General features: G+C 43.4%; 61 protein-coding genes, 19 pseudogenes and 1 riboswitch (1 of these 81 only partly in view). Of the genes and pseudogenes, 16 read left to right on the top strand and 64 right to left on the bottom strand.

Annotated features, from left to right (window positions below; all coding sequences use genetic code 11):
- Positions 1-59: 59 nt before the first annotated feature.
- From JCM19037_RS07075 to JCM19037_RS28335, 35 genes and pseudogenes are all read right to left on the bottom strand, one after another.
- On the bottom strand, positions 60-461 hold the full coding sequence (locus JCM19037_RS07075; protein WP_052363643.1) for a hypothetical protein: 402 nt from the start codon (positions 459-461) through the stop codon (positions 60-62).
- 13 nt (positions 462-474) lie between these two features.
- Positions 475-819, bottom strand: a complete 345-nt coding sequence (locus tag JCM19037_RS07080; protein WP_042399366.1) for a hypothetical protein — start codon at positions 817-819, stop codon at positions 475-477.
- Position 820: 1 nt separating this feature from the next.
- Entirely contained in the window at positions 821-1,291 is a 471-nt protein-coding gene (locus tag JCM19037_RS07085; protein ID WP_042399368.1) for a hypothetical protein, read from the bottom strand.
- A gap of 2 nt (positions 1,292-1,293) precedes the next feature.
- Positions 1,294-1,455, bottom strand: coding sequence for a hypothetical protein (locus JCM19037_RS25635; protein WP_193744690.1), 162 nt, complete (start codon positions 1,453-1,455; stop codon positions 1,294-1,296).
- Between the two features lie 54 nt (positions 1,456-1,509).
- The gene (locus tag JCM19037_RS07090; protein WP_042399371.1) at positions 1,510-1,848 is read right to left on the bottom strand and encodes a hypothetical protein; all 339 of its coding nucleotides are present in this window, start codon (positions 1,846-1,848) and stop codon (positions 1,510-1,512) included.
- Between the two features lie 273 nt (positions 1,849-2,121).
- Complete coding sequence (locus JCM19037_RS07095) at positions 2,122-2,475, bottom strand: helix-turn-helix domain-containing protein (protein ID WP_152548980.1); 354 nt, start codon at positions 2,473-2,475, stop codon at positions 2,122-2,124.
- Between the two features lie 189 nt (positions 2,476-2,664).
- The gene (locus JCM19037_RS07100; protein WP_042399376.1) at positions 2,665-2,991 is read right to left on the bottom strand and encodes a YccF domain-containing protein; all 327 of its coding nucleotides are present in this window, start codon (positions 2,989-2,991) and stop codon (positions 2,665-2,667) included.
- A 12-nt stretch (positions 2,992-3,003) separates the two neighbouring features.
- The gene (locus JCM19037_RS07105; RefSeq protein WP_042399379.1) at positions 3,004-3,420 is read right to left on the bottom strand and encodes a DUF4352 domain-containing protein; all 417 of its coding nucleotides are present in this window, start codon (positions 3,418-3,420) and stop codon (positions 3,004-3,006) included.
- A 14-nt stretch (positions 3,421-3,434) separates the two neighbouring features.
- On the bottom strand, positions 3,435-3,701 hold the full coding sequence (locus JCM19037_RS07110; protein ID WP_042399381.1) for a hypothetical protein: 267 nt from the start codon (positions 3,699-3,701) through the stop codon (positions 3,435-3,437).
- A 260-nt stretch (positions 3,702-3,961) separates the two neighbouring features.
- Complete coding sequence (gene spo0A / locus JCM19037_RS07115; protein ID WP_042399384.1) at positions 3,962-4,753, bottom strand: sporulation transcription factor Spo0A; 792 nt, start codon at positions 4,751-4,753, stop codon at positions 3,962-3,964.
- Between the two features lie 210 nt (positions 4,754-4,963).
- Positions 4,964-6,192 (bottom strand): annotated as a pseudogene (gene spoIVB / locus JCM19037_RS07120) (SpoIVB peptidase).
- A 148-nt stretch (positions 6,193-6,340) separates the two neighbouring features.
- Positions 6,341-8,047 (bottom strand): DNA repair protein RecN, encoded by a 1,707-nt coding sequence (recN, locus tag JCM19037_RS07125; RefSeq protein WP_042399387.1) that lies wholly within the window; start codon positions 8,045-8,047, stop codon positions 6,341-6,343.
- A gap of 18 nt (positions 8,048-8,065) precedes the next feature.
- Entirely contained in the window at positions 8,066-8,515 is a 450-nt protein-coding gene (gene ahrC, locus JCM19037_RS07130) for a transcriptional regulator AhrC/ArgR (RefSeq protein ID WP_042399390.1), read from the bottom strand.
- Between the two features lie 106 nt (positions 8,516-8,621).
- Complete coding sequence (locus JCM19037_RS07135) at positions 8,622-9,431, bottom strand: TlyA family RNA methyltransferase (protein WP_042399392.1); 810 nt, start codon at positions 9,429-9,431, stop codon at positions 8,622-8,624.
- A 5-nt stretch (positions 9,432-9,436) separates the two neighbouring features.
- Positions 9,437-9,961 carry a transketolase C-terminal domain-containing protein gene (locus JCM19037_RS26900; RefSeq protein WP_307189751.1) on the bottom strand — a complete coding sequence of 175 codons (525 nt, stop codon included), beginning with the start codon at positions 9,959-9,961 and terminating at the stop codon, positions 9,437-9,439.
- Positions 9,959-10,537: pseudogene (locus tag JCM19037_RS26905) on the bottom strand (1-deoxy-D-xylulose-5-phosphate synthase); the annotation flags it as partial. The pseudogene JCM19037_RS26905 and the gene JCM19037_RS26900, both read right to left, overlap by 3 nt.
- Positions 10,537-11,322 (bottom strand): 1-deoxy-D-xylulose-5-phosphate synthase N-terminal domain-containing protein, encoded by a 786-nt coding sequence (locus JCM19037_RS26910; RefSeq protein WP_238544591.1) that lies wholly within the window; start codon positions 11,320-11,322, stop codon positions 10,537-10,539. The pseudogene JCM19037_RS26905 and the gene JCM19037_RS26910, both read right to left, overlap by 1 nt.
- A gap of 117 nt (positions 11,323-11,439) precedes the next feature.
- Complete coding sequence (locus JCM19037_RS07145) at positions 11,440-12,336, bottom strand: polyprenyl synthetase family protein (RefSeq protein ID WP_307189741.1); 897 nt, start codon at positions 12,334-12,336, stop codon at positions 11,440-11,442.
- Between the two features lie 2 nt (positions 12,337-12,338).
- The gene (gene xseB, locus JCM19037_RS07150) at positions 12,339-12,599 is read right to left on the bottom strand and encodes an exodeoxyribonuclease VII small subunit (protein ID WP_042399395.1); all 261 of its coding nucleotides are present in this window, start codon (positions 12,597-12,599) and stop codon (positions 12,339-12,341) included.
- Positions 12,589-13,344 (bottom strand): exodeoxyribonuclease VII large subunit, encoded by a 756-nt coding sequence (locus tag JCM19037_RS29205; RefSeq protein ID WP_307189752.1) that lies wholly within the window; start codon positions 13,342-13,344, stop codon positions 12,589-12,591. The genes xseB and JCM19037_RS29205 overlap by 11 nt, the downstream gene beginning before the upstream one ends.
- Positions 13,227-13,736 carry an exodeoxyribonuclease VII large subunit gene (locus JCM19037_RS29210; RefSeq protein WP_307189742.1) on the bottom strand — a complete coding sequence of 170 codons (510 nt, stop codon included), beginning with the start codon at positions 13,734-13,736 and terminating at the stop codon, positions 13,227-13,229. The genes JCM19037_RS29205 and JCM19037_RS29210 overlap by 118 nt, the downstream gene beginning before the upstream one ends.
- Positions 13,719-13,888 (bottom strand): annotated as a pseudogene (locus tag JCM19037_RS29215) (exodeoxyribonuclease VII large subunit); the annotation flags it as partial. The pseudogene JCM19037_RS29215 and the gene JCM19037_RS29210, both read right to left, overlap by 18 nt.
- A gap of 67 nt (positions 13,889-13,955) precedes the next feature.
- Positions 13,956-14,816, bottom strand: coding sequence for a bifunctional methylenetetrahydrofolate dehydrogenase/methenyltetrahydrofolate cyclohydrolase FolD (folD, locus tag JCM19037_RS07160; protein WP_042399551.1), 861 nt, complete (start codon positions 14,814-14,816; stop codon positions 13,956-13,958).
- 39 nt (positions 14,817-14,855) lie between these two features.
- Positions 14,856-15,224: pseudogene (gene nusB / locus JCM19037_RS26915) on the bottom strand (transcription antitermination factor NusB); the annotation flags it as partial.
- A gap of 39 nt (positions 15,225-15,263) precedes the next feature.
- Positions 15,264-15,686, bottom strand: a complete 423-nt coding sequence (locus JCM19037_RS07165) for an Asp23/Gls24 family envelope stress response protein (RefSeq protein ID WP_042399398.1) — start codon at positions 15,684-15,686, stop codon at positions 15,264-15,266.
- A gap of 18 nt (positions 15,687-15,704) precedes the next feature.
- Positions 15,705-16,082, bottom strand: a complete 378-nt coding sequence (locus JCM19037_RS07170; RefSeq protein ID WP_042399401.1) for a hypothetical protein — start codon at positions 16,080-16,082, stop codon at positions 15,705-15,707.
- A 1,691-nt stretch (positions 16,083-17,773) separates the two neighbouring features.
- Positions 17,774-18,424, bottom strand: coding sequence for a SpoIIIAH-like family protein (locus JCM19037_RS07180; protein ID WP_193744691.1), 651 nt, complete (start codon positions 18,422-18,424; stop codon positions 17,774-17,776).
- Positions 18,425-18,431: 7 nt separating this feature from the next.
- The gene (spoIIIAG, locus tag JCM19037_RS07185) at positions 18,432-19,085 is read right to left on the bottom strand and encodes a stage III sporulation protein AG (RefSeq protein WP_042399406.1); all 654 of its coding nucleotides are present in this window, start codon (positions 19,083-19,085) and stop codon (positions 18,432-18,434) included.
- The gene (spoIIIAF, locus tag JCM19037_RS07190) at positions 19,078-19,677 is read right to left on the bottom strand and encodes a stage III sporulation protein AF (RefSeq protein ID WP_042399411.1); all 600 of its coding nucleotides are present in this window, start codon (positions 19,675-19,677) and stop codon (positions 19,078-19,080) included. Before spoIIIAF ends, spoIIIAG begins: the two co-directional genes overlap by 8 nt.
- Positions 19,678-19,695: 18 nt before the next feature.
- Positions 19,696-20,931, bottom strand: a complete 1,236-nt coding sequence (gene spoIIIAE / locus JCM19037_RS07195) for a stage III sporulation protein AE (protein WP_042399412.1) — start codon at positions 20,929-20,931, stop codon at positions 19,696-19,698.
- A gap of 13 nt (positions 20,932-20,944) precedes the next feature.
- Positions 20,945-21,340, bottom strand: coding sequence for a stage III sporulation protein AD (gene spoIIIAD / locus JCM19037_RS07200; protein ID WP_042399415.1), 396 nt, complete (start codon positions 21,338-21,340; stop codon positions 20,945-20,947).
- A gap of 4 nt (positions 21,341-21,344) precedes the next feature.
- Positions 21,345-21,550, bottom strand: a pseudogene (gene spoIIIAC / locus JCM19037_RS07205) (stage III sporulation protein AC).
- 20 nt (positions 21,551-21,570) lie between these two features.
- Positions 21,571-22,083: a stage III sporulation protein SpoIIIAB gene (spoIIIAB, locus tag JCM19037_RS07210; RefSeq protein WP_238544592.1), complete on the bottom strand. Its 513-nt coding sequence runs from the start codon at positions 22,081-22,083 to the stop codon at positions 21,571-21,573.
- Positions 22,028-22,552 (bottom strand): hypothetical protein, encoded by a 525-nt coding sequence (locus JCM19037_RS28330; protein WP_052363646.1) that lies wholly within the window; start codon positions 22,550-22,552, stop codon positions 22,028-22,030. Before JCM19037_RS28330 ends, spoIIIAB begins: the two co-directional genes overlap by 56 nt.
- 19 nt (positions 22,553-22,571) lie before the next feature.
- Positions 22,572-22,985 carry a hypothetical protein gene (locus JCM19037_RS28335; protein ID WP_052363647.1) on the bottom strand — a complete coding sequence of 138 codons (414 nt, stop codon included), beginning with the start codon at positions 22,983-22,985 and terminating at the stop codon, positions 22,572-22,574.
- Between the two features lie 236 nt (positions 22,986-23,221).
- Here JCM19037_RS28335 and JCM19037_RS07220 point away from each other — a divergent pair, with 236 nt between their 5' ends.
- Both JCM19037_RS07220 and JCM19037_RS07225 read left to right on the top strand, forming a co-directional pair.
- On the top strand, positions 23,222-23,677 hold the full coding sequence (locus tag JCM19037_RS07220; RefSeq protein ID WP_042399422.1) for a universal stress protein: 456 nt from the start codon (positions 23,222-23,224) through the stop codon (positions 23,675-23,677).
- Between the two features lie 123 nt (positions 23,678-23,800).
- A complete protein-coding gene (locus JCM19037_RS07225) occupies positions 23,801-24,100 on the top strand; it encodes a hypothetical protein (RefSeq protein WP_042399425.1) in 300 nt (99 codons plus the stop codon).
- A gap of 64 nt (positions 24,101-24,164) precedes the next feature.
- On the opposite strand, the gene efp is transcribed toward JCM19037_RS07225, so the two are convergent.
- From efp to JCM19037_RS24990, 4 genes and pseudogenes are all read right to left on the bottom strand, one after another.
- A complete protein-coding gene (efp, locus tag JCM19037_RS07230; protein ID WP_042399427.1) occupies positions 24,165-24,722 on the bottom strand; it encodes an elongation factor P in 558 nt (185 codons plus the stop codon).
- Positions 24,723-24,746: 24 nt separating this feature from the next.
- Positions 24,747-25,810 (bottom strand): annotated as a pseudogene (locus tag JCM19037_RS07235) (M24 family metallopeptidase).
- A 65-nt stretch (positions 25,811-25,875) separates the two neighbouring features.
- Positions 25,876-26,052, bottom strand: a complete 177-nt coding sequence (locus tag JCM19037_RS26925; RefSeq protein WP_373900529.1) for a YqhR family membrane protein — start codon at positions 26,050-26,052, stop codon at positions 25,876-25,878.
- The gene (locus tag JCM19037_RS24990; RefSeq protein WP_052363648.1) at positions 26,024-26,365 is read right to left on the bottom strand and encodes a YqhR family membrane protein; all 342 of its coding nucleotides are present in this window, start codon (positions 26,363-26,365) and stop codon (positions 26,024-26,026) included. Before JCM19037_RS24990 ends, JCM19037_RS26925 begins: the two co-directional genes overlap by 29 nt.
- A 147-nt stretch (positions 26,366-26,512) precedes the next feature.
- Here JCM19037_RS24990 and JCM19037_RS07245 point away from each other — a divergent pair.
- Positions 26,513-27,480: pseudogene (locus JCM19037_RS07245) on the top strand (DUF1385 domain-containing protein).
- An 18-nt stretch (positions 27,481-27,498) separates the two neighbouring features.
- Positions 27,499-27,828 (top strand): SA1362 family protein, encoded by a 330-nt coding sequence (locus JCM19037_RS07250; RefSeq protein WP_152548981.1) that lies wholly within the window; start codon positions 27,499-27,501, stop codon positions 27,826-27,828.
- Positions 27,829-27,843: 15 nt separating this feature from the next.
- Here the strand turns inward: JCM19037_RS07250 and JCM19037_RS07255 are convergent.
- Positions 27,844-28,726 (bottom strand): annotated as a pseudogene (locus JCM19037_RS07255) (patatin-like phospholipase family protein).
- Positions 28,727-28,875: 149 nt separating this feature from the next.
- Between JCM19037_RS07255 and JCM19037_RS07260 the strand changes: the two are divergent.
- The 3 genes and pseudogenes from JCM19037_RS07260 (at position 28,876) to ytvI (ending at position 31,440) form a co-directional block, all read left to right on the top strand.
- Positions 28,876-29,115, top strand: a complete 240-nt coding sequence (locus JCM19037_RS07260; RefSeq protein WP_042399434.1) for a transcriptional regulator SplA domain-containing protein — start codon at positions 28,876-28,878, stop codon at positions 29,113-29,115.
- A 12-nt stretch (positions 29,116-29,127) separates the two neighbouring features.
- Positions 29,128-30,152: pseudogene (gene splB / locus JCM19037_RS07265) on the top strand (spore photoproduct lyase).
- Positions 30,153-30,390: 238 nt separating this feature from the next.
- Positions 30,391-31,440, top strand: a complete 1,050-nt coding sequence (ytvI, locus tag JCM19037_RS07270) for a sporulation integral membrane protein YtvI (RefSeq protein ID WP_238544593.1) — start codon at positions 30,391-30,393, stop codon at positions 31,438-31,440.
- A gap of 345 nt (positions 31,441-31,785) precedes the next feature.
- On the opposite strand, the gene mntR is transcribed toward ytvI, so the two are convergent.
- Entirely contained in the window at positions 31,786-32,202 is a 417-nt protein-coding gene (gene mntR, locus JCM19037_RS07275; RefSeq protein ID WP_042399436.1) for a transcriptional regulator MntR, read from the bottom strand.
- A gap of 274 nt (positions 32,203-32,476) precedes the next feature.
- On the opposite strand from mntR, the gene dat reads away from it, so the two are divergent.
- Positions 32,477-33,334, top strand: a complete 858-nt coding sequence (dat, locus tag JCM19037_RS07280) for a D-amino-acid transaminase (protein WP_042399438.1) — start codon at positions 32,477-32,479, stop codon at positions 33,332-33,334.
- Between the two features lie 37 nt (positions 33,335-33,371).
- Here the strand turns inward: dat and JCM19037_RS07285 are convergent.
- Positions 33,372-34,207, bottom strand: a pseudogene (locus tag JCM19037_RS07285) (biotin/lipoate A/B protein ligase family protein).
- A gap of 173 nt (positions 34,208-34,380) precedes the next feature.
- On the opposite strand from JCM19037_RS07285, the gene JCM19037_RS07290 reads away from it, so the two are divergent.
- Both JCM19037_RS07290 and JCM19037_RS07295 read left to right on the top strand, forming a co-directional pair.
- Positions 34,381-34,767: a rhodanese-like domain-containing protein gene (locus JCM19037_RS07290; protein ID WP_042399556.1), complete on the top strand. Its 387-nt coding sequence runs from the start codon at positions 34,381-34,383 to the stop codon at positions 34,765-34,767.
- A 97-nt stretch (positions 34,768-34,864) separates the two neighbouring features.
- Positions 34,865-35,091 (top strand): annotated as a pseudogene (locus JCM19037_RS07295) (DUF896 domain-containing protein).
- A 133-nt stretch (positions 35,092-35,224) separates the two neighbouring features.
- Here the strand turns inward: JCM19037_RS07295 and gcvPB are convergent.
- From gcvPB to gcvT, 3 genes and pseudogenes are all read right to left on the bottom strand, one after another.
- On the bottom strand, positions 35,225-36,688 hold the full coding sequence (gcvPB, locus tag JCM19037_RS07300; protein ID WP_042399440.1) for an aminomethyl-transferring glycine dehydrogenase subunit GcvPB: 1,464 nt from the start codon (positions 36,686-36,688) through the stop codon (positions 35,225-35,227).
- Positions 36,685-38,036: pseudogene (gene gcvPA / locus JCM19037_RS07305) on the bottom strand (aminomethyl-transferring glycine dehydrogenase subunit GcvPA). The gene gcvPB and the pseudogene gcvPA overlap by 4 nt, the downstream one beginning before the upstream one ends.
- A gap of 17 nt (positions 38,037-38,053) precedes the next feature.
- A pseudogene (gene gcvT / locus JCM19037_RS07310) lies at positions 38,054-39,141 on the bottom strand (glycine cleavage system aminomethyltransferase GcvT).
- Positions 39,142-39,311: 170 nt separating this feature from the next.
- Positions 39,312-39,416, bottom strand: a riboswitch (glycine riboswitch).
- Positions 39,417-39,553: 137 nt separating this feature from the next.
- On the opposite strand from gcvT, the pseudogene JCM19037_RS07315 reads away from it, so the two are divergent.
- The 3 genes and pseudogenes from JCM19037_RS07315 (at position 39,554) to JCM19037_RS28345 (ending at position 42,012) form a co-directional block, all read left to right on the top strand.
- Positions 39,554-41,205, top strand: a pseudogene (locus tag JCM19037_RS07315) (DEAD/DEAH box helicase).
- Between the two features lie 4 nt (positions 41,206-41,209).
- Positions 41,210-41,675: pseudogene (locus JCM19037_RS28340) on the top strand (YqhG family protein).
- Positions 41,676-41,688: 13 nt separating this feature from the next.
- Complete coding sequence (locus JCM19037_RS28345; protein WP_052363650.1) at positions 41,689-42,012, top strand: YqhG family protein; 324 nt, start codon at positions 41,689-41,691, stop codon at positions 42,010-42,012.
- Here JCM19037_RS28345 and JCM19037_RS24115 read toward each other — a convergent pair.
- Positions 41,992-42,159: a DUF2759 domain-containing protein gene (locus tag JCM19037_RS24115; protein ID WP_081829129.1), complete on the bottom strand. Its 168-nt coding sequence runs from the start codon at positions 42,157-42,159 to the stop codon at positions 41,992-41,994. The genes JCM19037_RS28345 and JCM19037_RS24115 overlap by 21 nt on opposite strands.
- A gap of 135 nt (positions 42,160-42,294) precedes the next feature.
- Here JCM19037_RS24115 and JCM19037_RS07325 point away from each other — a divergent pair.
- Positions 42,295-42,929: pseudogene (locus JCM19037_RS07325) on the top strand (MBL fold metallo-hydrolase).
- A 44-nt stretch (positions 42,930-42,973) separates the two neighbouring features.
- Here the strand turns inward: JCM19037_RS07325 and JCM19037_RS07330 are convergent.
- From JCM19037_RS07330 to JCM19037_RS26930, 12 genes and pseudogenes are all read right to left on the bottom strand, one after another.
- Positions 42,974-43,216 carry a DUF2626 domain-containing protein gene (locus JCM19037_RS07330; protein ID WP_042399557.1) on the bottom strand — a complete coding sequence of 81 codons (243 nt, stop codon included), beginning with the start codon at positions 43,214-43,216 and terminating at the stop codon, positions 42,974-42,976.
- A gap of 95 nt (positions 43,217-43,311) precedes the next feature.
- Complete coding sequence (locus JCM19037_RS07335; RefSeq protein WP_042399442.1) at positions 43,312-43,542, bottom strand: hypothetical protein; 231 nt, start codon at positions 43,540-43,542, stop codon at positions 43,312-43,314.
- Between the two features lie 75 nt (positions 43,543-43,617).
- A complete protein-coding gene (locus JCM19037_RS07340; protein WP_042399445.1) occupies positions 43,618-44,010 on the bottom strand; it encodes a hypothetical protein in 393 nt (130 codons plus the stop codon).
- Positions 44,007-44,477 (bottom strand): competence type IV pilus minor pilin ComGF, encoded by a 471-nt coding sequence (locus JCM19037_RS07345; RefSeq protein ID WP_042399447.1) that lies wholly within the window; start codon positions 44,475-44,477, stop codon positions 44,007-44,009. Before JCM19037_RS07345 ends, JCM19037_RS07340 begins: the two co-directional genes overlap by 4 nt.
- Positions 44,459-44,743, bottom strand: a complete 285-nt coding sequence (locus JCM19037_RS07350) for a type II secretion system protein (RefSeq protein WP_042399450.1) — start codon at positions 44,741-44,743, stop codon at positions 44,459-44,461. Before JCM19037_RS07350 ends, JCM19037_RS07345 begins: the two co-directional genes overlap by 19 nt.
- On the bottom strand, positions 44,730-45,182 hold the full coding sequence (gene comGD, locus JCM19037_RS07355; protein WP_373900543.1) for a competence type IV pilus minor pilin ComGD: 453 nt from the start codon (positions 45,180-45,182) through the stop codon (positions 44,730-44,732). Before comGD ends, JCM19037_RS07350 begins: the two co-directional genes overlap by 14 nt.
- Positions 45,160-45,465: a competence type IV pilus major pilin ComGC gene (comGC, locus tag JCM19037_RS07360; RefSeq protein ID WP_042399455.1), complete on the bottom strand. Its 306-nt coding sequence runs from the start codon at positions 45,463-45,465 to the stop codon at positions 45,160-45,162. Before comGC ends, comGD begins: the two co-directional genes overlap by 23 nt.
- Positions 45,462-45,629, bottom strand: coding sequence for a hypothetical protein (locus JCM19037_RS25640; RefSeq protein ID WP_193744692.1), 168 nt, complete (start codon positions 45,627-45,629; stop codon positions 45,462-45,464). The genes comGC and JCM19037_RS25640 overlap by 4 nt, the downstream gene beginning before the upstream one ends.
- Before the next feature lie 14 nt (positions 45,630-45,643).
- Positions 45,644-45,925: a type II secretion system F family protein gene (locus tag JCM19037_RS07365; protein WP_042399458.1), complete on the bottom strand. Its 282-nt coding sequence runs from the start codon at positions 45,923-45,925 to the stop codon at positions 45,644-45,646.
- Entirely contained in the window at positions 45,886-46,533 is a 648-nt protein-coding gene (locus JCM19037_RS07370) for a hypothetical protein (RefSeq protein WP_042399461.1), read from the bottom strand. The genes JCM19037_RS07365 and JCM19037_RS07370 overlap by 40 nt, the downstream gene beginning before the upstream one ends.
- Before the next feature lie 147 nt (positions 46,534-46,680).
- On the bottom strand, positions 46,681-46,884 hold the full coding sequence (locus JCM19037_RS22320) for a hypothetical protein (protein ID WP_052363651.1): 204 nt from the start codon (positions 46,882-46,884) through the stop codon (positions 46,681-46,683).
- Positions 46,866-47,644 (bottom strand): annotated as a pseudogene (locus JCM19037_RS26930) (ATPase, T2SS/T4P/T4SS family). Before JCM19037_RS26930 ends, JCM19037_RS22320 begins: the two are co-directional and overlap by 19 nt.
- A gap of 1,086 nt (positions 47,645-48,730) precedes the next feature.
- Between JCM19037_RS26930 and JCM19037_RS07380 the strand changes: the two are divergent.
- A complete protein-coding gene (locus JCM19037_RS07380; protein ID WP_052363653.1) occupies positions 48,731-49,495 on the top strand; it encodes a VOC family protein in 765 nt (254 codons plus the stop codon).
- Between the two features lie 189 nt (positions 49,496-49,684).
- Here the strand turns inward: JCM19037_RS07380 and JCM19037_RS07385 are convergent, their stop codons facing one another.
- The 3 genes from JCM19037_RS07385 to JCM19037_RS07395 are packed head-to-tail and all read right to left on the bottom strand — an operon-like array spanning position 49,685 to position 52,238.
- Positions 49,685-50,260, bottom strand: a complete 576-nt coding sequence (locus JCM19037_RS07385; protein ID WP_042399465.1) for a hypothetical protein — start codon at positions 50,258-50,260, stop codon at positions 49,685-49,687.
- A complete protein-coding gene (thiE, locus tag JCM19037_RS07390; protein WP_307189753.1) occupies positions 50,253-50,867 on the bottom strand; it encodes a thiamine phosphate synthase in 615 nt (204 codons plus the stop codon). The genes JCM19037_RS07385 and thiE overlap by 8 nt, the downstream gene beginning before the upstream one ends.
- Positions 50,868-50,879: 12 nt before the next feature.
- Positions 50,880-52,238 carry a sigma-54-dependent Fis family transcriptional regulator gene (locus JCM19037_RS07395; RefSeq protein ID WP_307189746.1) on the bottom strand — a complete coding sequence of 453 codons (1,359 nt, stop codon included), beginning with the start codon at positions 52,236-52,238 and terminating at the stop codon, positions 50,880-50,882.
- A 111-nt stretch (positions 52,239-52,349) separates the two neighbouring features.
- Here JCM19037_RS07395 and JCM19037_RS07400 point away from each other — a divergent pair.
- Positions 52,350-53,542: pseudogene (locus JCM19037_RS07400) on the top strand (ornithine--oxo-acid transaminase).
- A gap of 42 nt (positions 53,543-53,584) precedes the next feature.
- Here the strand turns inward: JCM19037_RS07400 and aspA are convergent.
- From aspA to JCM19037_RS07415, 3 genes and pseudogenes are all read right to left on the bottom strand, one after another.
- Positions 53,585-55,003, bottom strand: coding sequence for an aspartate ammonia-lyase (aspA, locus tag JCM19037_RS07405; RefSeq protein WP_042399468.1), 1,419 nt, complete (start codon positions 55,001-55,003; stop codon positions 53,585-53,587).
- A gap of 20 nt (positions 55,004-55,023) precedes the next feature.
- A pseudogene (gene rocF / locus JCM19037_RS07410) lies at positions 55,024-55,910 on the bottom strand (arginase).
- Positions 55,911-55,924: 14 nt separating this feature from the next.
- Positions 55,925-56,060, bottom strand: the 3' end of a protein-coding gene (locus JCM19037_RS07415) for an ROK family glucokinase (RefSeq protein WP_042399470.1). The gene runs 821 nt beyond the window's last position; 136 of the gene's 957 nt are visible here — the last part of the coding sequence; the start codon falls outside the window, past its right edge; it ends in the stop codon at positions 55,925-55,927.

Consider the following 56,060-nt stretch of genomic DNA (forward strand, 5'->3'; position numbering starts at 1 on the left):
GAACGCTTCGACCTTTTCCGTAAACCTGCGCAATTTATCGTTAAATTTATCGATTCTATTCACCACCGATCACCTACCGGTACATACGCCGCCTCAGCTTCGTCTTCCTTCCGTCGTTTACGCGCTGCGTCCGCCACGGCTTTTTGCGCAACCGCCCAGTTGCGGTCTCTATACGCATACATAAACGTAAATTGTACGAAAGGGTATTCGGCAGACGGCTTATATTCATCGAGGCATAACTCGATAAACTTGCGCAGTGTGACGTTGCCGTACTTACCTTGCGCCTGTTTCAGCATGCCGCGTTCCATCGACCAGCGCTGTTGTTTGCCGCCGCGTCCGCCCGGCTGGTAGTCGACACCGAAACGTTTTTCCGTGAGATCAACGAGCATTTGCAGATGCGTGTTCGCGTTCCATTTTTCGATTGGTAAGGCGCGCCAATCGCGCGTACTAATCTTCGTCATTTATTCGTCCTCCTTAGAAACATCCTAACGGATAGTATCCCGGCAAATCAGCGAGATCATCGCGTTTAGATTTCGACAAGTCTTCGATTATTCGGCGTTGTTGCTTCGTTTCGTTGCGAAGTTCTTGGCTACAGTTCTCTAGCGCGACAATATGCGTAAGTAAGGCGGGTATGTCTTCGCGGGTGTGGGCGATGAACTCTGCGTCCGCAAACGACTGTAAAATACTTCCGTAATCTTTCATATCTATACGACTATTACCGTCAACCCAAATATCAGTACCATCGATTAACCACGGACTTTCTGACGCTGTATATGCACGCTCCTTAATTGCGTTGAGTTGTTCTTCTGATAACGTCATGTTATCGCACCCTTTCAAATAAATCTCGAAAATCTTTACGAACTAAACCAACATTAAACGACTCGTCCTCCGCATCTAAATCGATCTCCTCTTCGTATACGTTGCCGAAATTTTTACGCTGAGGCTCGGCGGCGAGTTTTTCCGCTTCTTTGCGTTCTTCTTCGTCTTCATAACGCATGACTAACCGCTTAATGGCGCGCACGACTGCTTCTTCGTTATCGCCATACATAGACAGCCATGTTCGGTCTACTTTGCGCAATCTACGATAAAGTAAAACATCATCATCGACTACACGGGCGCGGTACTTGCCGCGTCGTCCTCGTATGTTCCGGTAAATGTTGCGGGCGAGGAACGGGCGTAGTTTTATAAAATCGCATATCCTATGTCCGAGCGCTAGATCGAGTAATGAAATTGTCATTAAAGTGAATAACACAACCGCGATGACAACGGTTATTATCACTGCTGTATACATTATCAGCACCTCCCGTCTTCTAATTTCGCATAATGTACCGCAGCTTTTAAGCCGGTAATAATTCCGTCGGCATAGATAGCCGATTCGCTTGGTTGCGTATAATTCTCTTTTTCTTCTTCCACGCGAGCAATTTTCGATTCCAGTCTCGCGATTAATAATTCCATACGCTCGCCTCCTCGTTATATTGCCGCAGACGCTAATACACGCCCCATGACGGCTTATTTCGTAGTAACACGACTATTCATATTCGATGGCGTCAGCGCGTCGTGAATGGCGTCCATCTTCCGCTCTATACGCGCCACGTCTCCGCGCAGTTCCTCCCAACTTTCCGCGTCTGATTCGCGTAATAATAGCTGAACGATAATACGGAGCGCGTGATCGATACTGCCCGGATACTTGTGCGGCGTGTAGACCGTTTCATGTGGCGGCTTACCTTTCGCTTGGAGTTCCGTCCAGTTTTCCTTCGCCGTGTTATCGATGTCGGTGCGGATAGCGATAATAAATTGGTGCGCGTCTGAGCGTAAATAGTAGCGCTCGGTGATCGGGATATTAACCATAGTGACGACTCCTTTTTTCGTATGATTGCGGCGGACGGCGGGGCGCCACGCACGCTTGTACTTTCGTACTTTAATTACTTTCTTTGCGCAAGGTAGTATGGGTTTTAATGACTTTGTTATTGTATAAATAAGGTAGCAGTCCGTAAGGGCTGCAAATGTTTTGAGTCTAGTTAAACTGAGTATAGATAACACTGAGTATAGTTCCTCGGCAACTGTGTCACCCCGGCATAGACACCATGTCCGTTAGGCTTTGACACAGATTCCGGTAGGCGTCTAAAAATCCGCCGGTAATTCGTTCAAATAATAGATATTCGACGTTCTATAACCTCGCACATCATGACGTTCTTCCACTGTTATTGCGCCGATTTCTTCAAGCAACTTGACCGACCTTTGTACGGTTCTTGCCGAGCAATTGGCGAGCTCTGCGATGCGTTCGTTTGACGGATATGAAGTTTTGTCGTCGTTATCCGCGTACATACATAATATGACGTAAACGAGTTTGTCCGTTGGGCGTTCGAATTTAGTTACGTTTGTTAGTACGCGTTTGCTTACAATTGCGTATTTTTCCTTGCGGTAATCGATTACTTTCGGCTTTTGTTGCGCCGCCACTTGCTCGATTGTTAACACCTCCCGTTAGTTATATAACCCTGACGTGTTTTTAATTGGGACAATTACGCTTACTAATACCGACGATTGCCAATTAAAAGTTCGACGCTTTTGTGTAAACTTTTTTATGCGCTTAATAGATATACGACGCCCGCACGGTAATTTTACGGTTGCGCAAAAAAAATAACCCGCCGCATATTTGCGACGAGTCTATTTCGGCCATTTAACCGGAAAGTTGTTTTTACATGACGAGCACTCGCCCGCTTTATCGTGTTTGTAAATGTTTAGTTTCGTCTCATTTGCGCAAAATGGACAGCTTACGGGGTGTCCAACTAAAAATGCCGGCATCACCAGTAGCCCGCCCGTGAGCATCATTCCGATCCCCGGTAATATACCGATAATCGTTAAGCATAGTAAAAGACCGCCGATAATCGACGCCAATCCCAAAAGCCCGATCGGTATGCGCACACAATATTCCCACGCCTGCATTTGTCTTTTATTAACGTTAACCGTTTGTATAGGCGCTTTATTTTCCATTATAACGCCTCCCTAAAAGTTTATTTCGATTTCCTCTTCGCCCGCTAATGTTTCAAATGTATCTTCGCTAAAGACGTCGTTCGTATAAAATCTCAGCCATTCCAACTCGTCTACATCAAAGTTTTCCGGTAGTATAAACGCCATAAACCCGTCCTTTTTAACTCCTTCTCGGAACTCCCCCGCAACTTCAGCGTTACTATAATATTGTACAAACTCCGCATCAAAGTAATCGATCTGCTGACCGCTGTTTGTAACTATTTGCGCAATCGGATTGAAGTTAACATGCTCTTCCGATAAGTTTTCGACGTTAATGTTAATTTGCACGTAATCAAACTCGGTGCGATCCGTTATCCACGCGAATTCCGCCTCATGTACGCGGTCGTCATTATTACGGTGGAGTACTTTCACATCCTCGTATGTCACGTCCATATATTCTCCGATTGTTACGTTAATTGCTCGTCATGATACGCCAACAATTCCAACTCGTAACCGTCCTCGGACACTGTTGCGCCAACTTCCGTTAGCAGTCCGTCATCTTCGTCAGCTTCTTCCTCAACAACTTCTGGCTCTTCTTCGTCCTCATCGGTTACTTCTTCCGCTTCTACTTCGGTCGCTTCCGCTTGCTCATCTTCTACCGTTTGTTCTTCGTCCCCATTACATGCCGCTAACATTAACGCACTTATCGCAAATACAATCGGATACTTTTTCATTATTAACCGCCCCTTTCATACGTTATATCTACGCTCATTGTACTATAAATTACCAATATTATGTACGTTTATAAGCGAAAAAAGTTGCAGTCCTCCGAAGAAGACCGCAACTTTTCCGTTTGCTATTACCACCACCGTCGTATATACTGTTGTTGCGCTAGTTTATTGCAGTAATTGACGTAAAGTTTATCGGAATCTCACCGAAAAATTTGTGAGAATGGCAACGATGGTCAAACGCTGTAACACCCGCCACTCCGCCGTTAGCTTACTTTATGTTCAATCCGAAGCTTATCAGCGACCATCGCGATGAATTCACTGTTGGTCGGTTTAGCTTTTGACATACTGACCGTATAGCCAAAATAATGTGAAATCGAGTCAATGTTCCCTCGACTCCACGCAACTTCAATCGCATGGCGGATCGCTCGTTCGACGCGGCTCGCCGTCGTGTTAAATTTCTTGGCAATGTCTGGGTAAAGCTCTTTCGTAATGGAACCGAGTAACTCGATATCGTTATAGACCATCGTAATGGCTTCGCGCATATACATATAACCCTTAATATGAGCAGGCACGCCAATTTCATGGATGATATTCGTAATTCTTTGATCCAAATTCACTGTCGGCTGTTTAATCGTGTTATAACTACTTCTCGTGTGCGAGACGTTCATATGTTCCGTTTCAACACCGTTTAACTCGCGAATCTTATCGATGAGAACTTCCATATCAAACGGCTTAAGAATATAATAAGAAGCGCCAAGACCGACGGCTTTCTTCGTTACATCTTCCTGACCAAATGCGGTTAGCATGAGAACTTTCGGCATTTTTGATAGAGACTTTTTCTGTAAACGTTCTAACACTGCCAATCCGTCTAAGTATGGCATAATAATATCAAGTATGAGTACGTCTGGTTCTTTCTCTTCTACGAGCGTGATACAGTCTTGACCGTTATAGCTAATGCCTGAGACTTCCATATCTTCTTGATTCGAGATGTATTCCTCAAGCATCTGCACCAACTCACGATTATCATCTGCAATACAAACTTTAATTGAATCCAAAATGGGTCCTCCTCTGCCTCATATGTTATTATAGTTTTGGGCTTGTTGTTGTAATTTCGTTTCTCATATGGAATTATCCTTTAAATAAACAGAAAATCAAGGTAATTTCGGAAAATCCGTTATTATCATCCAACAAATTACAACATTCTAAATAATTCGAGGGCAGATGTCGAATTCTGTCGAATTTTTATGTATCGGAAAGGCAGCTGTTTAGCTAGCCTTTCTTTCATCATTTTCTAGAGGAACACCGGCTTCTTGCAACATCCATTCAATATGGGAACCATACCCAGATGACGAGTCATTAACAAATACATGCGTAACTGCACCGATAATCTTTTCGTCTTGAATAATTGGACTACCACTCATTCCTTGAACTATGCCTCCGGTTTTGTCTAATAGGCGCTCATCTGTAATCCGTATGACCATTCCTTTTGTTGCTGCGTGTTTTTGCGGTGATGACCGAACAATCTCGATGTCGAATTCTTCTACGGTTTCATCTTCTACGACCGTTAATATTTTCGCTGGTCCCTCTTCAACTTCATCTGCAAAAGCAATTGGCATAGATAGTCGTCCTTCATTCACAAGATCATGACCGTGATGTAACACCCCGTAAATACCAAACGTATTGTTTTTTGTAATCGTACCTAATACGTGTTGAGAAGTCGTCAATGACGCTTGTTTTTCACCTGGTATTCCATTTTTGCCTTTAGCAATCGAACGTACGGATGACCGCACAATTTCTCCTTCGTGAATCGCAACAGGCTCTTTCGTATCAATGTCTGATATAACGTGGCCTAGTGCCCCGTATTTTCCAGATAATGGCTCATAAAACGTCATCGTTCCAACGCCAGCAGCAGAGTCTCGAATGTACATCCCCAACTGACCGATGCCTTCTGAGGCGGTAATGCTTTGGTCAATCGTTTTCGTTAACGTCTTTCCGTTCCGAATAACTTCGACTTCAATTGGCTGCGCTTCATGGGGTGTACGAAGAATTGTAGCGACTTCATGCATATCTTCAACCGGCTGTTTATTTAATTTAACGATGATATCCCCTTTTTGAATCCCAGCGGATTCGGCAGGTGATTTCTGACCATCTGACGTATCAATTAAATGAAACCCTACAACCAATACCCCTTTTGCGTTTAATCGAACGCCAATGGACTGCCCGCCAGGAATGACTTCAATGCGTTCTCGACGGTCTTTGTGAATTTTCTTCACCGGAAAATCTCCGGCAGCCACTGTAATCGCTGCTTCATCTTCGGTATGAATAGAAAATAATGACGGTAACGAATCTTTAACTTCATCCATATTTGCATCAACCGGTACACTCACTTGTTCAGGCAACATCATCACTGTTGAATCGGCGTTGAAAAACCAATCGCAACGAGGGCAACTAAAACAATGGTACCGATAATCTTACGGTATCTCTCACTGTTCACATCATCTCACACTCCTAACTCCCGACCGTACTTTTAGTACGTACTTATAATGTTGCCTCTCTCGGACGTTTATATAACTGGCAAAACACAAAAAACCGACCACAAATGGGCGGTTTTTTTAGGAATGGCAATATTTATAGCGGTATGATTATGCTTTTTTACTCCAGAGCATCTCTCTTGCCGTTTCTTTCGTGTTCGTTGTGATCTCAGAACCTGATAGCATTCTTGCCAATTCGTCGATTCTTTGATCGTCGTTAAGTTCCTCAACTTCAGTGGAAACTCGATTGTTGATTTCTCTCTTTTTAATGTACATATGTGTATTCGCTAACGAAGCGACTTGAGGTAAATGAGTGATGCAAAGCACTTGTGACTCATTAGAAATCGCATAAATCTTTTCACCGATTGCACCAGCAACTCTACCGCTAACCCCGGTATCCACTTCATCAAAAATCAAAGCCGTACGCTCTGATCTGTCCGTTAGGATACTTTTCAACGCAAGCATAATCCTTGATATTTCTCCACCAGAAGCCACTTTTGATAGTGATTTTTCTGGCTCCCCTGGATTGGACGACAAGTAAAATTCCATCCGTTCCAAACCATCTTCATTTAGCGTAAACACTTCTTCACCATTTTCGACAACAATGCCGCGGCGATGAGGGTGAAATTGAACCGTAAAACTTGTTTTCTCCATAAATAAATCTTTTAGTTCCATTTCAATGGCTGCTTTTAATTGCTTCGCCGCATGCTTTCGCGATTTAGAAAGGGATTGCGCAAGTGATAATGCTTGAGCTTTATGAGTGTGGAGATCCTTCTCGACAGATTCAATTTTTTCATCTAAGTTACTCAATTCTTCTGCTTCTTCTGTAATTCGCTCTGCATAAAGAAGGACTTCCTCAATTGTCGATCCGTATTTACGTTTAAGATGATTAATCTCATCCAATCGTTTCGATATAAAATCAAGCCGATTAGGGTCATAATCAAGTTGTTCGACATGATCACGAATTTGAAATGTGACTTCTTCTAGCATATAGAAGTTGTTCGTTAACGAATCATTTATCTCTTCAAGGGATTGATCAATACTCGCCGATTCTTGAAGAGCAACCATCGCTTCACGTACGAGTTCTAACCCCTTTTCATCACCATAAAGGGCTTCATATGCTAGTTGCATTTGCGAGAAGAGCTTTTCCATATTGGCCAATTTGTATTGTTCTGCCGTCAGTTCTTCATCCTCTTGCTGCTTGAGCTTCGCCTCTTTAATCTCTTCCAACTGGTATTCAATCAGATCCAATCGTTGAACATTTTCACGGTCATTGTCCTTTAGATGCGATAACTGCTCTTCAAGACCGATGACTTGGCGATACTTCTCCTCATACTGCTGCTTATTCTCAAACAATGGATCACCGAGAAACCCATCGACCATCGCACTATGTTTATCTGGCTGTAACAAATCTTGATGCTCGTGCTGACCGTGAATATCTACAAGCTGTTGTCCGATCGCTCGCTGCATCGTTAACGTTACAAGCTCACCATTAATTCGACAGACGCTTTTGCCTTTCTCATTGATTTCTCGCTTTAGAATGATCATATCATCTTCTATATCGATCCCTGCTTCTTCTAACACTTCGACTACTTCGTGTTCGGAATGAATACGAAAAAGACCCTCAATCTCCGCCTTCTTTGTGCCATGACGAACGAAGTCAACAGATGAGCGTCCTCCAGCAAGTAAACCTAGCGCATCAATAATAATTGATTTGCCTGCACCCGTTTCCCCGGTTAAAACCGTCAACCCTGAAGAAAAGGATAAGGTTAAGCGATCAATAATTGCAAAATTACGTATCGAAAGTTCTTCCAGCATCTCAACCACCTCGATCTATTACAGCATATCTAAAAATCGATTCGAAATTGCAGGTGCTTGTTCGGCATCCTTACATATCATTAAAATGGTATCATCGCCACAAACCGTCCCCATAATTTCATCCCAATCTAAATGATCGATTAATGATCCAATCGCTTGGGCATTTCCTGGCAATGTTTTCATAACGATAAAATGATTTGTCTGGTCAATACTTACAAAGCAGTCAAACAGGTTTCTTTTTAATTTTTGTTCTGGATTAAAGCGTTGGTCTGCCGGCAAACTGTATTTGTACGTACCATCTAGTGTTGGCACTTTTACGAGGTGTAATTCCTTAATGTCTCGTGACACCGTAGCTTGGGTCACATTAAAACCTGCTGCTTTTAATTCATCTACGAGATCTTCTTGTGTATCAATGACCTTCGTATGGATAATCTCTCGGATCTTTACATGTCGTTGACCTTTCGTCACGCTCTCTACCTCCTCATTCACGCAAGGGAAATATACACACGTTAGTTTCCCCGTTCTTTGATGATAATTATACTGCTGTTTGTATAAATAAACAAATATTAGGGAATTAAGCACTGTGCGCATTTTTTATGACGAGAGCAATGCGTGACGCATCAATGTGACGCGAAGGATTGGCATTTTTTCGAAGGTGTAATAGAAACTCAATATTCCCACCGGTCCCAGTAATTGGAGAAACATCAAGACCGATTGGTTGCAAACCACTTTCTTCTGCAAAATTCAACACATCTTCAATGACACGTCGGTGTACATTTTTGTCCCGGACGATTCCTCGCTTACCGACTTCTTCTCTTCCTGCCTCAAATTGGGGTTTGACGAGAACAATGGCATCCGATTCATCTTCTATGATGCGCTGCATCGGTGGAAAGATGTGCTTTAATGAAATAAAAGAAACATCACACACGGCAAATTGGGGCGAGCCATGTGTGAAGTCTTCTTGATCCGCATATCGAAAATTCATTCTTTCCATAACCACGACCCGGTCGTCGGAACGAAGCTTCCAGTGCAATTGATTGTATCCCACATCAACGGCATATACTTGATTTGCGAGATGTTGCAAAGCGCAATCAGTAAAGCCACCAGTAGATGCACCTACATCAAGGACAACTTTTCCTTCAATCGACACGTTAAATACATCGAGTGCTTTATGCAGCTTCATGCCACCTCGGCTCACATAAGGACACTCTTGTCCCTTAACAAACAATGGCGTATCTCTGTCAATCTTTGTGCCCGGTTTATCAATTCGCTCACGTTCGGTATGAACAAGCCCTGCCATTATCGCTCGTCTTGCTTTTTCTCGTGTTTCACTAAGTCCTTGCTCGACGAGCAAAATGTCAACGCGTTCTTTCTTACCATTCATATTGGTTACGCTCTTTTCTTTTTACTCGGAACGATTTCTTTAACGGTGTTAGCTACTTCGGTTGCGGTTAAACCTAACTCTTCGTAAATCAAGTCAACGCTACCGTGCTCAATGTAACGATCTGGAATTCCCATTCGCTTCACTTGCATAGACGCAATGCCACGGTCGTGCAGGAATTCAAGAACCGCACTACCGAAACCACCTTGTAAAGCAGCTTCTTCCAACGTTAAAATCGGGCGGTTTTCCTCTCCTAATTGCACGAGCAACTCTTCGTCAAGTGGTTTTACCGAGTTCGCATTCACAACCCGAGCGGATACGCCCGTTTTTTGAAGTTGTTCAGCCGCACTCTTTGCAATTGGAAGCATCGTACCAAAAGTCAAGATCGTTACATCCGAACCTTCTTGTTCAATGTTCCATTTGCCGACTGGCACTGCTTGTAAGTCTTCGTCCATCGTGACACCATAGCCATTGCCACGAGGATAACGAACAGCCATCGGTCCGTCATCATTTTTGTAGGCTGTATATATCATATGCTGAAGTTCATTTTCGTCTTTTGGCATCAAAATCTTCATGTTCGGCAAGTGCTCATGTAATTGATGTCAAACACACCTTGATGTGTTTCCCCATCACCACCAACAAGACCTGAGCGATCAATCCCGAAAACAACGTTAGATTTTGACGGCAACGTCGTGTACAAGCTGATCATAACCACGTTGTAAAAACGTTGAATACACACCGAATACTGGCTTCATGCCTTCAGCTGCCAAACCTGCAGCCATCGTCGTTGCATGCTGTTCAGCAATACCAACATCATACATGCGATTCGGGAACTTTTTGGCAAACTTGTCCAATTTTGTTCCGCCTGGCATCGCGGCTGTAATCGCAACGACTCTTTCATCATGCTCAGCAATCTTGGCGACAGTATCACTGAAAACTGCACTATAAGCAGGGGGACCTGCTTTCTTTTTCATGTCACCTGAGTCAATTGCATACGGTCCTGGTCCATGCCATGCACCGCTTGCATCTTCTTCAGCAGGCTGATACCCTTTTCCTTTTTTCGTAATCACATGCAGCAATACCGGACCTTCAGTCCGTTTGGCATACATTAAGTTGTTATGAAGTCATCAAAGTCATGACCATCAATAGGACCGTAGTACGTGAAGCCCATTTCTTCAAAGAACATCCCTTTACTAAGCAAGTATTTAAGGCTGTCCTTCATTCGCTCTGCCGTGGAGCTAAGCGGGCCACCGAGTGCTGGAATTTTCTTGATTACGTACTCCAAGTCTTCTTTTGCACGGCGATAACCACCTGTTGAACGCAAACGACCTAGCACGTTGTGAAGTGCGCCCACATTAGGAGCAATCGACATTTCATTATCGTTTAAAATCACTGTCACATTCGTTTGCTCATGACCGATATGATTCAATGCTTCAAGCGCCATCCCACCTGTCAAAGCACCGTCACCGATGATTGGCAACACATGATTGTTTTCAGATTTGAGATCTCTTGCAGCTGCCATACCCATCGCTGCTGATAACGAAGTTGAGCTGTGTCCAGCTTCCCAAACATCGTGCTCACTTTCGCTCATCTTCGGATAGCCACATAGACCTTGATACTGTTTTAGTGTATCAAAACGGTCTGCTCTGCCCGTCAGAATCTTGTGTACGTATGCTTGATGGCCCACATCAAAGATCAACTTATCCTTTGGGCTATCGTACAATTTATGGAGCATGAGCGTCAGCTCAACAACCCCCAAATTCGGGCCAAGATGTCCTCCTGTGACAGAGAGTTTGGAAATGAGAAATGAACGTATCTCTTCTGCAAGTTGTGAGAGTTGCTTTTTTGAATAGCTTTTTAAAAATCCGGGATCTTGAATGGCTTCTAAGTCCATGCCTGATATCCCCACTTTCATTAAAAAAAATGTGTGTTTCTTAGTATTTCCGATGGATGTAAATCCATGTGTGATCTTTATTGTACTTTCTATGTGAACAAAAAGCCAATAAAACAATTATCGATCTCGTTTTGCCACATACTGCAAGATGCTCAGTAGCGCAGATGCATCGCAACTTACAGTTCTTAGTGCATCGGCAGCCGTTTGAATATGCGCATCTAACTTGTTTTTCGCTTCACTTAATGTAAGTAAGCTAGGATACGTACTCTTTTGATTATCTGTGTCGCTTCCGACAGGCTTTCCGATAATCTCTGCGTCCCCTTCTACATCTAAGATATCGTCTTTAATTTGAAAAGCGAGACCTAAATTCTCCGCATAAATCTTTAAAGCAGCAATGTCCCCCTCAGGCGCTCCCCCTAAAATTCCACCAGCTTCAACAGCAAATTCTAGTAATGCTCCGGTTTTGTGACGATGAATCCATTCTAATTCTTCGAGACGAAGCGTGCGATCTTCACCTTCAATATCAGCTACCTGACCACCGACCATCCCCCGAATCCCTGCAGATTCTGACATCCGCCGTGTAATGTGAACGATGTCTCGTGGGTGCATATCATCTTCAGAAATGTCACTCACTAGTTGAAAGCTTTCTGTTAAAAGAGCGTCTCCAGCGAGAATGGCTAATGCTTCCCCATATACACGGTGATTGGTCGGTTTGCCACGCCGGTAATCATCGTTATCCATGCTTGGCAAATCATCATGGATAAGCGAATACGTGTGGATCATCTCCAATGCCGCCCCTAATTTATACGCGGAGCTTGTTACAGGTTTATAGCTTTGCGCTGCCATAATTAACAGCAACGGACGAATACGCTTCCCACCAGCGTTTAAGGAATAGAGCATCGCTTCTTTAATGCTTTCAGGACAAGAGGCACTTTCAATTTGAGAATGAATGACATTCATCAATGGGGGTACATGGCGTTCAATCATATCTTCTATTGTTTGATCCGTTTGCAAATTTAACCCTCCTCATGAAGGGAGAACGGTTCTGTCTCTCCATTTTCAAGCACAATTTTGTCCATTCTCTTCTCGACTTTTTGCAGCTGGTCATGGCATTGTTTTGATAGCGTCATACCTTCTTGGTACATATCAATTGCTTTTTCCAATGGCACATCACCTTCTTCAAGCTTAACAATAATCTCTTCGAGTGACTTCATCGCTTCTTCAAAGCTTTTAGCCTCTTCGGTGTCTACTTGCTCTGTATTCTTTTCATTCGTCATCGATCGGTTCTCCTTTCAGCGCGAGGGACTGTTTTTCAGTTACCGTTTGTACTTCCGTCGTCACTTGACCATCATGAAGATGTAACGTTAGCGGTAAGGACGATTGGATATGTTTAGTAGAGGATACAAGTTGCTCCCCTTGGTACGCCACATTATACCCTCTGCGTAACGTATTGAGTGGGTTCAAGATCTCTAGCTTACTAAGCCGAGTCTCAAAAGCTGTTGATTGCTTTTGAAATACCTCTTTCATGCTGCGTTGCAATCGTTCTTGCAGCAGTTGGCGCTCTGAATGTTTTTCTTTGAGCATCATACCTGGGTGCATACGCTCCAACCGGTGTGAAACGTCAACGTATGATTGTTTTTTGTCTCCCATGTAGCGCTTCATAAACCGGTGCAAATACTCAAGGTTGCGATCAAGCTCTTGTTCCTTTTGTGTGACGAGCTGTGCGGGATATTTGAAGGCATACGATTGCCTAAGTTGTTTTAATTTAACTTGTCGCTGGCGCACCAGTTGTTTACTTGCTACAGTCAGCCGCTTTTGAATGGATATGAGCTTGTCCGTCCACTCTTTCATTGAAGGTACGGCAAGTTCAGCTGCAGCAGTTGGTGTGGCAGCTCGAACATCCGCTACAAAATCGTGAAGTGTGACGTCTGTTTCGTGGCCAACCGCTGATATGATCGGTGTTGTAAGCATCGCTGTTGTTCGGACGACCTGTTCGTCATTAAACGCCCAAAGTTCTTCAATTGAACCGCCACCGCGCCTGCAATTAAGACGTCTAACCCTGCCGCATCCGCTCGTTTGAGTGCGTTTACAATCGATGGGACCGCCTCAGGTCCTTGTACAGCAACTGGATACAGATGAATTGCTGCTTGGGGATACCTTCTCGTGATAGTCGTGTAGATGTCTCGAATGACAGCCCCTGTTTGCGACGTGACCACGCCAACTCGTTTCGGAAAGCTCGGCAAAGGCTTCTTTCGCTCATTAGCGAACAAACCTTCGGTTTCAAGCTTCTTTTTCAATTGTTCATAAGCTAAATACAACTGCCCTAAGCCATCGGGTTCCATGCTTCGTACGTACAACTGGTATTGTCCATACGGCTCATAAACTGAAATATTCCCTTGCACGAGTACTTTCATACCATTTTCTGGATGAAAACGGAGGCGCGATTATTCCCAGCAAACATAACTGCTGAAATTCGCGCCCGATCATCTTTTAATGTGAAGTACATATGCCCACGGCTATGATGCTTAAAATTAGAGATCTCGCCATAAAGCATGACATGATTCATTTGTTCGTGCTGTTCGATAATTCTTTTCAGTTCTTTCGTAACTTGTGTTACAGAAAGATAGGAATGATTAGCTTCCACTCGCCATCATTCCTCTCGCAGCTTCTACTGTGTTATGCAGAAGCATCGTAATTGTCATCGGTCCAACCCCACCAGGTACTGGCGTAATCCAACCGGCAATGTCTTTCACTTCGTCAAACTGTACATCTCCAGTAAGCTTCCCGTTCGCCATACGGTTCACACCAACATCAATAACAACAGCCCCTGGTTTAATCGCTTCTGGGCCTAACATATGTTCTTTACCGACTGCTGCAATCAACAAATCGGCTTCTCTTGTAATACTCGCCATGTCTTTCGTTTTTGAATGACATACCGTTACCGTCGCATTTTCATTTAAAAGCAATTGACTAACCGGCTTACCGACGAGATTACTCCGCCCAACGACAACCGCGTGTTTGCCTTCAATGTCTATGCCAGTCGTTTTTAACATCTCAATAATTCCCAAAGGGGTGCAAGGAGTGAAACCCAACTCACCTAACATTAAGCGTCCGACGTTATTCGGATGAAAGCCATCCACATCTTTCTCTGGTGCAATTTGGTTAATTACCCGTGTTTCTGTAATGTGGTCAGGCAACGGAAGTTGCACGAGGATCCCATGAACGGACGGATCGTCATTAAGTTCTTGAATCTCTTGCAAAAGTTCAGACTCGGTAATCGTCGTCGCTCTTCGCCTTACTTCGGAATGGATCCCCGCTTCTCTACAAGCCTTTTCCTTACCCTTTACATAGCTATGAGAAGCGGGGTCATCTCCGATTAGAATGACTGCAAGGCTAGGATTCACACCGGTTTCTTTCAACCGGCTTGCCTCGATAGCAATTTGGCGACGCTTCTCTTTGGCAATCTCTTTACCATCAATGATGCTCGCTGTCATTGTTCTCCCCACTTCCTCGGCGTAGCCTTTTAACACATTCGAGAGGACGCCATTTACAAACTTACCCGCCTCATCCTCACCAAATGCTTTAGCTGTATTAATCGCTTCGTTTAATGTGACATGAGGTGGAATCTCATCGTAGTGCAGAAGTTCGTATACGGCAAGGCGTAGTACAGCAACATCGACATTGTTTAATCTTTCCATTGTCCAATGTTCCAGCTGTTCCTCAATCCGAGCATCAATGCTTGTTTTATGTTCAACAATCCCAGGCAATACGCGAAGTAAATATTCGTCGCTCTCCTCATGCTCATCTAAAGCAAATTGCAAGGCTTCTTGCCAATGTACACCTGTCATTTCAACCTGAAATAGAGCTTGTACTGCCCTAATTCGCGCCCATCTTCGATTCATGCTTAACTCCTTTTCCTATCACGGCGCTTGTAGCGCTCCTTATTCAGATATTCGCTCTGCGCTCGCAAGCTCCAACGTCGTCTCTTCTTCTTTTTCAAAATGAATGCCAACAACATGTACGTGAATGCCATCCAAGGAGATCGCGGTCATCGTTTCCAATGCTTGTTGAATGTTTTTTTGCACTTGCATTCCAATTTCAGGTACAGAAACTCCGTAATATGCAACCACAGACACCTCAATCGTAACCCCGTTCTCACCGAGTTCAACTTTGACACCTTTTCCGTGATTTTTCTTACCGAAACGCTCTGCAACATCGTTTGCAAAGTTCCCACGAAGTGCAGAAACACCCTCAATTTCTGCTGCAGCAAGTCCAGCAATAACTTCAATAACTTCTGGGGAGATCTCCACACGGCCAAGGTCGTTCTCTTGTTCTTCTAAGTCTAACAATTGATATTCATTCATCGTGATCCCTCCTGAATTCTATTCTTGTTCGTTCGCTTGTTCTTCATTAGCTTGCTCAGCTTTTAACTGCTCTTCCCGTAACCGCTCCATACGGTAATGTCTGAAAACCGGGTATTCAGATAGGTTGTCGGGAATCTTACGATTTTCCAAAAGAATAATTTTCACGATGGACTTGTTTCTCGCCATATGATAACTCTCATCGTATTCGTTTTCTTGTGTGTAGCGTTTCAAGCTATCATAATCTTCCTCTTGAATCGATACAGGATGCGGATTTTCTTCTGTTGCTTCTTCTTGATAACCCACTTCAAACTCTACGATTTGAATATTGTCGTTTTTAAGGTTTCTCGTTTGTTCCAATACGGCTTTAGCGCCTTCTGTTAAATGATTCCATTCCATGAAGTGACATCTCCTAACTTCATTCCATTACATTGTTTTGTCATCAGTTGATTATATCATGTAAAAAATGCGATTTCACCTCTTAGCTTGGGATCCTTTGTTTTTTTGAATTATACATCATTTGTTAACGTCGATGAAATGATGTCAACATAGAAATCATTGAAGGCTAAGGGCTTACGAGTAATGTGAACGACCGTATGTATACAGAAAGCATTTAATCTTTTGTGAAAATAATGTTGGGGAGTGAATAGACCGTCAACATTTACGATTTGCCTTACGCTCAGCGTGAGAAATTCATTGGACACCAGAATGTAGAGTTTGCTTTGGAATTTCTTACGATTTGTCGGTTATAACAAATATGTCTTCATGTCGCTTTCGCGTATTGTGTTATACCGAGTGGGCAAGGCATGGATCGCATATTGTGCGCTAGTCTACACTTTCTGCAGTCAAGTTTGCTCTTTTTAGCGTTCATTTCGTAAAACTTGCATATAGTTCGGACTAAACCTAACACTTTACGACCTGTCGGCCCCAGCGGGACCGAACCGAAATCGGTCTTGGTTCGGCGCGGCTCGCGCCGAAAGAATTTTGGATTTTCAAATCGAGATTCGAGACAAGGCGTGCGGGTCAACCTTCATACGGTTGTGAGAACGAACATGAACGTCGCTTTGGAACGATATTGTCGTTCATATCCTTTAAAGTGCTGAATTTAGTTCCATAAACGGACGTTTGGAACGAGATGCCGATCGATTGGAAGTAGAACGAGGCAAAACGGTCACACATGAGCGAATCTAATTCCAATCGATGATCTTTGGAACCCGTTCTTTCGTTTCACGATCAAAACTCGGCAGCGCAGAAAACACAGACTACATTGTAAGTTCCCTTTTACCGAAATGAGCGGATTCGGGGAACATGACACGCTCCAAATAATCATGAATCTCTCATAGAACCGACGATAGGTAATTTATATTTTCAACAAGCAAAAGTACTCATATATATCATCCAATTTTCCTTTGAGCCTGCTCCCCATCACCCATGCTGGGCACCGAGCAAGCTGTTGGGCTAAAATCTTATCATAGAACGAACAATGATAAGATTTTTAGCTAGATAAGTTGAACGAAAGAAATTCATTGAATCGGATGACCAAGATGGGTCTTTGTGGTGAGTGATTGCATATTGTCTGCTGAAATTCATCTCGTTGCCGATCGTTGTTCGTCACTGCAAGGTTGGGGACAACACGAAAAACGTTTGCCGAAGGGTAAAAAGTCGTGACCGAGGCTCACCACCTTGCACAGGCATGTGATGACCGGTCACGTACGTGACAATCCAGCCCTCAAACCGGGCATTTTCGGCACGCAACTGTCACAAATCGCACGATTTGTGACAGTTGACACCGTTTATGTGCGCATTCACGTTTAAAATCATGATTTTTCTTTCTCAAGTGTCACATTAATGATTATATGGGGCATTGGGACTTCTTCCCACACACCGTAGCAAGGAGCAGAAACGTGAACCGATGTTGCCCTTCTAGTGTGGATCGCATGCATCCGCATGTCATGGAATTCTAGCACTGACAAGACAAACGCAGAAGATCTATCGTCCATCCTTTATAGCATTTGCACTGCTCCTTTCGTCTTCACCTATAAGAAAAACGCAAAAAGAAAACCCGGTGAATGTTTTCACCGGGTCGCATGCTATTCATCAATATGATATGAAACGGCTACTGCTCGGTTTCCGATCTGCTCGTGAGCAATTCGGTTGATTTCCACAACTTCCGTTTTTGAAAGTTCTTCTGTTTTTACGAAAATGCGTACTTCATCGTTATCGGTCATAACGAGTACATCTTCGTATCCTTGTGATGCAATTCTTTGTTCGAGTGTCGATTCACTTTCTGTTAACGTTTTTAGTTGTTCATTTTGCTCATGCGCTTCATTTTTTTCTTCAGCAGATGCATCACTTGATGCAATCGTATTTGTGTTCTCTTCACGCGCTTCACTTCTTAGTTCCTCGCGCTCAATTCTAAGTGCGCTGAACGTTTCACTACCACTCAACCCTGCGGCCACATCAATGCTGTCGGTCTCTTCATTTTCTTCACCGTCACCTGCTTCTGGGTCCTCCTCATCTGATCCTTCAACTTCACCGTTCCATTCTTCAACGACAACCGCTTGATCTGGGTTTTCCTCTAAATATTGCTCCCAAAGTTCCCCTTCAAAATCTTCTAATGACTCATGATCGTTAATTAACGCAGCTTCTTGTGTCGTTGGGCTATCGGGTCCGAAGAAATAGACACCGAGTACCGCTACCAAACTTAACATTGTTAACAGCCATACTGTTTGCTTTTTCAAAACCAAATCACTCATCCTCTCCCATTTGTTTTGGTAATACTGACACCCGATGTGCATCCACATCTAACGTTCTAGTGACAGCTTCAATGACCCATTCTTTTCTTTGCATACTCTCGACGCCATTGGCGACGACGAGCACACCGGATACATCTGGCTTCTCCATACGGATGAGTAGCGGTTCTTCACCACTCCCCTGCTGAACGAGCACGAGTGTCTCTTCTTGCGTGCCCTCATCTAATGTCCGGTTCCCACCCTCAGTATCTGCCTCATCTGTTGTTTGTTGCCGTATGCTACGGTCTTTTTCGTACACTTTGCTTTCTGTTTCTTTGACGTTCACGACGACCTCAACATTAGACAAACCATCAATCTTCTCTAGCGTTTCTGCCAACTGATTTGAATACGCTTGTTCAATCACTTGAAAGTCAGAAGAAGTGTTACTTACAGATGATTCTTCTTCGTTTTCTTGGTCACCATTTACAAACACCGGCTCTTCTGACTGTTCGCCAACCATTGAACCGCCGTCATCGTCTGTACCGAAATTCCCGATTAACATGAGAAGCACACCTACGAAGAAAAGTCCTGCAATATAATACCACCGAAAGCGTCTAGGACCGTCGCTCTTTGGAAGAAAATTGCTAAAGGGGTTTTTATTTTCAGCCATTCGCATCTTCCTCCTCCATACGAATGTGTATGGAGCTCTCTTCCACTTGCCATACTTGTGCAAGACGGACCCTTACTGCATCCAGCGAGACCGGATGATCACTTTGCTGTCTTGACTCTGTTGTATTTACAACCACTTCTCTAACCGGCTCCACTGTCGTATTTGTTTGTTCATCCCCTGCCTCCACCAACAAGACGTTAATCCCTCCCGACTCAGAATGTGAATTTTCATCGACAGAAATTCCACTAAACGAGAGCTGAAACTCTTCCTTTAGCATCTGTTCTGCTTCACTGCCTAGACGAGCAGCTACTTGTTCTGAGATATATGCATCATGAGTGGCTTGTATTTCTCTTTTTTGATCATTTATTTTATTTTCCATCTCATCTGCCCCTTCACGAACGTTAAAATTGTCAAGATCAAACCATTCCGATGGATCGGTATGAATGAAATCAAACACTGGTTGTAAGATCAACACCGTCATCATCAGCCCAAGCACGAGATCTGCGTAACGCTTCATTGTCGATGTTGGTAATAGGAGCTCCAAAATAATGGCTAGGAGCAAAAAAAACAACCAACGTCGTAATCCAATCATTAAAATACTCCACCGAGTTCACCTCACCATGAGTGCTAGATTTCCTGCTGATATGATGATTGTAATCGCTAAGAAAAACATTAAGCAGACGACAGAAACCGCAGCAAACATAAACATGACTGTTCGTGCAAAGAGGCTCATGACTTCTCCGAGCGCCCCCCCACCTAGCGGTTGCATAATGGCAGAAACAATTTGGAACGTAAGCGCAAGTACTAGAATTTTTAACGCCGGGAATACAGTAATCACAAACAAGATGAACAAGCCTGCGATGCCGACAGTATTCTTCAAAAGAAGTGAAGCACCGATAACGGTATCAGTAGCATCGGTAAACATCCGACCGACAACAGGCACAAAGTTACCGGCAATGTATTTAGCTGTCCGTAACGTCACTCCATCACTAATCGCTGACGTTGCACCTTGGACGGATATAACTGCCAAAAAGATCGTTAAAAATGCGCCGAGCGTTCCCATTGCAACATTTCGTATTAAGGTTGCTAGCCTCGTCAATTGGAATTTCTCGCTCATAGAGCTTGCTACGCTTACGATGGCAGAGATGAATAGTAATGGGAGAACAAATCGTTCAATTAACAGCCCGCTCGTGTTGACGAGGACAATAATTAACGGGTGAAACAATGCAGCCGTTGTTGTTGCGCCTGTAATGGCTAAAAGTGCGAGTACCATAGGCAAAAGCGCAATCATGAAATGAACCATATTCGCCACTGCTTCTTGGGCATAGCTCATCGCAATGTAAAAACTATTCATACTAATGACAATCAACACCGTAAATGTGACACTGTATGCTACCTTACTTACCGCCGCATGCTCAAATGCGTTTTGTAATGCCTTTAGCACCATACTAAATACAGCAAGAAGAATGAGTGTACCGAGCAAATTAACATTCGCTGTTAGTTCATGAAACAAGAAATTTAACAGTGCCCGTCCCCACTCCGTTGGACTAAACTGCTGATCTCCATCCAAAAAGTCTGTAAATGATCCTTTTTGACTTTCGGGGAGAAAAGATTCATAATCTCGACGGATATCTTCCCAAAACTGTTCAATTTCTGTAAAACCAAGCCGATCTAACTGCTCGTCCATCTGTTCTTCAATCAAATCCGAGACATCTTCTTCACTGACGCTCTCGTCTTCAATCGGCAGTCTGGGATCAAGGTTTGGGTCATCATCAAGAGCAACGGCTTCTATGGAGAATGTGAGTAGAACGACGATACCGACCACGCATGAAATGAATGCTTTCATTACGATCCCTCTTTCAGCCTGGAATCAAGGAAATGACGGTTTCAATGAGTACATTGAAAATGGGTATGGCCATCACGACGATTAATACCTTTCCAGCTAGTTCAATTTTTTGCGCGATGGCGCCTTGGTCAGCGTCTCGCGCAATTTGCGCCCCAAACTCTGCAATGTATGCAATGCCAATGATTTTGAGCATCGTTTGCAAATACACCATGTTAATGTGTGCATGGTTTGCCAAAGTTTCGACGAGTTGAAACGCCATGACAATATAATCTAACAAAAATAAGAAAATCATGGCTCCGACAAATAGTGTGAGCAAAAAAGCAAACGCTGGCTTTTGTTCTTTTAGAATCATCGCTAAAAAGGCTGAGATTAAACCAAAGCCGACAATCTGAATCATGTCGATCGACATGTGATTATCCTATATACAAAAACACGCTGCGTATTTTGTGAACAGGTCATCGACGATGGTTGCTACCATGTACAACACGACGATAAACCCGATGAGTGTCACCCAATGTGCCCAATCTTCTTTCCCCATCTGTTTTAGTACGGTGTGAATCATAGCGACGACAATGCCAATACCAGCGATTTGAAAAATGGTATCTACGTCATACCCCACCGTCATCCCTCCTTTTTGTGTTAGATCATCACGATGATTGCAAGCAGCCCTCCCAAAAATCCGAGCGACTTTGCCATGCGTTCATATTTTTGCTGTTCATCTCTAGCGTCAATTTCTTCTGCTTTTAGATGAGCGAGTGTTAATTGAATATATTTTTGCTGTTCAAACCGGCCGTGTTGTCCTAACGTTTGCCCAAATTGAAGCAGCGCTTCCTTCTCTTTTTCTTTCATTGATGTTTCCGCCCAGTGTTTGTTTAAGCTCTCTTCCCAAGCGGTTTTTGCTTCAATATTTCCCGCAGTTAGACGAGCGGCAAATTCGGAAAAAATGCGGGCGACTGGTTTTGACAAAGTGGCTGACAGTTTCGTTGTCACATCTTTTAATGGTGTGTGGCCAAACATCACTTCCGCTTCAAACATTTGCAATGCGGTCGTTAATTCCCGAATTTGCTTTGACCGAAGCGTCAGTCTACGTGACCATTCAAACCCGCCGACGGTCATCGATATGAGAACGACGAGCGCTCCAATCCAACGCACGATGGATCTCCTTTCCTGAGTAGTACGTGCCGCGTTTATCGTTGTCCAGCATAATTACTCCATCAAACAATCCTCGAACGAAAATATCACGGTCGTACAAATTCTCAAATGTCTTGGCATGAGCCGTGCACAATATGGAGACCCCCGCACGTATGGCTTCCTTTATGGCCACTTTATCAGTGTCACTCCCGATTTCATCGACTATGATGAGGTCTGGACTCATCGACCGTACGAGCATCATCATCCCTTCAGCTTTCGGGCAGCGATCGAGCACGTCGGTCCGCTCGCCAATATCAAATTGCGGTACCCCTTCAAACGATGCGGCGATTTCAGAGCGCTCATCAACAATCGCGACTTTACTCGGTGGGATTTGTTTCGCTTTCCAACCGTCACTCGCTACTTTCGCTACGTCTCTGAGCAGCGTCGTTTTTCCTGACTGAGGGGGCCGGCAATGAGAATGTTGTTCCAACCATGATGGAATAAGTGATCTACATAGGCTCGCATACACCGTGGATAGATCGGCTGATGCGAATGTTGAAGGAACGAATATGTTTGAGCGTTTTCACTTTTCCCGCTTCAACGACCGCTTCGCCTCCTAATCCAACTCGATGACCACCCTTTAACGTGATGTATCCATGCTTTAGCTCTTCTTCAAACGCATACACTGAATGTTGGCTAAGCTGATTGATCACATACACCGCATCGTCAGAACTAAATAAGAAATCGTCCAGCAGCTTACGGCCTCGTCTCGTAATGAGTTCAATTTTTCGTCCTGGCCGAAAACGAATTTCTTCAACCTGTTCTTTTGTTAATTCATATTCAACGGATGAGCGTGCTTCATGCGGGACGAGTGATAAAATCGAATCTCGATTGAATGGCACGTGTTCCGAGAAGCAATTCATCAGACATCAACTCCATTCAAACTTGCAAACTTTTGCTAACACCCTTTGCTTGTACACTCTATTCTCAAATCAAAGATTTAGAACAATTCACCACCGCAACCTCTTCAATTGTCGAAACAGGTCGTGAAAATAATGTAAATTCATTCATACTAACATTTGAATTGACACACTTTTCCATCAGATGTTAATTTTTAATCAACCTTTATGTTCATTCTCTTTTAAAGGAGTGATTTGCAATGAGTTATGAGCGTGTCCTTTTATGTATAGACGGTGAGGAAACTCCTTCAAACGACGCTTACAAGCATGCGATTCGATTTGCCCGCCAAAATAATGCCACACTGTATTTGTGTACGGTCATTAACCCTAAACCTTATGGTACGTTGGCTCGTTTTGACCGTTATGTCGTCGATAAAGTTAAAAAGGCAGCACAAATAAAACTCGAGCAGTTCTTGCTCCATACTCAAGCGGAAGGTGTTTCTTCTCAAACAATACTCGAAACTGGTGTTCCTTCTATAAAAATTAGTAAGCAGATTGTGCCTGCATATAATATTGATTTAATTGTTGCTGGTGCAACTGGCGGGACGAAGCTTGAAAAAGCTCTTCAAGGGAGTGTGACAAGTGCCATTATTAAAAAAGCAAAATGCGATGTTTTTGTCGTCCGAACAGAGGAACGAGAACGAGCAAGCGTATAAGACAGATACGGATCCCGTGCTTATCTTTTTGGATTTTCATGAGGAGGCTCTATCTTGCGTAACAAAGGGAGCAAACATTGCCGAGGCTGAGGAAGAGACATTGTTCTGCTTCATGGAATTGATATGAGAAAATACACGGTTGTGGAACGAAACGATCCAACACTTCGCTCACAGATCATTTCTGAACGTACAGAATGGTTAAAAAAGTTCGAGCACCAACTTCGGCAAAACGGGCAACATGTGCGGGCGACTGATTTGACGTTTAAAGATCCACGTAAAATTATTTCTGCACGGTATGCGCCTTTCATCGTTGTTGCGTTAAAACGGATGCATCGTTCTGCCAAAATTCAAAAGTCACTCAGCGATATTCTCATTGATCGTCCACCATGCGATATGCTGATCGTCCATGCTCAAGGCTCTTAACAGAGGAGCCTTGTTTTACAAAAAAAGTGCGCCAGGATCATCACTCATCCTGACGCACTTTTTGTTATGCTCTTGATACGTATTCACCTTTTCTTGTATCAATTACGAGCTGGTCGCCCTCATTAATAAAGAATGGTACGTTCACTTTAAAGCCTGTTTCAAGAGTAGCTGGCTTGTGACCTCCAGAAGCCGTGTCTCCTTTAATTCCTGGATCGGTTTCAGACACTTCAAGTTCTACTGTGTTCGGAAGCTCCACGCCAAGTGTTTCTGTGCCATACGTAATCATATGCACTTCCATGTTTTCTTTAAGGAAATTCAACTCGTATTTGATTTGGTCAGTCGGAAGCTCCATCTGGTCAAATGACTCCATATTCATAAATGCATGCTCGTTACCATTGGAATATAAATACTGCATTTTGTTTCGTTCGATATGCGCTTTGTTTACTTTTTCTCCGCCGCGAAACGTCTTTTCTTGGATGCTTCCCGTCCGAAGGCTTCTCAGCTTTGAACGTACAAATGCCGCACCTTTTCCAGGTTTTACATGTTGGAACTCAAGAACTGTCCAAATATCGTTATCTACTTCAATTGTTAGCCCTGTGCGAAAATCATTTACTGAAATCACGAATAAGAACCACCTTTATTATAATTATTTACCGATATGACGAAGCGATTTATCCGAGGTTGTCAGTCGCTCATTGCCATCTGCTGTAATGACAATATCATCTTCGATTCTTACACCACCTACACCTGGCAAATATACGCCAGGCTCGACAGTCACAACCATACCCGGTTTGAGTACGACGTTGCCTTTCGGGGATACACCTGGACCTTCGTGCACTTCCATACCCAGCCCATGGCCTAATCCGTGACCAAATTTTCCTTCGTAGCCCTTACTGTAAATATAATCACGACAAATCTGGTCTGCTTCTTTACCCGTCATTCCTGGTTTAATTTGCTCTACCCCAAGAAGCTGGGCTTCCAAAACGGTTTCGTACACTTTTTTCATTTCGTCCGTTGGTTGCCCAACAGCAACCGTTCTCGTTATATCTGAGCAATACCCTTTGTAGTAGGCGCCAAAGTCCATCGTCACAAGTTCGCCCTCTTCGATGACTTTGTCACTTGCCACACCGTGAGGTAAAGCGCCCCGTGAACCAGAAGCGACAATGATATCAAATGAGGAACGATCTGCGCCTAAACGTCTCATTGTAAATTCTAATCGATCTCTTACTTCTGTTTCTTTCATTCCCGGTTTTATGTAGTCGACAATATCATAAAATGTTTGGTCGGCAATTTCTGCTGCTTCTTTCATAATTGAAAGCTCTTTCTCATCTTTGAACATGCGAAGCGATTCCACAAGCCCAGCGACAGGGATGAGCGGTATGCCTGCATCCTTGTACACTTCATATTTTTCAAAAGTCGTATAAGATTTTTCAAAACCAACAGAAGTTATGCTGTGCTCTTCAACTAATGCTTTGAGCTCGTTACTGATTGACCTTTATGCTCAACAATTGTATAGCCTTCGCACTGATTCTTTGCTTGTTCTACGTAGCGAAAATCGGTAATAAAGTACGCTTGATCCGATGTAATTAATATAACACCCGCACTTCCTGTAAACCCTGATAAATACCGACGATTTGCATCACTCTCTACAATGAGTGCATCAATCTTTTCAACTGTAAATTGATTTCGAATTCCTTCTAAACGCTTCATGCCAATTCCTCCTCACCTAAACAATCATCGTTTCTATCTTAGCATAAGTCGTTATGTGCTTGCCATTAAGTTCCTGTATACTTCTCCATCTCATACTCATACGAAATCGAATAACCGATGAATAACCCATAACAGACAAACAACGATAATGTGCTCACAATCGTAATCCCACTCAACTCAGGCACCGAATCTAGCCCGATAAACAAAGGATTACTAATGTAAAAAATAATTACCCAAAGCAAAGCCCCAAACCCTACTCCTGCCCACATACTCGTAATCTTTGCGAACACATACCTGTAAAAAAAACGCCACCCCAATGGACAGAATGGCTAATAGAGAAATTGCAATCCATTGTCCGGTTGCTTCTTCGCTCCAACTTCCAAGCGTCCACGCCTTCCATAACAAATTCGGTCCAACGTCCGTAAAATTAAAAAAGTAAGCCACGTACCAAATGATCCCCCAAAAAAGGCCGCCGACGAAACCTGTAATCAGTACCTTAAAACCTAAAGGCAAATCTTGATTCGCCTTTTTGGATTCGTTTTTCTCATCACTCATGAATATCACCTCCTTCCTATTATGGTTTTTGCGCAGTAAATCATTCTTACCGAACGAAAAAAACGTCTGCTTATGGAGGTTCATGGACACATGATGTAGAATAGTCATGAAGTGCAATCGAACTTTTTGAGAAAGTAAGGTGTCAGCATGAGTGAGGAAACAAAGGAAACCGAACAGGCTCAAAAGCCTGCCTATGGCGGACAAGCGCTAATTGAAGGCGTCATGTTTGCAGGAAAAGAAACGACGGTCAGTGCGATCCGCAGAAAAAACGGGGAAATTGAATACTTCGAGAACCTAAAAAAACCTAAACCCGTGTTACAAAAACTAAAAAAGATTCCTTTTGTACGAGGCAGCATTGCCTTAATTGAAGCTGCAGCGCTCGGCAGTAAACATATGAATTTTGCTTCAGACCGTTACGATGTTCATCCTGATGATGATAAAGACATCGTTCCTGAAGAAGAGCGATCAAAGATTGCGGCAACGATTGGTGTGGCAGCGGTGAGCGTCGTGGCTTTATCATCGGGACCATTATCTTTACGCTCGTCCCTGTATTTCTAGCAGAAACTCTTTCAGGACCGTTTCCTGGACATGTGGCACAAAATTTGCTGGAAGGGATCTTTAAAACCATCATTCTTGTCGGCTATGTGTATTTAATTTCACTCACGCCGCTCATTAAACGTGTGTTCCAATATCACGGGGCGGAACATAAAGTGATTAACGCTTATGAAGCCAACCGCTCATTAACGGTTCAAAACGTGCAAGAATATTCTCGCCTTCACTATCGTTGTGGAAGTAGCTTTATGCTCTTTACAGTCATTATCGGGGTCATGATCTATTTGCTCATTCCTTTTGATAACCTGTTTGAACGAATTGTTCACCGACTATTGCTCATTCCTGTCGTTCTCGGTGTTTCTTACGAAGTGTTGCAAGCTACAAATAAATTACGGAATATCCCTGTGTTAAAATGGTTAGGCTTACCTGGTCTTTGGTTACAATTATTAACGACAAAACAACCAAAAGACGATCAAGTCGAAGTGTCGATCCGTTCGTTTGAAAAGATGCTAGAACGCGAGGATGAAATTCACAAAGAGAAGATAGACGAACGTCTTGTGTAATGAATGGGAGGCAATGCGTTGAGAACAATTTTTCGAAATCCATTTGTTTTAGGGATCGTACTTCTAGCGATTGTAGGTCTAGTGAGCCAATTGTTCACAAACCCTAGCGGTCTCATGCTCACATTTCTTCTGATGGCTCTGTTTGCCTTTTTGTTTTATTTTATTTTTACTCGCTTTGTTTCCAAAAGAACTCGAGTTGATCCTCAGTATAAACGGGCGCTCAAACAAGATCGAGAGCGGCGTAAATCAACAGCAGTAAAAAATAAAGATCAAGTGAGTGTAAAGAAAAAACGGAACGCTAACAATTTAAAAGTCATCCAAGGAAACAAAAAAAATGCGCGACGATAGACGTCACGCAACCTGTTACCTGCTCCATGTTTTCAAAAAATCCATTGTCGTATGAAACCCAAGTTCAATCAGTTCTGCACGATCAGCATCGGATAACGAGAAACTTGTCGTTTTCACCTTTTCTACAGGAATAAAAACGACATTATCGCCATGACCAGCGTCAACAAAACGTGAGTCATGGCTTTTTTGCATCGTCTCAAAGATGGAACCATACAATTCCAATGCGTTGTTAATGTGTTTGTACTCTCCTTCGTGTGGCTCTGGATTCAATTGAAAGCCGAGCAATGGCCGTTTTGATCGATGCCTCCGGAATAGCCACATCGGGAAGTTACTCAAGATCCCCCCATCAACAATTAACGACGACGATCCATTTTTATCAAATAACTTCACAGGTTGAAAGAAAAATGGCAAGCTACAGCTCATACGCACGGCTCTTGCTACAGGGAAAGAGTCCGGGATTAACCCGTAGTTTGAGAGGTCATCTGGGAGCACGAGCATTCGCTTTCTCGTAATATCTGCTGCCACCAACCGAAGTGAGTGATCAGGAAGATCCGCAAACGTCCGTACCCCTTTTGCCTCTAGCTTTTCGCTTAACCACTCCTCAAGTTTGTTTCCTTTATATAAACCTAATCCCCAATAGACGCTACCCACTTTAGGAGATGAGGAAATGTTCTTGCCCAAGCTGTTGGATCTAAAAACATGTCTAATTCAATGTCTTCGAACATTTTTTTATCTCTTTGCTTGTATATCCTGAAGCAATAAGACTACCCATAATTGCACCCGCACTTGTTCCAGCAATGCGAGAGAATTGGAAGTTTTTCTTTTCCATTGCTTCCAGTGTACCAATAAATGCGAAGGCTTTTGCTCCGCCGCCGGCAAAAACTCCGTCGATCAGCATCGGTCACACCTTCCTCTCCACATCTCTACACTATGCAAAAAATGCTCGGATTGCGTGTTGTCCTTTGGAAAAGGCAGGAGAAAAATCCATCACGATACTAGGCAGAGGAGATCATTTACGGGCACGCTAATTTGAAGGAGGAATGATTGATGGAATTGTATAAAGCGGGAGAGACATTATATGTGATTCACCGTAATCCCCACACACAAGATGTCGCGAACATTCGAGAAGCAACGGTCGTAAACGACCCAGACGCAAAAAGCGCCCAATCCATCTTTCTGATGGATGAGTTTTATCCACTCACAGAAGAGCTGGCGGTGTTCAATAGCTACGAGGAAGCCGAAGAGGCTTACGCCTATTACTTTGAAACAGATCCTGAACCCTACTAGAGGTGACAAACAATGAAAGCATTTATGCCTGAGCGCATTTATATAGAGCCACGCGCCTACGAATATCCACTAGGTAAGAAATTGTATGATTATTTTTCTGAACGTGGTGTAGAAATTAACGAAACAACTTCACACAACCAAGTTCGCAACTTACCCGGAGACAATGACTTCCAAAAATATCGGAATGCAAAATCGACACTCGTCGTCGGCGTGCGGAAAACATTAAAGTTTGACACGTCAAAGCCATCGGCAGAATATGCATTGCCACTCGCAACGGGATGTATGGGTCATTGCCATTATTGTTACTTGCAGACGACGATGGGTTCCAAACCGTATATTCGCACGTATGTAAATACCGATGAAATCTTGGCTAGAGCTGATGAGTATATGAACGAGCATGCTCCGAAGATCACTCGCTTCGAAGCGTCGTGTACGTCTGATATCGTCGGTATCGACCATCTCACTCATTCACTAAAAAGCACCATCGAACATATGGCTAAAACTGACCATGGTGTATTGCGCTTCGTTACGAAATTTGAACATGTTGATCACCTCTTAGATGCTGACCATCGTGGAAAAACCCGCTTTCGCTTTAGTGTGAATGCAAATTTCGTCATTAAATATTTCGAACCTGGCACGTCTTCATTAGATAAACGGATTGAGCTGCCGCTAAAGTTCAAGAAGCGGGCTATCCCCTTGGATTTATCGTCGCTCCAATCTATATTCATGATGGGTGGCAAGAAGGCTATGAACAACTCTTTAAAACACTTTATGAAAAGTTGCCGGAAGGTGGGCGCGACGACATTTCTTTTGAATTTATTCAACACCGATTTACGCAACCTGCGAAACGAGTTATCGAAAAAAACTATCCGATGACAAAGCTCGAGCTTGATGAATCGAAAAGACGACGAAAATGGGGTCGCTACGGCATACACAAATACGTTTATGAAAAATCACAAGAAGAGGAAATGAAAACGTTCCTCTATCGTCTCACCGACCGTTACTTTCCTGAAGCAAAAATCGAATATTTCACGTAAAGAATGCAGTGACACCTTCTGCATACAGATGTGCGAAAGGCAATATTCATGCCTTTCGCATTATTTTCGTGAAGTCGTTCGCCAATTATTGCCCACAAACAATAAATTCTTTCTTAATCTATGGAGTTTTTCTCCATTTCCTTGAAGATTCGTTTTACAACAGCACATTTGCCGTATAATATAGAAGTAGATCATTACCTGCAACGACCGCTCACTTCATGAGCGAAGGAGGACCCCTTTGTTTAATAAGACCATTGTCAGACGGATTTTAATCGGGATTGCCCTTATTGTTGGTGGACTGTTCGTCTACTTTAACTTTTCAGCGCTAATGCCGCTATTATTGGCATTACTCACAGCGATGATATTCGAACCGTTTGTTCGGTTCTTTAAAAAGCAATTAAAAACAGAGAAAAGACTTTTGCCTGTGACGATTGTTTTTTTACTTTTTGTCGCAATTAGTTCCATCGTTCTTTACCTTTCGATTACAAGACTCATGAAAAGTATTGTCGAATGGTCACAAGAACTTCCGCAGTACGCCATTCAGCTGCAACGTCTGGCGAACGATTTAATTATTCAATTTAACCAATTGCTAAGAGATTTGCCACAAGGATATCAAATTGCTCGGGAACTCGAGCGCTTATCAGAGGATGCGATTGACTTTGCCCTAAGCATAACAACGAACCTTGTTGGCTTACTCGGCTCATTTTTATCATCGGTACCGAATATGCTTTTTGTTGGTCTCATATACTTAATTACGTTGTTCTTATTTAGTCTTGATCTACCAAGACTTTTAGGTAACTTCTTTAACTTCTTCAAAAAAGAGACCTCTAACAAATTGCGCTACGTATTCCACCGCATGGGTAAAGTTTTCCTCGGTTGGTGGAAAGCCCAGTTCATTCTAAGTCTAGGTGTGTTCATCCTCACTTACATCAGCTTGCTTTACATTTCACCGGGGCCAGCTTTTATCATGAGTGTGGTCATCTGGGTTGTAGACATCATTCCTCTGTACGTAGGCCCAGCCCTCGTCCTCGCGCCTTGGGGGATCCTAGCGATGATTCTCGGAGACGTGACGATGGGTATTCAGTTAAACATTCTGGCGCTTGTTCTACTAATCATTCGACGAATTCTCGAACCAAAAGTACTCGGTGACTCGATCGGAATGAACGCATTACCAACCGTTTTATCCATGTATTTTGGTTTTGTATTCTTCGGAGTCATGGGTCTCATTCTTGGACCTTTCGTTTATATGCCATTCTTTCTGCAAAAGAAGCCGGGCTGTTTGAATTAAACTTAAAAGATGATGAGGAAAAACCTGAGAAAAAAGATGACCCACCGATGAAAGAGACGTAACGAAACAAAGATGAGGCAGATTGACGATCCTATGCTTCATTTACACGAATTTAGGCAAACGTTTAAACCGTGTTCTCATAAATAATGAGAACACGGTTTTTTAGTAGTGATTGGGTACATGTATCAACACAACGGTGGCCAAAACAGGGCACCGTTTTCTAGTCTCAGCAAAGAACAAAAAACCCAAAAGTACGATTCGCATCGTGACCTTTTGGGCGGGGTACTTATTCACAGATTAAAAATTGTGGCGAAGAACACTCCTTCTGTTGGGTGTTCTCGTCTTTTAAGATTCTGTTTTGTTTTGGTTTTGAAGTTCGGCTATTCGCTTTGGATCTTCCTTAAAGTACTGCACCAAATCGCCAATGCGATCAATCGCATCCCAACTCAAGTGATGTTCAATTCCTTCTACGTCCGTGTAGATATATGACTCGTCAACACCGATGAGGTGTAAGAAATCTTCGAGTAATTCATGCCGATATACGAGGCGTTTCCCGATTTTATTACCTTTTGCTGTAAGGATGAGGCCCCGATATTTCTCATAAATAACATAACCACTTTTGTCTAGCTTTTGGACCATTTTTGTCACTGAGGACGGGTGCACTTCTAGTGTATCCGCAATATCGGATACACGAGCATACCCTTTTTCTTCAATGAGTTGATAGATACGCTCTAAATAATCTTCCATACTGGCTGTAGCCATGTAAGCTCCCCCATTCAAATCACGTTGCGGGCATTATGTACAGTCTTGTTTCGCTATTGTCATTGCCGTGTGTATTACCTTTATATTGTACATAATTGCTCCGCTACAAACAACGGTTTATTCATAATCACCCGTCTTCTCCAACTTGTAGTACAATACAAGTTAGATTTGTCATGTTGCTAACAATTGAGTGACAAGTCCTTTTTAAATCGCTGACAAAGCGTGTTATGATTACTGTATAACCGTTCATTTTAATCTAAGGATGTGGCAACCAATGGCAGAGAAGGTTTTAATGGGAAAAGAAATCATTGCACGCAATGAGGCCATGTTTTCATTTGATGACAGAAGTATGTATTTTGGCGATGGGATTTATGAAGTCGTCCGCATTTACGGTGGACACCCGTACCAAATGGAAATGCACATGCAGCGACTACAAAGAAGTGCTGAAGAAATGGATATTCCGTTTAGTACTGAAGATAAGCAAACGTTAAGCGCTTCTTTAAATGAGCTGAAAAATGAAAATCATCTACAAGAAGGCATTTTATACGTGCAAGTTTCTAGAGGCGCAGCAGAACGTAACCACCTGTATGAGCGTCACGAAGAGCCCGTCGTATTCGCTTTTACTAAAGAAATGCCAAGACCGTTAGACCAGCTCGAATCAGGAATTGCTGTGTATCTTACTGAAGATGAGCGTTGGCTCCGCTGTGACATTAAATCTGTTAATTTGCTTGGCAACGTACTGGCAAAGAGAAAAGCCGCTGACCACGACTGCCAAGAGGCTGTGTTACACCGTGGAAATGAAGTGACCGAAGGATCTTCTTCAAATCTTTTTATTGTAAAAGATAATGAAATACAAACTCATCCTGCAACGAACTTGATCTTAAATGGCATTACTCGGCAAGTCGTCTTGGAATATGCAGAACAGCTCGGTAAATCCGTGCGCTATGATCCAATTGATATTGAAGATCTTGCCGGCGCGGATGAAGCGTTCATTACGAGTACCACGAATGAAGTGACACCCATTACTGAATTTCGAGGAACGAAACATGTGCAACTTAAAGTCGGGGAAATTACGAAACAATTGCAAGAGCGATTTGAAGAAGATGTTAAAAAGACCGAGAGCGGGACGTAAAATGTGTGGGCAGCGTCTAAGCTGCCCACACATTCCATTACCTTCGGTAAAGCCATTCCGTTGAACGATACCGTTCATTGGCTAATTTCTGCACTTCTTCTTCTTCTTTGTGAGTGAGTGTCTGAGGCTTTAGCTCAATGTCTAAACCTGTTTCAAACCCGTTGGAGAATGCCGAGCGAATGTGGTCAATTGTAAATTGTTGGTCTGTTAAATCGTTGATTCCGACCGCCTTCGCTCGAAATGCTTGTTGCATCTTCTCACGTATACGAGCATTTTTAAAAATGAATAGATCAAATAATTGCTCTTCATTAAATGTGAGCGCAATGGCACCGTGTTGGAGAATAACTCCTTTTTGTCTCGTTTGGGCACTTCCTGCAATTTTACGCCTTCTACGACAAGTTCATACCATGATGAAGCGTCGAAACAAACCGAAGAGCGAGGGTTTTTTAACGCTTCTGTTTGTTCTTTTGATTCTGGAATGGAAAAACCTGCATTCAAACCGAGATCACGGAATCCATGAAGCAAACCTTCTGAAATGACTCGATATGCTTCGGTTACTGTCGCTGGCATCCGTGGATGCTCTTCAGAAACAATTACGCTATATGTAAGCTCTTGATCATGCAAGACACCACGGCCGCCTGTAGGGCGCCTAACAAGCCCTAACTCGTGACGATGAACAGCGTCGACATCGATCTCTTGATTGATCTTTTGAAAATAGCCAATGGATAGCGTCGCTGGATTCCATTCGTAAAATCGAATCACAGGCGGTATGCGACCTTCACTATGCCATAGTAAAAGGCATTCATCTAATGCCATATTATAATACGGATCTCTAGCACCTGAATCAATGAGCCACCAAGTTTCTTTTTTCATTTTTTCATCTACTCTCCTCATTGTCACTAGTGTAGCAACGAAGAGATATTTTGTACATCCGCTGTTTTTATTCTTTGCGTAACCGTGCATTCACACTTATAATAGATAAGGATGCATAAAAGCTTTCTTACCAGCTTTTAGTAGTAAAGGGGAATTGTAAACGTATGGAAATTATGAGTATCATTAGCTACATTCTATGGGGTCTAATCATTGGTACCATTGCGGTATGGCTATTCCGTAGACTCTCAACACCTAAATATCTTGATTCACTTTCACAACGTCAATTTATCGAAGGTTACCGTAAATCTCAACTGATTGATGTGCGGGAGCAACGTGAATACGACGGTGGTCACATTTTAGGCGCACGTAATATTCCACTCTCCCAACTCAAACAACGCCTTTCTGAGTTTCGAAAAGACCAAGACATTTATTTGTATGATCACTCAGGAGCGAGAAGTAGACAAGCTGCACGATTAATTAAGAAAAAAGTCGGTACCGACCGTTTATTCTACTTAAAAGGCGGATTTCGTAAATGGACGGGGAAAGTGAAGAAGAAATAAGCAAATGCCCTTTCTCAGCATAAGAAAGGGCATTTGCAGGAATGATATGTGCGTGTTACCATTTCCTTCACGCAAACTAAGGGAAAGGATGAAGCCGATGATTCCAATCATTGACAGAATTAATGAACTAGCCAAGAAATCAAAAGAAGTAGGCTTGACTGAAGATGAGAGAACGGAACAATCAAACTTCGTCAAGAATATTTAAGCTACATCCGAGGGCAAGTGAAGGACACGATGTCAAATGTAACCGTTGTCGATGAAAACGGGGACGACGTTACACCAAAACGCCTCAAAGACGATCAAGAACAAAGAAGATCCCATTAACCAATACGGATGAGAGAAAACAGCGGATGTCCCTAAAGGAACTTTAGGCATATCCGCTGTTTTCTTAATGAGTATAGGAAAAAGCGGTCAAGGATTCGTTCCTATCCTTGACGCTTTTTTAGCAGTTCTTTCCTTATTGCTCTTTTTCAAAACGAAGTACAGGTTTTCTAGCTGCTTGCGTTTCATCTAGTCTTGAGATGACTGTTTCATGAGGAGCTTCTAATACTTGATCTGGATTTTCTTCTGCTTCCTTACTAATCGCAATAAGCGCGTCAGCAAAGGCATCTAGCGTCTCTTTTGTTTCTGTTTCTGTTGGCTCGATCATCATGCATTCTTCTACATTTAATGGGAAATACATCGTTGGTGGATGATATCCATAGTCAAGCAATCGCTTCGCGATATCGAGAGCACGAACGCCCATTTTCTTTTGGCGCTTCCCTGAGACGACAAATTCATGCTTACAATATTGCGGGTATGGCACATCGTAATGAGGTTCTAATCGCTTCATCAAGTAATTGGCATTGAGAACAGCGTCTTCAGATACTTGACGTAAGCCTTCAGGTCCCATCGTTCTGATATACGAGTACGCACGCACATTGATGCCAAAATTGCCATAGAACGGCTTCACGCGACCGATTGCTTTCGGACGGTCATAATCCCACGTGTACTGATCTTCTTTTTTAATGAGCAATGGTTTCGGCATGAACGGCAATAGTTCCTTTTTCACACCGACTGGGCCACTGCCAGGTCCCCCACCCCCGTGCGGACCGGTGAATGTTTTGTGTAAGTTAAGATGAACAACATCAAAGCCCATATCTCCTGGCCGTGCTTTATCAAGAATGGCATTAGAATTCGCGCCGTCGTAATACAATTTTCCACCTGCACGATGGATAACGTCGGCCATCTCAACGATATCTTCTTCAAATAACCCTAATGTGTTTGGATTCGTTAGCATGAGGGCGGCTGTATCTTCACCCGTCACTTCACGCAAATGCTCAAGGTCAACGAGACCACGTTCGTCGGTCTTCACTGTCACCGAGTCAAATCCTGCTACACTCGCCGATGCAGGATTCGTTCCGTGCGCAGAATCAGGAACAATGACTTTCGTTCGCTTAAAATCTCCGTTCGCTTCGTGGAAAGCACGGATCATCATAAGCCCAGTCCATTCTCCTTGCGCACCTGCCGCTGATTGCAACGTTACTTCATCCATGCCTGTCATTTCAGCGAGAGACTCTTGCAAATCGAACATGAGCTCTAATGCCCCTTGCACTTGATTCTCTGGCTGATACGGGTGAATGTGCGCAAATCCTTCTAGCCTAGCAATCACTTCGTTAATCTTCGGATTGTACTTCATCGTACAAGATCCTAACGGGTAAAACCCAGAATCCACGCCGAAATTACGATTAGACAATGCGGTATAATGCCTCACGAGTTGCAGCTCCGAAACCTCTGGTAAATCTGCGTCATCTCGCCGAACAAACTTTGAGTCGAGAAGATCTTCAACAGCTACCTCTGGCACATCATTTTCTGGTAAGGAATCCCCTTTACGTCCAGGTCGGCTCAGCTCAAAAATTAACGCTTGCTCTTTACGCTTCATTTGATCTCCTCCAATGCACTTACGAATTGATCAATTTCCTTTTTCGTACGTAATTCCGTCACACAGACGAGCATGTGTGTTTCGGCCTCCCCTGCAAACCTTCCGAGGTCAAGGCCACCAATTAATCCGTGTTCCAAAAGTTGCTCGTTCACTTGACGGACGTCCTTTCCTACATCAATGACAAATTCATTGTAATGAGGCCGTCGTTTACAATCGTTATCCCTGCATTTTGAAGTGCGGTTTTTGCGTAGTTTGCTTTTTGTAGGTTTTGCAAAGCAACTTTCTTCAACCCAACTTTTCCTAAAGCTGTCATCGCTACCGATGAAGCTAGCGCATTTAAGGCTTGGTTGGAACAAATATTTGACGTCGCTTTGTCTCTACGGATGTGCTGCTCGCGTGCTTGTAACGTTAGCACAAACCCTCTTTGGCCATCTTCATCAACAGTCTGCCCGACGAGTCGACCAGGCACTTTTCTCATTAACGCTTTTTTCGTCGCAAAATAGCCACAGTGAGGCCCACCGTATTGACTTGGGATGCCAAATGGTTGCGTATCGCCGACAACAATGTCTGCACCGAAATGACCTGGAGGTGTTAAGACGCCTAACGCAAGCGGGTTGCTTTTCACGATCATCATCGCTCCTGCCTCTTCGCTTACTTTACGAATCTCTTCAAGATCTTCAATCCCCCCATAAAAGTTCGGATACTGGACGATAACCGCCGCTACATCTTCACCGATGGACTGTGTTAACGCATCGATATCTGTACAGCCATTTTTACTACCAATACGCTCAAGTTCAAGCCCTGGTCCATTTACGTATGTTTGCACGACATCGATGGCTTCAGGATGTACCGTACTCGAAACGAGAAGCTTTTTTCGTTTCATTTTTTTGTGACTAGCCGCCATTACCCCTGCTTCTGCAAGAGCAGTATGGCCGTCATACATTGAAGAATTCGCAAGATCCATACCCGTAACCTCTGCGATCATCGTTTGAAATTCAAAGATAGCCTGCAGTTCACCTTGGGAAATCTCTGGTTGGTAAGGCGTGTACGCAGTATAAAACTCTGAACGAGAAATGACCGCATCTACAGTTGCTGGGATGTGATGATCATATACTCCTGCTCCTAAAAACGAAGGCAATGATTTGATCGAAGTGTTCTGATTGCTTAAGGATTGAAAATAATTAACAAGCTCTGCCTCAGGAAGTGCTGGCTGAATACGCATCGGATTTTTTGGTCGAACCGACTCTGGAATATCGGCAAATAAATCTTGGACAGACTTCGCCCCTACAAGTTCTAACATTTCTTTACGATCTTGCTCTGTCATTGGCAAAAAGCGGTGTTGTGACATGAATTTCCCCTCCATCTTTATCGCTTATAAAAAGGTGTTGCAACGACGTTTCCTTCAACCATACGTTTCCGAACCCCAACGACGACAGCTGTTCCAATCTCGCTATACACTCGATCGACGAGCATTAAGCCGATGTTTTTGCCAAGTGTCGGCGACTGAGTCCCTGACGTGACGACACCAATTTCAACGCCATCCGTGTTGTATACTGGATAATCGGTTCTTGGAATTCCTTTTCCCGTTAATTCGACACCAACGAGTAATCGTTTTGGTCCTGTTTCTTTTTCTTTTTGTAAAAGTGATTGTCCGATAAATGGCGCTTCTTTGTTTACTTTTACTGCAAATCCTAGCTTCGCTTCTAACGGGCTAATTGAATCTGTTAACTCTTGACCGTAAAGTGGCAATCGTGCTTCTAGACGCAATGTATCACGAGCACCTAAACCACATGGGCGTAATCCTTCAATGTCAGTGTCTAAAATCTCGTTCCAAAGACTTTCGACCACCGAGTTTTTTACATAGAGCTCAAAGCCATCCTCTCCGGTATACCCACTTCGCGAACGATGACCGGCTCTTCTTGAAAATCTCGTTCTGTCGCTTCAAAAAAGCGCAATGTTTTCACAGCTTCGCCGAATATTCGCTCTGCAATTTGCTCTGCATCTGGTCCTTGCAATGCAAGTAAGGAATAGTCGTCCGACACATCTGTGATGACCGTTTTATCGTTGGCATGTTTTTGAATCCATTGAATATCTTTGTCTCGGTTGGCTGCATTCGGCACAACAAAATACCGCTCCACACCAAGGCGATAAACGAGTAAATCATCAATTGTACCACCGTTTTCGTTGCACATGACTGAATATTGCGCTTTGCCAACGGCTAGTTTGGAAACATCGTTGGTCATTACCGTTTGCAACGTCTCTAATGCCCCTTTTCCTTCAACAAACGCTTCTCCCATATGAGATACATCAAAAAGGCCTGCATGCTCTCGAACAGCACGGTGCTCTTCCTTAATTGAAGAGTATTGGACAGGCATCTCCCATCCTCCAAAAGGCACCATTTTTGCTCCAGCATTCACGTGTGTTTCATACAATGTGGTTCGTTTGTCAGCCATACGTTTATTCCCCCTATACTCATTTCCTGGATACTCACATAGAAAAAGACAGAACTCTCCAACATCCGTTGAAAAGCTCTGTCCATATACCAGAAAGTTTCCTCTTGCCCCCAAAAAAGGTGCAAGGCTGTCTTCGTGGGTGGCTCAAATTTGAGCGCTCTCCAGAGTTGCGTCAAACAGAAGTACTTTTGCCTGAGAGATTCACACTAGGCTTGCTCCTTCGGCGCCGCTTCATCGGAATAGACTCCGACTACGGACTCTCCCTCTGTTCTCATCCGCGTATTTGGTTTTGAATAGATTGGTGATCGTTTGACACATACTAAAGAAACATGTGGCACGGTCTAACTTACTTCAAGTTTAGCACTAAGCTTTTCAACTGCCAATGATTTTTGTCGGAAATAGAGGAGAGAACATGTACATCGACATCGATTTTTCTATTGAGTGGGAAGAACAATTCCAACAACGTCTCGACCAAGATGGTCCTTTTGCATCGTGGGAAATGTTCAACCTTGCGTATGAAGCAGAAGAGTATCAAGCCGTTCCTTCATTTGATGGGCTTGTTGCTCCGACATACTTACCCCAATTACAACCGTATGATCATCAATTGGAAACCGCACGAAAAGTGGTGGAAGAATTGAACGGCAAAGCCATTCTCGCAGATGAAGTTGGACTTGGTAAAACGATCGAAGCAGGATTGGTTCTTAAAGAATATATGATTCGTGGTCTTGTTAAGAAAGTGTTAATTCTAGCACCTGCATCCTTAGTAAATCAGTGGGCAAGTGAACTGAATGAAAAATTCTATATTCCTGCAGTTCCACAGAAAAAGACATACGTATGGGAGCAAGCAGACGTCGTCGTCGCATCAATGGATACAGCCAAACGAGAGCCACACCGAGATATTGTATTGAATCAACCGTATGACCTCATTATTATTGATGAGGCTCATAAACTCAAAAACTCAAAAACGAAAAGCTATGCGTTTATCAAACAATTAAAGAAGCGTTTTTGCTTACTCTTGACAGCGACTCCTGTTCAAAATCGCATTGAAGAGCTCTTTCATCTCGTTTCGATATTAAAACCAGTCATCTCGGTGACGAAAAAACATTTAAAGCAAAATATAAACGAAATCGTGGTGAAGATGCACACGAAGACATTCAGTCTCTCGTTCGTAGTGTAATGGTTCGAAATCGAAGAGCAGACACGAACATTGCCTGGAAGAAGCGAAATGTCGAAAACTATAAAGTGCTGTTTTCAGATGAAGAACGGGCGCTGTACGAGGAAGTAGACAATCTGCGTTCGAGTTTTAAAGAACTTCACGGATTCTCACTCACTACATTGCTAAGGGAAACGTGCTCTAGTAAACAAGCCTTAGGTGTGACGCTTTCAAATATGATGAAAAAAGGGTTATTAAACGAAGAAGTTGTCGCCCCGATCGTGGAGCGAATGCAGCAGGTAACGAGCAATGCCAAAGCTGAACACGTATTGCGGCAACTAAAACAGAGTGGTGAGAAAACAATTATATTTACGGAATACCGAGCCACACAAGCCTACCTCCAACACTTTCTTCAACAACATGGCATTAAATCCGTTCCATTTCGCGGTGGATTCAAACGGAGCAAGAAAGATTGGATGCGGCAACTATTCCGAGACTATGCGCAAGTATTGATCGCAACCGAAGCTGGAGGCGAAGGCTTAAACCTGCAGTTTTGTCATCACATGATTAACTTTGATTTGCCATGGAATCCGATGCGTGTAGAACAACGTATCGGTAGAATACATCGACTTGGCCAGGAGCAAGACGTGCATGTGACCAACTATGCTGTAGAGCAAACGGTTGAAGATCGAATTCTTTCCCTTCTCTATGAGAAAATATCGATGTTTGAAGGGGTTATCGGGCAACTCGATGACATCCTTGAACGTGTGAATGAAACGAAGCTCGAGTCATACGTGCACGAAGCACTTCAGTTTGACGATACCGAGCAAGCCCGAGAACGACTTTCCCACCTCACTTCCATAATGCAACGAGAGGAGCGAAACGAAGATGGACCAGCACAAAGTTCATAATTACATGTACCGATACCTTGAAGCGTGTGGCGGCACATTTCTTCATACCGATTATACGAACATCGAAATACAATTAAATCGTGATTTAGATGAAGAACTTATGAATCGCCCGTTTTACTGGCACTATTTAGAGAAAACGGGAAGAACGCCTGAACCGATGAAAATGCGCCTTACGACAGATATGAATAGTACATCCGGCTATGAGAAGGTTCATTTTGGATCGCCACGACTCCATCAAATCTTTCAATCCGCGGGAAAAAAAGGAGCGCACACGCGGCTGTATGAACAAACAAATCAAGGCACAAATACGCCCCTCTATCCGTGGTTAGTTGAACGTTCGTATTTCCTATACGTGCCACCGTCGACGAGATGACCTTCGTTCTTTTGGAGTGCAACTAATTAGCGGAGAGACCGTCGACGGGTTTATGGATACACTCCGAGAAAAAAAAACTTGTAAATTCAATACCTGAGCTATCGTTTAAAATGGCTGGACTCGTCCAGCCAACAAGTGCAGTAAGAAGGATCAAACAGTATTTACTCGGTGACATTTCAAACCGAAAGCATGAGTGGGCAGATGAAGCAACAAAACGGATGAATGAGGACTTAATTCTTTTAGACCGTTTTTATGAGGAAGAAGAAGTTCGTGAAGACTATGACCTGGAAAAAAAGGCGATTAAAGAACAGTATCAACCTGCCATCGAATTAAGCTTTATTAACGGAGGCATTTTCTACTTGCAAAATGATACCCAAAAAAATAAACCGGAAGACAATGTCTTCCGGTTTATTTTAGGCTTCTGGTGCGCCTGAAATCAGGGTCATCACACCGAAGAATCCAAATACGAGGATGCTAGCAAAAGAAAAACCTACACCCATAAAGTTCCGACGTTTCAACTCTCTAAAAAAAGCAATTACAGATAAAATTGCTACAGCCAAAGTAATCGCAGCCATTGCCATAATTGTTCTCTCCTTATTAGGAATTTTATTTGAGTTTCTTAAAACTGCACGCATTTGCGTCGTTGTGACCTTCTTTTCAAACCGGATCATCCTGTGTACAATGGACGAGAAAGAATGGAAAGGAGTTATTACTTCATGAAATGGTCACAAGTCCCTTTAGGACCGATTCAAACGAATGCTTATGTGCTTCAAAGTAACAACCAAGAAGCGATTATATTTGATCCCGGCGGTGATGGGGAAGCGTTTGAAAAAGCCATTCGCGACGCCTCTTTAAAGCCTCTAGCCATCTTGTTAACTCATGCCCACTTTGATCACATCGGAGCGGTTGACCACATCCGTGATGCGTTCTCTGTTCCGGTGTATGTGCACCAAAACGAAGCAGAATGGCTAATGGATGACGAGCTCAATCGTTCTCGCAATTTCTTAGGCGGCAATGGATTCACCGTTAAACCCGCAGATCAAATCATTAAAGAAGAGGGTCAACTAAACATTGGTGACTTCTCGTTTCAAATACTTGAAACGCCGGGCCACTCTCCAGGAAGTGTTTCGTATTATCATTCTTCATCCGAAACCGTATTCTCTGGCGATGTCTTGTTTCAAAGTGGAATCGGCCGCACCGATTTACCTGGTGGCGATGAAGGAACCTCATGACGACCATTCACCAAAAGTTAATCACTCTTCCAGAGTCTACACATGTGGCTCCTGGACACGGACCTGCTACGACCATTGGAGAAGAAATGGATCAAAACCCATTCCTCAACGGACTGTAAGACAGGTGAAAAAGGCGGAACTCCACCGCCTTTTTATGTATACCTTAGTGACCGAATGCAGGCTCCATAATGAAAATTGTATACACTGAAAACACAACCATAAATAAAGTAAGGTACGCGCCGAAAATGTATACATAATTACGCTCTGACAAGTTCATAAACCCTAGACCTACAAAAGCTGCCGTTTGCGCAAAGAATATAAGTGCCATTTCATACATGTGTCCAACAAAGAACAAGACAGCAAAAATACCAGTCCAGAATCCCATGACTCTAAACATGCGGCCCATTTCATTGTTCATTTTGTTCCCTCCTTAGCTGCAGAACTCAAAAGATTGTCCTTCTCGATACTCCCATTATATATGAAATGAATTCTGCTTGTAAATCACTTTCCCCTTTTTCCTGCTAAGATCAAACGTGCACCTGGTTTTTTCTTTGCACGACGGTAGCTAATCTTCATTGCTGTGGGAATTAGCCCAAACATTGTAAACATTCTTAGCTTTCGTTTCTTCCTCGCCTGTCTGCGTTCTCGGTATGTGGTTTCCGAAGAAAAGAAGTTTTCCATACCACGTAAAAAAGTTTCAACCAAATATTTTAAATAAGGATTCGGGTTCATCGTTATCATCTCCTCTTCTATATCGTTGCCAAAAATCGATGATATTATGCTCATACACGACAAAGGACAGCGACGTTAATCGCTATCCTTCTTCCCTTCTTTACGCTCTGAAATTGTCGGCTCATCTTCCTCTTCTGGAGGGAATTCGGTCTTCACATGAAACCGATGTTGAAGAATAATGTCCTCACCCGTCTCAGCAAAGAAATTGACCGCTTGATAGCCTTCACCGTATGTTCCTGTCATCGTGTACCGGAATCTTCCTCCAGTAACCTCCCACTCATCAGCCATCGTAGTTTGTCCGCTTTCATAAAGCTGCCACCATCTCTTCTCACCTGCTTTTAATATTAACGTTGCTTGATGAGATGATTGATACGCTGCAAACATCTTCACTTCGGTAACAAGCAGCAACGCTTGTGCACCCACATAAGACGAGCACAAGAACCCAATAATAAGAACAAGTGGCATCATTGCACCCTTTTGACCGATATGAATTCTCCTTCCAAGACGTTTGATCTTTCCAGCACTTGTTCATGCTCTCGGTTGTGATTCGTAATCGTCACCCGAACGTCTCCATCGTTAAAGGCTTCCACGAAAAACCGATCGATGTTCGTTAACAAAATTGTGTGACCTCTCCCATCGACTTGCTGGACAAGGTTACCGTTTCTCATGCGGATCATTCGCTCTGTTCCATCGGTGTCCACCATCGTGAGTAAGTGGCGGTTGTGAACGATGTACTCTTTCGTATGCATCGCCTCTCTTTGCAATTGTTGAAACCATACAAACATCTCATGCTGGTGATGCAACCGCTCCATACCGAGCGGTTGCACAGCCTTCATGGCTAGCGGAATGACAGCAAGTACAGAGAATAAAATTATCATCGCCACCATCGTTTCAAGCAATGTAAATGCTCGATCATTTAAGGCTTTTGCATGCATACCTCCCTCTCCTTCCCAGATGAATCATTCCACGTTACACACCCATTTGAGGCGCTTCCTTTACGCACATATTGCACGCCATTTTTTTCTACAATGTCCTTTTGCTCTTCATAAAGAAGAAGGTGGAGAGCATCATAAGAACGGGATACAGCTTCTCGTTCTTCGTGTAATTGCGTAGCAACCGGAATCGTTCCAGCTGTGATAATGACCAACACTAAAAGGGCGGACACAACTTCAATGAGTGTAAATCCTTTATCTTCGAACATAATAAAACCTCCCCGAACCAATTAAAAAGGTAAATTGAAATCGCGCATGATCTGCATACACTTCAAAGCTCCCCGAATAGCTCAAGTTGCCATTGCGATTGAAGATAATTTGGTCCGGACGGATGGTCGAGCCGCTAAATACAACGTACTCCGGCACTTCAACCTGCTTTACAATTTCGTTAGCTACCAATATGCGATACCGGTGGTTATCAGGCTGAATGTACAATCTCGCTGAGCGGTTACGCGTCAACGCCAATTGCTGTGTATAATGTAGGTCTTCCACTAAGCGGTCAACAAATGTCGTAATTTCTTGTTGTTTCGTCACAGATTGAAAATGCAAAAGCGGCAACAGCAAAAAGATCGAAACAATGAGTAGTACTAATGACATCTCCATCAATGAGAACCCTTGATCCCGCTTAATTCGAACCGATCTCCAAATCTTTTAATGAGATCGTATCGCCATTCGGACACGTAATGCGATCGACTAACCCTTCCGATTGCAAGTCTTTTAAGTCTGTGAGTGGTTTCCCGAATTGAACTTCATAACTCCCTGCTTGCGCTCTTAACAAATCAATCGTTGCTTCACAACTTTTGGACTGCGCGACCTCACTGTTTTTCACCATATTTGGAATGGCGATGAGTAGTAACACTGAAATAATGAGCAAGACGATCATCATTTCTATCAATGTAAATCCTCCCTGTTTTTTCCAAAATTGTTTCATGACCGCACTTCCTCCTTCTTTTTATATAAAATTGTGACAATTTTTTCGGTATCATCATGCTGCTGATATTCTAGTTTCTCAATGTATTTCTGAAGACGTTCAAGTTCGTATTGAACGTGCAACAGTCGTTTTTCTAATCGTTCAATCTGTTCATTCTTTTCCAAGGGATCATCTCCTTTTATCCGTCGATGGACGTGATGAGTTGAAAAATCGGAATGAAAATGGACATGAATAACAACAACATTGCCATCCCAATGACGAGAAACATAATCGGTTGAATTGAAAATACGAGCTGTTTTGTCCGTTCATTCATTTCTTCAAATAGCATTTCACTATAATGGACGAGGTCATCCGCTAACTGACCCGCATCTTGGCCGTGACGAACGATGGCAGGGAACTCTTTCGTATATATGCCCCCGTCTAAAAACGCTTCATCAAGTGAAGTTCCACTATCAAGCAACTGTTCAAGCGTTTGCCTTCCTCTGAGAACAGTGAGCGTTTTTCGTGAGAAATGAACACACGTAACACGTCATGAGCGACAAGTCCACCTCGTAAAAGGTGGCCAAACTGTAAGCTAATTGAATAAGTGACGTAAATGCGAAGCAACGTACTTACAAACGGAACACGGGAAAAATAGTGCAATTTCTCAATGGCGGTTTTGGATTTGAACCAAAGCTGATACGCAACAAATCCAAGCAAAAAGATAAACACGAACATCAATAAAATGTATGGGATGGACTGAAATAGCGCGAAGGTAAACGTCGTAATGAGGGGATAATCAATATTCATTGTGCTGAACAAGCTTTCAAATTGAGGAAAGACGAAAAACGTCATAACGAAAAACAACAGCATAATGACCCATAATAGAAGGATGGGATAACGCAGCACCGAACGAATTTTTGTTTTTACTTGTTCTCGTTCATGCAACATTCTTCCTGCAAAATAAAATCCGTTTGCAATCATGCCGTATCGTTCTGAGAAATGCAAATAAGCTTCAATATCACTTGGAACTTGTAATGCCTTAATGGCTTCTTGCCACGCTTTCCTTCTTCCAAGCTCAATAGCCATTCATCGGTTCGAGCTTTGGCGATGTCGCCTCCATTATAACTTAGCAGTTTTGCTCCGTGGTTCAGCGTATACCCACGACGCAGCAAACGACCCAGGTTCAAGAAGAATTTCGCTTTTTTGGCTTGGGGCCACTTTCGTTTCATCTGTTCACCCTCCTACTGAGCAAGGGTTTGATGACGCCGTTAACGCTTCACCTGCAAAGTGATGTAATTCCTCTCTTAATTCGTCACCAGTTAAGAACTGATAATCAGCTTTTCGTTGATGCACAAACACATCTCTTTTCGTATCCGTATAAACGAGACGTTGAGCAATGACCGCTACGAGGCTTTCCGCTAGATAATTAGGTGGCACACCAAACTCCAGCAATCGAACGAGAGCACACTTGTATGCCTAGTATGAAGTGAGGTGAGCACAAGATGACCCGTCATTGCGGCACGCACCGCAATTTGTGCAGTTTTTTCATCTCGGATTTCTCCGACCATCAAAACATCTGGGTCATGACGCAGTGCCGCTTTAAGTGCTTCGCTATAATCCAACCCTGCTTGCTCGTTTACTTGAAGTTGAGTATACGTATCATGAGGCTTCTCAATTGGGTCTTCCACTGAAATGATATGGCGGGAGTCAATCGCAACGAGGTGTTGGAGCATTGCATAAAGCGAAGTCGTCTTACCTGAACCCGTCGGTCCAGTAAAAATAACGAGGCCATCTGGCAACCGACAAAGGTTTTGAAGCTGTTGGACTGGTTCGGTAGTTGTTGGAAGTTGAGATAGGTGAATGTCTGTGCTGAGGGGGAGAAGTCTAGCAGCCATCCGTTCTCCATTGCGGAGCGGGACCGTTGATAAACGTATAGACAAGCTGCCATCGCTAAGGTGAAAGGTAATCGCCCCGTTTTGGGGAAGCTGCGCTCGCCAATATCCATTCCAGAATGGAACTTCAAGTGGGCGACAATTCGTTCTGCTGTCTGTTTCTTCATTCTTTGATGCTCTCGCATCATCCCTTCAATTCGAAACGACACAATCGTCTCTTTTTCGAGTGGATGAAAATGAACATCGGTGGCATAAGCTTGTTTTGCCTTTTCAAACAAACTTACGCATTGCTCTGTCGTGGACACATTCAATGGTTCACCACCTTCAATTATACTATACGACTCTCTCAACTACGAAGATTCGACACGTTTTGTTCTTTTCCTTCTTAAAAGTTGAAAAAATTTTTAAATCATTCATGTGCAACATGAACAAGTGTAAACATGTAGCTGCTCAAGTGAGGCGATGAATCCTTCTAGTAGATTTTAATCTATATAAGTTGAACGAAAGAAATTCACTGAATCGGATGACCGAGATGGGTCTTTGCGGGTGAGTGCTTGCATATTATCTGTTGAAATTCATCTCGTTGCACTTCGACAACATCGTTGCCGATCGTTGTTCGTCACTGCAAGAGTTGAGGCAACACGAAAAACGTTTGCCGAACGGTAAAATGTCGTGACCGAGGCTCAGCACCTGGCACAAGCATGTGATAGCCGGTCATGTATGTGACAATCCAGCCCTCAAACCGGACACTTTCGGCACGCAACTGTCACAAAACGCATTATTTGTGACAGTTGACACCGTTTATGTGCGCATTCACGTTTAAAATCCCAATTTTTCTTTCTCAAGTGTCACATTAATGAATATATGGGGCATTTGGACTTCTTTCCACATACCGTAGCCAGGAGGCAGAAACATGAACCGATGTCGCCCTTGTGCTACGGTGTATCAAGAAAACACGGTGGGCGTACTTTGACCACCGATGTTGCACTTGTGCTCTGGAGTACAAGCATCCGCCTGCAGTGGAAAGCAACAACAAACTGCCCAATTAGGAAAATGTTACGTTCATTATGTATAGCTTCCTGCGATTGGTACGAGAAACCTCAAGCTTTTGCCCACTTACAAATAAACCGAGTATTCCACGGTCATCATATAGGACAGCGGTATTCACCTTCTCAACAACTCTTTAATGTGGCAGTTCAGATTCATAATGATGACTTTTACTCTACCCATCGTCATAAAAAGCCGTTTTTGAGACAATTAGAGCAACGATATAAAATCCTCGTCCTGTAGACAGATGAGAAAGCGAACACGTTGTTGCACAAAAATCAAACCATTGCTTTTTGTATAGACGATCATTACACTTTTAAAAAAAGACTTAGGAGTGTTTCTATATGTCCAATGCCCCCTTTCACGCTCCACCAACCGTGTTCCCAAACCATCTTACACTAATGGTTCAGGACATGGAAAAACAGAAACAGTTTTACACGAAACAGTTAGGATTGACGGTAATACAGGAATCTCAAACTGAGCTTTATCTCGGTGCCAATGGAGAGGACGCTTTACTGACGTTAAAAACAACAGCTGGTGTAGCGGATAAAAGTCCGAGACAGCTTGGACTATTTCATGTCGCTTTTTTGCTACCAAACCGTGAACTGCTCGGTCAACTTGTGTATCATTTGCTTGAAAATAACTACCCAGTGCAAGGTGCATCTGATCACCTTGTAAGTGAAGCTTTTTACCTCGCTGATCCGGAAGGCAATGGCATTGAATTATACGCCGATCGACCAGCGGCGTCATGGTCCTATCATTCAGGACAAGTCGTTATGGCGACGGAGAGGCTCGATGTCGACGGACTACTGGCAGTAAGAGAGCAAGCACCATTTTCTGTGCTGCCTACTCATACTCGTATCGGACATTTGCACTTTCACGTGCATAACCTTGATGACATTCGCCATTTTTATGAAAATGGGCTTGGCTTTGCTGTCATGACTACGTACGGTGATCAGGCGTTGTTTATGGCGCAGGCAAACTATCATCATCACCTTGCCTTTAACCTTTGGGCTGGAACGAATGCTCCACGTCGAAGTGAGCGCCAAATTGGAATGATAAGCTATTCCCTGATGTACCAGATGAGCACACCCGCACACAAGCGGTAGAACGACTTCGCGCTTTGGGTTATTCGCTCCAAGATTCACCTACATTCGTCGTCATAGACCCCGCAGGTGCACACGTTGAGCTGAGCGTAGCAGACGCGAGATCGTCACGATGATGAAGAAACGGAAGCTTGTACGCTAAAGTACAAGCTTCCGTTCAAATTGCAGATGAAACTCCACCTGCTAAAACGATTAAAATGTCTCTTCAATTACCCAATAGAAGTGATCAAAGCCATCCATTCCTGGGAATGGCGGTTCTTCAAAGGTTGGATCGTCTCCTCCTTGGCCAGCATGAGTTTCCCACGTATGAAGGTAATAGACAGTCACTTCTTCTATTTCTTCACTCACCGAAATTTCCGCATGACCTTCAACTCCATAAACGTTGTACGTATCGAGTCGGTTTGGAAATGACAAAATCACACCGTCATCAACGATTTCGCCGTCTCGTGCATACACTTCATTGCCACTTTGAAACAACGTCACCGATGCCTCGTCAATTTGATCACCAGACATCTGCTCCCCATCGCTGTTAAAGAGCGTGATCCCTACATATTCTTCTCCTTCTAATTCACCTTCTGGTAACATTCCCCAGTCCCAATGCACGTCAACGGTTGTATCGCCAATTTGTACATCAATTTCAACCACTTCTTGAAGTTCATCGTGGTCGATGCTGTCTGCTCCTGTGACATACATATAACCACCAATAAACAATGCAATCATTAATCCGCCGGGTATAATCCACATCCATTTGTTACTGCCTTTAAACATTATTTCGCTCCCCGTCATACAAATTCGTATAGTACTTTGCCGCTTCTTTTACATTGTCCTTCGCTACTACACCGCTAATCACCGCGAGTTGTTTAGCACCTGCTCGTATAATATCACTTGCATTTTGCTCGTTAATGCCACCAATTGCCACCGTAGGGATTCGTACTGACGATGCAATTTCTTGAAACCCAGAAACACCAATGGCTCGTTCGGCATCGATTTTTGTATTCGTTTGAAACACCGGGCCGACACCGATATAATTCGCACCGTTTCGCTCTGCCTCTTGCGCTTGTTCAATCGAATGTGTAGAAATCCCTATGATTTTTTGATGACCAAGTAATTTTCTCGCTTCAATTAACGGAAAGTCTCCTTGACCGAAGTGGACACCGTCAGCATCGACTGCAAGCGCTACATCTAAATGATCATTCATGAAAAACGGAACTCCAAATCGACTGGCAAGCCGCTTTATTGCTCTGCCTTTTTGTATAAGGTCGTACTTTGAGCTGCTTTTATCACGTAACTGCAATGCGCTCGCACCACCTAGGAGCACTTCTTCCATAACCTCTACCATTTCCCGATTAGTGTAATTCTTCTCCGGTAATCGCATAAAGTCCACGCTTCATGATCGTTTGTCCCTTTTTTGTTTTATCTTCTTGAGTCGATATTGCAAGTTTTGCCTACTCATTCCAATCGCCTCCGCTGTTTTTGTGATATTGCCTCTGTATGCCTGTAAGGCTTCTTGAAGAAATTGCGATTCACACCGTTTCATATATTCATCAAATAATTCGGCCGGCTCCCTTATCGCATGCTGCCGAAACCGTTGCGCAAAATAATTTGGCATATGGTCAATTGTAAGCACTTTTTCATCTTCATCTATAACATTCATTGCCCCTTCAATGAGATGCTCTAACTCTCGGACATTTCCAGGAAAATCGTGCTCGAGTAAAATCGTCAACAGCTTTGGATCAACGGACTGGACATGCATTTTAAATCGTTGATTAAACTTATGAACAAACGCGTGAACGAGCAAGTCGATATCCCCTGACCGCTCTCGAAGAGGTGGCACACGTATCGCAACTACGTTCAATCGATAGTACAAATCTTTTCGCATCACACCATTTTCTATCGCTTCATCAGGCTCTTCATTCATAGATGCAATGATGCGAACATCCACAACGACGTCACGAGTTCCCCCAACCCTTCTCACCGTTTTATCTTGTAGTACACGCAGTAGTTTCGCTTGCAAAGCAAGTGGGAGTGAGTTTATTTCATCCAATAGCAACGTTCCTCCATGTGCTTGCTCAAAAAGTCCAGGTTTATCTTTTGCCCCTGTAAAGGCTCCGTTTGCTGTACCGAACAGTATACTTTCTAACAGTTGTTCAGGAATGGCTGCACAATTTTGGGTAATGTACGGCTTGTCCGAGCGATTGCTTCCGGAGTGAATGCTTTCAGCAAAAAGCTCTTTGCCTGTGCCCGTTTCTCCATACAATAAGACAGAGGATGAAGTTCTTGTCGCTCGCTTTGTCTCATCAATGACAGTGATCATCGCCTTAGAATCCCCAATTAAATGATCAAACGTATACGTGCCATTGTGCTTGTTCGTATTATGACGTATGAACTCTTCAAGGCGGGTCACGTCTCGCGCAATTTCTACCGCCCCTTGCACACGATCATTTTCTATGAGTAAAGCAGTTTGATTGATGGTTGTTATCTCTCGTCCGTAACGATTCACATACGATTGCTTTATGCGAGAACTCCCCTGCTGTTCTTGAATGGCTTGAAGTAACGTGCTATTATCTGGATCAGCAAATGTAAACACATCTTGAATCGGCTTATGTACAACTTCTTCTTTTTGATGGCCTTCAATCTCAGCCATTTTTTTATTATAATAATGCGTCACGCCATCTCGATCAACGATGTGCACACCTGTCTCTAAAAGGTCAATAAATTGTCCGAGCATATGTGCTGATAGTTTCACGCGCTCCACCCCTCATCCGAGTATTATTATAGCAAACGAGCTAGCCGATGACACGTCATACATACAATGGCACGAAAATTGCATTATTAAGGTTGAAAGGAGTTTTTCATTATGTCAACGTCAAAACAACTCATTGATCAGCATGATCGTTACGGAGCACCGAACTACCTTCCTTTACCTGTCGTTATTTCTGAAGGGAGCGGCTCTTGGGTAACTGACTCAGAGGGGAATCAATACCTTGATATGCTGAGCGCTACTCTGCTGTAAACCAAGGACACCGTCATCCACACATTATTAACGCATTAAAAGCGCAGGCGGACCGCCTTACGTTGTCGTCTAGAGCTTTCCATAACGACCAGATTGGTCCATTTTATGAGAAGCTGTCGACACTCACAGGCAAAGAAAAAATTCTTCCGATGAACACGGGCGCTGAAGCGGTCGAAACTGCGCTCAAAGCCGCTAGGCGATGGGGATATCGTGTGAAAGGCATTCCAACAAATCAAGCAGAAATTATTGTGTGTACCGACAACTTTCATGGTCGCACAATGGCAGCGGTATCTTTATCTTCAAACGAAGAATATCAAGCTGACTTTGGGCCATTGCTTCCTGGCATTACGGTCATCCCTTACGGTGATGCTGAAGCTTTAGAAGCGGCAATTTCGAAGAACACGGCAGCATTTATTTTTGAACCAATTCAAGGGGAAGCCGGCATTCTCCTTCCACCAGACGGTTACTTAAAAGCTGTGCGAGAAGTGTGTGACAAGCATGACGTTTTAATGATTGCTGACGAAATACAATGTGGGCTCGGTCGTTCAGGGAAGATGTTCGCTTGTGACCACGAAGACATCTCTCCTGATATGTTTATTCTCGGCAAAGCTTTAGGTGGGGGCGTCATGCCAATCTCAGCAGTATGTGCTGATGCTGACATATTAGGCTTATTTGAACCCGGATCACACGGATCTACTTTTGGAGGCAACCCACTTGCCTGTGCGGTTTCCTTAGCTGCTCTTGAGGTGATTGAAGATGAACAATTGCCAGCACGTGCAGATTCGCTTGGCACTGCTTTCATTAATAAGTGCAAAGAAATTAAGCACCCAGCGATAAAAGAAGTGCGTGGTCGCGGACTGTTTATCGGTATAGAACTTCACGAACCCGCGCGTCCTTATTGTGAGGCGCTAATGGCAGAAGGCATGCTCTGCAAGGAAACTCATGAAAATGTATTACGGTTAGCGCCCCCGCTCACAATCTCTGAAGAAGATCTCGCATTTGCACTGTCAAAGCTACAGAAAGTTTTTTCATCGTAAAAAAGAGATCTGGCCGACAAATTTCGGCCAGATCTCTTTTGTTTACTCCATAAATCGCTTGCCTGCAATACCAGGGTTCGTCATTTCTTGTGCATCTAATATTTCATCTAGCTCTTCTTCTGTTAAAATTCCACGCTCTAAACAAATCTCTTTCACAGACCGACCGGTAGAAAGCGCTTCTTTTGCAACTCTCGAAGCGACTTCATACCCGACGTGTGGATTAATTGCCGTTACGATGCCGACGCTTTTATGAACTTGAGCTTCGTTATGTTCCACATTTGCCGTCATTCCTTCTAAAGCATACTTACGCAAAACGGTAAGTCCATTTTCCAATACCGATAATGATTGCAACAGATTGAATACGAGTACAGGTTCCATAACGTTGAGTTCTAGTTGCCCTGCCTCAGAAGCAAGAGAAATGGTATGATCGTTTCCGATGACTTGGAAAGAGATCTGGTTCATCACTTCACACATAACCGGGTTCACTTTTCCTGGCATAATAGAACTTCCTGGTTGTCTAGGTGGTAGATTGATTTCGTTTAAGCCTGTTTTTGGACCAGAACTCATTAACCGAAGGTCATTTGACATCTTCGATAGGTTAATCGCAAGTACTTTTAATGACCCGGACAATTCCGTGTAACTGTCTGTGTTTTGCGTTGCATCAACAAGGTGCTCGGCACTTACAAGTGGCATTCCCGTTAACTGTGCAAGATAAGTGGAAACGGTCTCAATGTACTCAGGTTGTGCATTTAAACCTGTTCCAACAGCGGTTGCTCCCATATTAATTTCATAAAGATGGTCCAGCGCTCGGTGCAATCGCTCACGATCTCGTTCAAGCATACGTCGGTATGCTCCCATTTCTTGACCGAGACGAATCGGCACGGCATCTTGAAGATGCGTCCTTCCCATTTTAATTACATCATCAAACGCTGACTCTTTTTTAGCCAACGTATCAATTACCGAATCTAGCGCATTCTGCAAGCCTTTAGAAAGTTTGAGTGCTGAAATATGAATGGCTGTTGGAAATGCATCATTTGTTGATTGCGCCATGTTTACGTGAGTGTTTGGACTCAAGCGCATATAGTCGCCTTTTTCGTAGCCTAAAATTTCAATCGCTCGGTTGGCGATCACTTCGTTTGCATTCATATTAAATGACGTTCCGGCTCCACCTTGTATGGCATCAACGACAAACTGATCATTATGTTCACCCTCAATGACTTCCTCAGCTGCTTTTATAATTGCACTTGCAAGTGTCTTATTAAGGTTTCCTACGTCACGATTTGCCATTGCCGCAGCTTTTTTTACATAACCAAAAGCCTGAATTAATGCGGGATGTGGCGGATATCCTGTAATTGGAAAGTTCTCAATCGCTCTGACCGTTTGAATGCCATAATAGGCATCTGCCGGGACGTGTTTCTCCCCTAAAAAATCTCGTTCAATTCGGTATTCATTTGTGTCCATGAGACAAGTGTCCCCTCCAGTTATTTTAACTTCTCTCCGAATAATGATCCCATTAATGCAACGGCCGCTTCTGCCGTTTTATTTTGCTCATCCAAAATTGGATTGACTTCGACAAATTCACATGATGTCACTCGCTCTGATTCCGCTAACATTTCCATCGCAAGATGACTCTCTCGATAAGTGAGCCCCCCTGTCACTGGAGTGCCTACGCCTGGTGCATCAATTGGATCGAGCCCGTCAAGGTCTAAGCTTAAATGAATTCCATCACAATGCTCGAGCGTCTGCAACGCTCTTGTCATCACTTCTGACATGCCTAATCGGTCGACTTCATGCATTGTAAAAACGGTAATCGCTGATGTTTTTAAAAATGCCTTCTCCGCTTCATCAAGTGCTCTCACTCCAATCAACACGATGTTTCTCTCCTTCACGTGTTGACCATCAAATAAAGAGGTCAATGACGAATGTCCATGACCGATCGCTGCAGCGAGTGGCATTCCATGAATATTCCCTGACGGAGAAGTCTTATCGGTATTAAGATCTCCGTGTGCATCATACCATATAACGCCGAGCTCGTCATAATGAGGGGTAATTCCTGCCAACGTTCCCATCGCGATACTATGGTCACCCCCAAACACGAGTGGGAAGTGGCCGTTGCCAACAATTTGGTGAAGGGATGTCTTGAGCGTTTCATTCGCTGCTTGTACGGCAGATAAATGTTTTAAGTTTTCTTGATTTTCTTTGATTGATCGTTCCACAACGATGTCTCCGTCATCATTCACCTCATATCCAAGTGCTTCTATCGCTCAATCGCTCCGGCATAACGAATGGCACTCGGCCCCATATCAACACCCCGTCGGTTTTGACCTAAATCGAGCGGCGCACCAAGTACGGATATTGTTCTATTCATTATTCATTACTCCCTTATGTAAAATTCTTATTCTCACGGTTGATGACTAACCATGCACAACCGTAAATACCTGCGTCATTCCCAAGCTCTGCGATACCAAATGAAAGTGAACGGTCCGCTTGCTCTAATGAGAAACGCTCATAATGTTTC

Source organism: Geomicrobium sp. JCM 19037 (genome assembly GCF_000698105.1).
Lineage (GTDB): Bacteria > Bacillota > Bacilli > Bacillales > Marinococcaceae > Geomicrobium_A.

What these genes read in the sequence shown, in the direction of transcription:
- JCM19037_RS07075 (WP_052363643.1), bottom strand. Translation starts at nt 461, where the DNA reads ATGACGAAGATTAGTACGCGCGATTGGCGCGCCTTACCAATCGAAAAA.
- JCM19037_RS07080 (WP_042399366.1), bottom strand. Translation starts at nt 819, where the DNA reads ATGACGTTATCAGAAGAACAACTCAACGCAATTAAGGAGCGTGCATAT.
- JCM19037_RS07085 (WP_042399368.1), bottom strand. Translation starts at nt 1,291, where the DNA reads ATGTATACAGCAGTGATAATAACCGTTGTCATCGCGGTTGTGTTATTC.
- JCM19037_RS25635 (WP_193744690.1), bottom strand. Translation starts at nt 1,455, where the DNA reads ATGGAATTATTAATCGCGAGACTGGAATCGAAAATTGCTCGCGTGGAA.
- JCM19037_RS07090 (WP_042399371.1), bottom strand. Translation starts at nt 1,848, where the DNA reads ATGGTTAATATCCCGATCACCGAGCGCTACTATTTACGCTCAGACGCG.
- JCM19037_RS07100 (WP_042399376.1), bottom strand. Translation starts at nt 2,991, where the DNA reads ATGGAAAATAAAGCGCCTATACAAACGGTTAACGTTAATAAAAGACAA.
- JCM19037_RS07105 (WP_042399379.1), bottom strand. Translation starts at nt 3,420, where the DNA reads ATGGACGTGACATACGAGGATGTGAAAGTACTCCACCGTAATAATGAC.
- JCM19037_RS07110 (WP_042399381.1), bottom strand. Translation starts at nt 3,701, where the DNA reads ATGAAAAAGTATCCGATTGTATTTGCGATAAGTGCGTTAATGTTAGCG.
- recN (WP_042399387.1), bottom strand. Translation starts at nt 8,047, where the DNA reads ATGCTGGAAGAACTTTCGATACGTAATTTTGCAATTATTGATCGCTTA.
- JCM19037_RS07135 (WP_042399392.1), bottom strand. Translation starts at nt 9,431, where the DNA reads ATGAATGGTAAGAAAGAACGCGTTGACATTTTGCTCGTCGAGCAAGGA.
- JCM19037_RS26900 (WP_307189751.1), bottom strand. Translation starts at nt 9,961, where the DNA reads ATGATATATACAGCCTACAAAAATGATGACGGACCGATGGCTGTTCGT.
- JCM19037_RS26910 (WP_238544591.1), bottom strand. Translation starts at nt 11,322, where the DNA reads ATGGACTTAGAAGCCATTCAAGATCCCGGATTTTTAAAAAGCTATTCA.
- xseB (WP_042399395.1), bottom strand. Translation starts at nt 12,599, where the DNA reads ATGACGAATGAAAAGAATACAGAGCAAGTAGACACCGAAGAGGCTAAA.
- JCM19037_RS29210 (WP_307189742.1), bottom strand. Translation starts at nt 13,736, where the DNA reads ATGAAAGTACTCGTGCAAGGGAATATTTCAGTTTATGAGCCGTATGGA.
- folD (WP_042399551.1), bottom strand. Translation starts at nt 14,816, where the DNA reads ATGACAGCGAGCATCATTGATGGTAAAGAGATTGCCAAAGAGAAGCGT.
- JCM19037_RS07165 (WP_042399398.1), bottom strand. Translation starts at nt 15,686, where the DNA reads ATGAATGAATATCAATTGTTAGACTTAGAAGAACAAGAGAACGACCTT.
- JCM19037_RS07170 (WP_042399401.1), bottom strand. Translation starts at nt 16,082, where the DNA reads ATGGAATGGAATCATTTAACAGAAGGCGCTAAAGCCGTATTGGAACAA.
- spoIIIAG (WP_042399406.1), bottom strand. Translation starts at nt 19,085, where the DNA reads ATGGCTGAAAATAAAAACCCCTTTAGCAATTTTCTTCCAAAGAGCGAC.
- spoIIIAF (WP_042399411.1), bottom strand. Translation starts at nt 19,677, where the DNA reads ATGATTGGATTACGACGTTGGTTGTTTTTTTTGCTCCTAGCCATTATT.
- spoIIIAE (WP_042399412.1), bottom strand. Translation starts at nt 20,931, where the DNA reads ATGAAAGCATTCATTTCATGCGTGGTCGGTATCGTCGTTCTACTCACA.
- spoIIIAD (WP_042399415.1), bottom strand. Translation starts at nt 21,340, where the DNA reads ATGTCGATCGACATGATTCAGATTGTCGGCTTTGGTTTAATCTCAGCC.
- JCM19037_RS28335 (WP_052363647.1), bottom strand. Translation starts at nt 22,985, where the DNA reads ATGAATTGCTTCTCGGAACACGTGCCATTCAATCGAGATTCGATTTTA.
- JCM19037_RS07220 (WP_042399422.1), top strand. Translation starts at nt 23,222, where the DNA reads ATGAGTTATGAGCGTGTCCTTTTATGTATAGACGGTGAGGAAACTCCT.
- JCM19037_RS07225 (WP_042399425.1), top strand. Translation starts at nt 23,801, where the DNA reads ATGAGAAAATACACGGTTGTGGAACGAAACGATCCAACACTTCGCTCA.
- JCM19037_RS24990 (WP_052363648.1), bottom strand. Translation starts at nt 26,365, where the DNA reads ATGAGTGATGAGAAAAACGAATCCAAAAAGGCGAATCAAGATTTGCCT.
- JCM19037_RS07260 (WP_042399434.1), top strand. Translation starts at nt 28,876, where the DNA reads ATGGAATTGTATAAAGCGGGAGAGACATTATATGTGATTCACCGTAAT.
- mntR (WP_042399436.1), bottom strand. Translation starts at nt 32,202, where the DNA reads ATGGCTACAGCCAGTATGGAAGATTATTTAGAGCGTATCTATCAACTC.
- dat (WP_042399438.1), top strand. Translation starts at nt 32,477, where the DNA reads ATGGCAGAGAAGGTTTTAATGGGAAAAGAAATCATTGCACGCAATGAG.
- JCM19037_RS07290 (WP_042399556.1), top strand. Translation starts at nt 34,381, where the DNA reads ATGAGTATCATTAGCTACATTCTATGGGGTCTAATCATTGGTACCATT.
- gcvPB (WP_042399440.1), bottom strand. Translation starts at nt 36,688, where the DNA reads ATGAAGCGTAAAGAGCAAGCGTTAATTTTTGAGCTGAGCCGACCTGGA.
- JCM19037_RS28345 (WP_052363650.1), top strand. Translation starts at nt 41,689, where the DNA reads ATGGCTGGACTCGTCCAGCCAACAAGTGCAGTAAGAAGGATCAAACAG.
- JCM19037_RS24115 (WP_081829129.1), bottom strand. Translation starts at nt 42,159, where the DNA reads ATGGCAATGGCTGCGATTACTTTGGCTGTAGCAATTTTATCTGTAATT.
- JCM19037_RS07330 (WP_042399557.1), bottom strand. Translation starts at nt 43,216, where the DNA reads ATGGGCCGCATGTTTAGAGTCATGGGATTCTGGACTGGTATTTTTGCT.
- JCM19037_RS07335 (WP_042399442.1), bottom strand. Translation starts at nt 43,542, where the DNA reads ATGAACCCGAATCCTTATTTAAAATATTTGGTTGAAACTTTTTTACGT.
- JCM19037_RS07340 (WP_042399445.1), bottom strand. Translation starts at nt 44,010, where the DNA reads ATGATGCCACTTGTTCTTATTATTGGGTTCTTGTGCTCGTCTTATGTG.
- JCM19037_RS07345 (WP_042399447.1), bottom strand. Translation starts at nt 44,477, where the DNA reads ATGCATGCAAAAGCCTTAAATGATCGAGCATTTACATTGCTTGAAACG.
- JCM19037_RS07350 (WP_042399450.1), bottom strand. Translation starts at nt 44,743, where the DNA reads ATGTTCGAAGATAAAGGATTTACACTCATTGAAGTTGTGTCCGCCCTT.
- comGC (WP_042399455.1), bottom strand. Translation starts at nt 45,465, where the DNA reads ATGAAACAATTTTGGAAAAAACAGGGAGGATTTACATTGATAGAAATG.
- JCM19037_RS07370 (WP_042399461.1), bottom strand. Translation starts at nt 46,533, where the DNA reads ATGGCTATTGAGCTTGGAAGAAGGAAAGCGTGGCAAGAAGCCATTAAG.
- JCM19037_RS07380 (WP_052363653.1), top strand. Translation starts at nt 48,731, where the DNA reads ATGTCCAATGCCCCCTTTCACGCTCCACCAACCGTGTTCCCAAACCAT.
- JCM19037_RS07385 (WP_042399465.1), bottom strand. Translation starts at nt 50,260, where the DNA reads ATGTTTAAAGGCAGTAACAAATGGATGTGGATTATACCCGGCGGATTA.
- thiE (WP_307189753.1), bottom strand. Translation starts at nt 50,867, where the DNA reads ATGCGATTACCGGAGAAGAATTACACTAATCGGGAAATGGTAGAGGTT.
- aspA (WP_042399468.1), bottom strand. Translation starts at nt 55,003, where the DNA reads ATGGACACAAATGAATACCGAATTGAACGAGATTTTTTAGGGGAGAAA.